This window comes from Iodobacter sp. CM08 (genome assembly GCF_033446605.1).
Classification (GTDB): Bacteria; Pseudomonadota; Gammaproteobacteria; order Burkholderiales; family Chitinibacteraceae; genus Iodobacter.
On the sequence record NZ_JAWQUO010000034.1, the window covers coordinates 1 to 52,180 of the forward strand.

At 49.2% G+C, this 52,180-nt stretch carries 42 protein-coding genes and 1 tRNA gene; 16 read left to right on the forward strand and 27 right to left on the reverse strand.

Annotation, left to right across the window (positions count from 1 at the left end):
• Window positions 1-426 precede the first annotated feature (426 nt).
• The 5 genes from folD to ilvB form a co-directional block, all read right to left on the reverse strand.
• Window positions 427-1,287 (reverse strand): bifunctional methylenetetrahydrofolate dehydrogenase/methenyltetrahydrofolate cyclohydrolase FolD, encoded by an 861-nt coding sequence (gene folD, locus R6242_RS17135; protein WP_318429107.1) that lies wholly within the window; start codon window positions 1,285-1,287, stop codon window positions 427-429.
• A gap of 154 nt (window positions 1,288-1,441) precedes the next feature.
• Window positions 1,442-1,987, reverse strand: a complete 546-nt coding sequence (locus R6242_RS17140) for a GNAT family N-acetyltransferase (RefSeq protein ID WP_318429109.1) — start codon at window positions 1,985-1,987, stop codon at window positions 1,442-1,444.
• Window positions 1,988-2,046: 59 nt separating this feature from the next.
• Window positions 2,047-3,063, reverse strand: a complete 1,017-nt coding sequence (gene ilvC, locus R6242_RS17145; RefSeq protein ID WP_318429111.1) for a ketol-acid reductoisomerase — start codon at window positions 3,061-3,063, stop codon at window positions 2,047-2,049.
• A gap of 54 nt (window positions 3,064-3,117) precedes the next feature.
• Window positions 3,118-3,609: an acetolactate synthase small subunit gene (gene ilvN, locus R6242_RS17150; RefSeq protein ID WP_130106462.1), complete on the reverse strand. Its 492-nt coding sequence runs from the start codon at window positions 3,607-3,609 to the stop codon at window positions 3,118-3,120.
• Window positions 3,610-3,630: 21 nt separating this feature from the next.
• Window positions 3,631-5,397: a biosynthetic-type acetolactate synthase large subunit gene (gene ilvB, locus R6242_RS17155; protein WP_318429115.1), complete on the reverse strand. Its 1,767-nt coding sequence runs from the start codon at window positions 5,395-5,397 to the stop codon at window positions 3,631-3,633.
• 479 nt (window positions 5,398-5,876) lie between these two features.
• Here ilvB and R6242_RS17160 point away from each other — a divergent pair, with 479 nt between their 5' ends.
• A complete protein-coding gene (locus R6242_RS17160; RefSeq protein ID WP_318429117.1) occupies window positions 5,877-6,407 on the forward strand; it encodes an RDD family protein in 531 nt (176 codons plus the stop codon).
• A gap of 60 nt (window positions 6,408-6,467) precedes the next feature.
• Here the strand turns inward: R6242_RS17160 and lnt are convergent, their stop codons facing one another.
• The 11 genes from lnt to R6242_RS17215 form a co-directional block, all read right to left on the reverse strand.
• The gene (gene lnt, locus R6242_RS17165) at window positions 6,468-7,952 is read right to left on the reverse strand and encodes an apolipoprotein N-acyltransferase (RefSeq protein WP_318429120.1); all 1,485 of its coding nucleotides are present in this window, start codon (window positions 7,950-7,952) and stop codon (window positions 6,468-6,470) included.
• 227 nt (window positions 7,953-8,179) lie between these two features.
• A complete protein-coding gene (locus tag R6242_RS17170) occupies window positions 8,180-9,046 on the reverse strand; it encodes an HlyC/CorC family transporter (protein WP_293930882.1) in 867 nt (288 codons plus the stop codon).
• A gap of 143 nt (window positions 9,047-9,189) precedes the next feature.
• Window positions 9,190-9,666 carry an rRNA maturation RNase YbeY gene (gene ybeY / locus R6242_RS17175; protein WP_318429124.1) on the reverse strand — a complete coding sequence of 159 codons (477 nt, stop codon included), beginning with the start codon at window positions 9,664-9,666 and terminating at the stop codon, window positions 9,190-9,192.
• Window positions 9,667-9,787: 121 nt separating this feature from the next.
• Entirely contained in the window at window positions 9,788-10,594 is an 807-nt protein-coding gene (locus tag R6242_RS17180; protein ID WP_318429126.1) for a hypothetical protein, read from the reverse strand.
• A 556-nt stretch (window positions 10,595-11,150) separates the two neighbouring features.
• Window positions 11,151-12,122, reverse strand: coding sequence for a PhoH family protein (locus R6242_RS17185; RefSeq protein ID WP_318429129.1), 972 nt, complete (start codon window positions 12,120-12,122; stop codon window positions 11,151-11,153).
• A 177-nt stretch (window positions 12,123-12,299) separates the two neighbouring features.
• Complete coding sequence (locus R6242_RS17190) at window positions 12,300-12,917, reverse strand: UPF0149 family protein (protein ID WP_318429132.1); 618 nt, start codon at window positions 12,915-12,917, stop codon at window positions 12,300-12,302.
• A 230-nt stretch (window positions 12,918-13,147) separates the two neighbouring features.
• Window positions 13,148-14,482, reverse strand: a complete 1,335-nt coding sequence (gene miaB / locus R6242_RS17195; RefSeq protein WP_318429133.1) for a tRNA (N6-isopentenyl adenosine(37)-C2)-methylthiotransferase MiaB — start codon at window positions 14,480-14,482, stop codon at window positions 13,148-13,150.
• Window positions 14,483-14,660: 178 nt separating this feature from the next.
• The gene (locus R6242_RS17200; protein WP_318429134.1) at window positions 14,661-14,987 is read right to left on the reverse strand and encodes a hypothetical protein; all 327 of its coding nucleotides are present in this window, start codon (window positions 14,985-14,987) and stop codon (window positions 14,661-14,663) included.
• A gap of 176 nt (window positions 14,988-15,163) precedes the next feature.
• Window positions 15,164-16,306 (reverse strand): glycerate kinase, encoded by a 1,143-nt coding sequence (locus tag R6242_RS17205; RefSeq protein ID WP_318429136.1) that lies wholly within the window; start codon window positions 16,304-16,306, stop codon window positions 15,164-15,166.
• Between the two features lie 11 nt (window positions 16,307-16,317).
• Complete coding sequence (locus tag R6242_RS17210) at window positions 16,318-17,574, reverse strand: GntP family permease (RefSeq protein WP_318429138.1); 1,257 nt, start codon at window positions 17,572-17,574, stop codon at window positions 16,318-16,320.
• A 199-nt stretch (window positions 17,575-17,773) separates the two neighbouring features.
• Complete coding sequence (locus R6242_RS17215) at window positions 17,774-18,919, reverse strand: sugar diacid recognition domain-containing protein (protein WP_318429140.1); 1,146 nt, start codon at window positions 18,917-18,919, stop codon at window positions 17,774-17,776.
• A 376-nt stretch (window positions 18,920-19,295) separates the two neighbouring features.
• Here R6242_RS17215 and R6242_RS17220 point away from each other — a divergent pair, with 376 nt between their 5' ends.
• From R6242_RS17220 to R6242_RS17235, 4 genes are all read left to right on the forward strand, one after another.
• Window positions 19,296-19,640, forward strand: coding sequence for an antibiotic biosynthesis monooxygenase (locus tag R6242_RS17220; protein WP_318429143.1), 345 nt, complete (start codon window positions 19,296-19,298; stop codon window positions 19,638-19,640).
• A gap of 118 nt (window positions 19,641-19,758) precedes the next feature.
• The gene (gene macA, locus R6242_RS17225) at window positions 19,759-20,910 is read left to right on the forward strand and encodes a macrolide transporter subunit MacA (RefSeq protein ID WP_318429195.1); all 1,152 of its coding nucleotides are present in this window, start codon (window positions 19,759-19,761) and stop codon (window positions 20,908-20,910) included.
• Between the two features lies 1 nt (window position 20,911).
• On the forward strand, window positions 20,912-22,864 hold the full coding sequence (macB, locus tag R6242_RS17230; protein ID WP_318429145.1) for a macrolide ABC transporter ATP-binding protein/permease MacB: 1,953 nt from the start codon (window positions 20,912-20,914) through the stop codon (window positions 22,862-22,864).
• Window positions 22,865-22,866: 2 nt separating this feature from the next.
• A complete protein-coding gene (locus tag R6242_RS17235; protein WP_318429147.1) occupies window positions 22,867-24,216 on the forward strand; it encodes an efflux transporter outer membrane subunit in 1,350 nt (449 codons plus the stop codon).
• A gap of 16 nt (window positions 24,217-24,232) precedes the next feature.
• Here the strand turns inward: R6242_RS17235 and R6242_RS17240 are convergent, their stop codons facing one another.
• Together R6242_RS17240 and R6242_RS17245 are read right to left on the reverse strand one after the other, a co-directional pair.
• Window positions 24,233-25,936 (reverse strand): methyl-accepting chemotaxis protein, encoded by a 1,704-nt coding sequence (locus R6242_RS17240; protein ID WP_293930853.1) that lies wholly within the window; start codon window positions 25,934-25,936, stop codon window positions 24,233-24,235.
• 566 nt (window positions 25,937-26,502) lie between these two features.
• On the reverse strand, window positions 26,503-27,729 hold the full coding sequence (locus tag R6242_RS17245; protein WP_318429150.1) for a TIGR03862 family flavoprotein: 1,227 nt from the start codon (window positions 27,727-27,729) through the stop codon (window positions 26,503-26,505).
• Here R6242_RS17245 and R6242_RS17250 point away from each other — a divergent pair.
• Window positions 27,728-27,850: a hypothetical protein gene (locus R6242_RS17250; RefSeq protein WP_318429152.1), complete on the forward strand. Its 123-nt coding sequence runs from the start codon at window positions 27,728-27,730 to the stop codon at window positions 27,848-27,850. The two genes, R6242_RS17245 and R6242_RS17250, sit on opposite strands and share 2 nt — an antisense overlap.
• Window positions 27,851-28,055: 205 nt before the next feature.
• Window positions 28,056-28,949 carry an SPFH domain-containing protein gene (locus R6242_RS17255; protein ID WP_318429154.1) on the forward strand — a complete coding sequence of 298 codons (894 nt, stop codon included), beginning with the start codon at window positions 28,056-28,058 and terminating at the stop codon, window positions 28,947-28,949.
• A 2-nt stretch (window positions 28,950-28,951) separates the two neighbouring features.
• On the opposite strand, the gene R6242_RS17260 is transcribed toward R6242_RS17255, so the two are convergent.
• The 8 genes from R6242_RS17260 to R6242_RS17295 form a co-directional block, all read right to left on the reverse strand.
• Window positions 28,952-30,829 carry a flagellin gene (locus R6242_RS17260; RefSeq protein ID WP_318429156.1) on the reverse strand — a complete coding sequence of 626 codons (1,878 nt, stop codon included), beginning with the start codon at window positions 30,827-30,829 and terminating at the stop codon, window positions 28,952-28,954.
• Window positions 30,830-31,306: 477 nt separating this feature from the next.
• Window positions 31,307-31,657: a hypothetical protein gene (locus R6242_RS17265; protein WP_318429159.1), complete on the reverse strand. Its 351-nt coding sequence runs from the start codon at window positions 31,655-31,657 to the stop codon at window positions 31,307-31,309.
• Between the two features lie 104 nt (window positions 31,658-31,761).
• Entirely contained in the window at window positions 31,762-33,441 is a 1,680-nt protein-coding gene (locus tag R6242_RS17270; protein WP_318429162.1) for an ATP-binding protein, read from the reverse strand.
• Between the two features lie 19 nt (window positions 33,442-33,460).
• On the reverse strand, window positions 33,461-34,672 hold the full coding sequence (locus tag R6242_RS17275) for a DUF4297 family anti-phage-associated protein (RefSeq protein WP_318429165.1): 1,212 nt from the start codon (window positions 34,670-34,672) through the stop codon (window positions 33,461-33,463).
• An 826-nt stretch (window positions 34,673-35,498) separates the two neighbouring features.
• Window positions 35,499-35,575 (reverse strand) — tRNA-Met (locus R6242_RS17280).
• Between the two features lie 78 nt (window positions 35,576-35,653).
• Window positions 35,654-36,994 carry an ATP-binding protein gene (locus R6242_RS17285; protein ID WP_318429167.1) on the reverse strand — a complete coding sequence of 447 codons (1,341 nt, stop codon included), beginning with the start codon at window positions 36,992-36,994 and terminating at the stop codon, window positions 35,654-35,656.
• Window positions 36,987-37,520 (reverse strand): heme NO-binding domain-containing protein, encoded by a 534-nt coding sequence (locus R6242_RS17290; RefSeq protein ID WP_318429169.1) that lies wholly within the window; start codon window positions 37,518-37,520, stop codon window positions 36,987-36,989. The genes R6242_RS17285 and R6242_RS17290 overlap by 8 nt, the downstream gene beginning before the upstream one ends.
• Window positions 37,521-37,568: 48 nt before the next feature.
• The gene (locus R6242_RS17295; RefSeq protein WP_318429171.1) at window positions 37,569-38,726 is read right to left on the reverse strand and encodes a class I SAM-dependent methyltransferase; all 1,158 of its coding nucleotides are present in this window, start codon (window positions 38,724-38,726) and stop codon (window positions 37,569-37,571) included.
• Between the two features lie 55 nt (window positions 38,727-38,781).
• Here R6242_RS17295 and R6242_RS17300 point away from each other — a divergent pair, with 55 nt between their 5' ends.
• From R6242_RS17300 to R6242_RS17335, 8 genes are all read left to right on the forward strand, one after another.
• Window positions 38,782-39,519 (forward strand): pteridine reductase, encoded by a 738-nt coding sequence (locus R6242_RS17300; RefSeq protein ID WP_318429173.1) that lies wholly within the window; start codon window positions 38,782-38,784, stop codon window positions 39,517-39,519.
• 158 nt (window positions 39,520-39,677) lie between these two features.
• Complete coding sequence (ttcA, locus tag R6242_RS17305; protein WP_318429176.1) at window positions 39,678-40,616, forward strand: tRNA 2-thiocytidine(32) synthetase TtcA; 939 nt, start codon at window positions 39,678-39,680, stop codon at window positions 40,614-40,616.
• On the forward strand, window positions 40,616-41,398 hold the full coding sequence (locus R6242_RS17310) for a fused MFS/spermidine synthase (RefSeq protein WP_318429178.1): 783 nt from the start codon (window positions 40,616-40,618) through the stop codon (window positions 41,396-41,398). The genes ttcA and R6242_RS17310 overlap by 1 nt, the downstream gene beginning before the upstream one ends.
• A 98-nt stretch (window positions 41,399-41,496) precedes the next feature.
• On the forward strand, window positions 41,497-42,012 hold the full coding sequence (locus tag R6242_RS17315) for an RNA pyrophosphohydrolase (protein WP_099399856.1): 516 nt from the start codon (window positions 41,497-41,499) through the stop codon (window positions 42,010-42,012).
• Between the two features lie 64 nt (window positions 42,013-42,076).
• On the forward strand, window positions 42,077-43,684 hold the full coding sequence (locus R6242_RS17320; protein WP_318429182.1) for a two-component system sensor histidine kinase NtrB: 1,608 nt from the start codon (window positions 42,077-42,079) through the stop codon (window positions 43,682-43,684).
• Window positions 43,685-43,758: 74 nt separating this feature from the next.
• Window positions 43,759-45,108, forward strand: coding sequence for a sigma-54 dependent transcriptional regulator (locus R6242_RS17325; protein WP_318429184.1), 1,350 nt, complete (start codon window positions 43,759-43,761; stop codon window positions 45,106-45,108).
• Window positions 45,108-45,686: a 1,6-anhydro-N-acetylmuramyl-L-alanine amidase AmpD gene (gene ampD, locus R6242_RS17330; RefSeq protein ID WP_318429187.1), complete on the forward strand. Its 579-nt coding sequence runs from the start codon at window positions 45,108-45,110 to the stop codon at window positions 45,684-45,686. Before R6242_RS17325 ends, ampD begins: the two co-directional genes overlap by 1 nt.
• Window positions 45,687-45,718: 32 nt before the next feature.
• Window positions 45,719-47,614, forward strand: coding sequence for a potassium transporter Kup (locus tag R6242_RS17335; RefSeq protein WP_318429189.1), 1,896 nt, complete (start codon window positions 45,719-45,721; stop codon window positions 47,612-47,614).
• Between the two features lie 78 nt (window positions 47,615-47,692).
• Here R6242_RS17335 and R6242_RS17340 read toward each other — a convergent pair whose 3' ends face one another.
• Window positions 47,693-48,289: a 6-pyruvoyl trahydropterin synthase family protein gene (locus R6242_RS17340; protein ID WP_293934732.1), complete on the reverse strand. Its 597-nt coding sequence runs from the start codon at window positions 48,287-48,289 to the stop codon at window positions 47,693-47,695.
• A gap of 672 nt (window positions 48,290-48,961) precedes the next feature.
• Here R6242_RS17340 and R6242_RS17345 point away from each other — a divergent pair.
• The gene (locus R6242_RS17345) at window positions 48,962-51,823 is read left to right on the forward strand and encodes a glycosyl hydrolase family 18 protein (RefSeq protein ID WP_318429192.1); all 2,862 of its coding nucleotides are present in this window, start codon (window positions 48,962-48,964) and stop codon (window positions 51,821-51,823) included.
• The last annotated feature ends 357 nt before the right edge of the window (window positions 51,824-52,180 follow it).

Below are 52,180 nucleotides of genomic sequence, written 5' to 3' on the forward strand. Positions count from 1 at the left end.
CATTTCCATGGTGATCACCTTTTATCCTCTGCTCAAGAGTTAAGCAGAATAAGTAAAGCACCTGGGTCAATTTTGGATCGGCAGAACTAGCTGTAGTGGGTCAGTTTTCGGTCGGCGTCAACATTTGATAGTTTAAAGAAATTAATTCCAAGTAATCGTCAGGCGTTAATCGCTTGGTCAATTCTTGTTCAGAATAAACCCATTGTTCGAATGCTACGGCTTCGATTTTTTTTGACATCAACTTGTAGATGGTCAGCGTAAATTCATTCAATGCTCGAGGCCTTATAGTAATAATGCCTTGTGAGGTATTTATTGCACATTAGCAGTCGGCTGGCTTGCACCACCTACAGCTATTATTGTCTCCCAAAGGCCTATTTCCAATCATTATGCTGATTAGTAGCTTTATAAGCAAAGCTGCAAATTAGCTTATTTACTCAGCAATCCACTCACCGCCTTCTCTGCGGAATCAATGGTTTGATAAATCAGGGTATTGATTGTCATTGGCCCTACGCCACCGGGAACGGGGCTATACGCGGCAACACGGTTAATCAGCGGCGCTAATTCAATATCGCCAATACCGCCAGCGTGATAACCCGCATCGATCACGACCGCGCCGTCTTTTATCCAGTCGGCTTTAATAAACTCAGGCTTACCCACTGCTCCGACAATAATATCGGCTTGTTTAATGAGTTCGGCTAAGTTTTGGGTGTGTGAGTGGCAAATGGTCACGGTGCAATTGGCGTTTAACAGCATCATGGCCATGGGTTTGCCAAGGATGGCACTGCGCCCGATCACCACGGCATGCTTGCCAGCTAGCTCAATATTGTAAGCCGCTAGCAAACGCATAATCCCTTTGGGCGTGGCGCTGCCGTGAGCTTCTTCGCCCATGCTGATACGGCCAAAGCTGAGGCAGCTTACGCCGTCTACGTCTTTTGCTACATCAATAGCGTTAAAGCACTGGTGTTCATCAATATGTGCAGGTACTGGGTGTTGTAATAAAATGCCGTGAATATTGGGATTGTTATTTAAGTCGTGAATTTGGAGGAGCAATTCTGATGTTGTAGTGGAGGTGGCTAACTCAATTTTGAGCGATTCCATTCCTACACGTAAGCAGGCATTGCCTTTCATTCTGACGTAGGTGGCAGAGGATGGATCATCGCCCACTAAGATGGTGGCCAAAATTGGGAGCTGTCCACCAGAGGCAGCTTTGATGGAGGCGACGCGGAGAGATAATTCTTGTTCATTTTTTGCAGCAAGGGCTTTACCGTCTAATACTAATGCAGGCATTTAAGGCTCCAGCGTAGATAAAAAGCTGACCCTATCCACTTTGTGGGGTGGGTAAGGGGCGGATTATATCTGGCTATACACATGGCAGCGCCGCTAAATAAAAAAGGCATTCAGCGTGTCGTTTAAATGCTATTAGTTCGAGGAAGCGTGCGTATCATCTAGAAAGGGAAAGCCATTCCTCCCTTAAAATCCCTGTGCAAATTTTATCCTCCAGCTTGCCCCATTTAATCGCGTGCTGCCGCAAAATACCTTCCTGCTTAAGGCCAATTTTCTCCATCACTCTTCCAGATGCTGGATTTCTAGCGAGGTATTCGGCATGGATGCGTTTTAGTTTTAGCTCGGTAAAGCCAAACGCCAAGATTGCATGGCCTGCCTCGCTGGCGTAGCCATTACCCCAGAAAGGTTTGCCTATCCAGTAGCCAAGCTCAGCTCGGTGCTCGTACAAGATATCAAGCAAGCTGATTGCACCTAGTAAGGTTCCATCTTCTTTGCGGCGTATGGCGAGGGCTAGCGTTTGTTGCACTAGCCACAGGTTGGCGGTGCTGGCGATCCAGCTTTCTGCTGCGCCATCGGGGTAGGGGTGGGGAATGGTGGCGGTGGTATCGGCAATGGCAAAGTCACCAGCGAGCCTTTGCACTGCTGGTGCATCGTCAAAGTTAAAGTGGTTGAGGATAAGGCGAGGAGTTTCAAGTGTGGGCATTTTTTCTCCAAAAAAAGCCAGCTCGAAAGCTGGCTTTTTGTATTTATAATCAAGGCCAATTAGTTCTTAGTTTGATCTACGATTTTATTCGCTTGAATCCAAGGCATCATAGCGCGCAGTTTGTTACCCACTACTTCAATGCCGTGTGCTGCGTTGTTGCGGCGGTATGCGGTCATGGATGGGTAGTTGGTTGCGCCTTCAACGATGAATTTCTTTGCGTATTCGCCGTTTTGAATGTCTTTCAGTGCTTGGCGCATTGCTTTGCGGGATTCTTCGTTGATGACCTTAGGGCCAGTCACGTATTCGCCGTATTCGGCGTTGTTTGAGATCGAGTAGTTCATATTGGCGATGCCGCCTTCGAACATTAGATCAACGATCAGTTTTAGCTCGTGCAGGCATTCGAAGTAGGCCATTTCTGGCTCGTAGCCGGCTTCAACCAGTGTTTCGAAGCCCATTTTAACCAGCTCAACCGCGCCGCCGCATAATACGGCTTGCTCACCGAATAAATCGGTTTCGGTTTCGTCTTTAAATGTGGTTTCGATAATACCAGTGCGGCCGCCGCCCACGCCGGAAGCGTAAGACATAGCGATTTCACGCGCTTTGCCCGATGCATCTTGGTAGATGGCGATCAAATCAGGAACGCCGCCGCCACGTACAAATTCTGAACGTACAGTGTGGCCAGGTGCTTTAGGCGCGATCATGATCACGTCGAGGTCTTTACGTGGCACAACTTGGTTGTAATGAATGGCAAAGCCGTGAGCAAATGCCAGCGTTGCGCCTTGCTTGATGTTTGGCTCGATTTCGTCTTTATATAATTTTGACTGGAATTCATCCGGAGTCAGAATCATCACTACATCGGCAGAGGCAACCGCAGTGGCCACATCGGTCACTTTTAGGCCGTGTGCTTCTGCTTTAGCGACGGTGGCCGAGCCTTTACGCAGGCCAACTACAACATCCACGCCAGATTCTTTTAAGTTACAAGCGTGGGCATGGCCTTGCGAGCCGTAACCGATGATGGCTACTTTTTTGGATTTGATGATGGAGATGTCACAGTCTTTATCGTAAAAAACGTTCATGGCTGAATTCCTGATTAGTGTTTAGATTTGTCTATTCTGCGCGCTTTGCGCGCATCAAATTTTTAAAATACGCTCGCCGCGACCGATGCCAGAGGCGCCGGTGCGTACGGTTTCCAGAATGGCGGCTGGATCAAGTGCCTTGATAAAAGCATCCAGCTTTTCGCCTGTTCCGGTCAGCTCTACGGTATAGGCTTTTTCGGTAACATCGATAATGCGGCCACGGAAAATATCCGCCATCCGCTTCATTTCGTCCCTTTCCTTGCCGGTTGCTCGCACTTTTATCAACATCAGTTCACGCTCGATGTGATCAGCCTCGTTCAGGTCGATCACTTTCACCACTTCTACCAGCTTGTTGAGCTGTTTGGTGATTTGTTCGATAACGTCTTCAGAGCCATGGGTGACGATGGTCATCCGGCTCATCGTGGTGTCTTCAGTGGTTTGCACTGTTAACGAGTCGATGTTGTAGCCACGTGCTGAAAACAAACCGGTGACACGGGATAGTGCACCCGCTTCGTTTTCGATCAGTACTGAAAGTATATGTCGCATTTCCATCTCCATAGAGCGCTCTCAGCACAGATTGCCGTAATCACGGTTGTTTTCAAATGGCACCAGCTGCATATCACTCATATGCGGCGGTAGATCCATCTGGCTCAGGCCTTTCCCATTCTGAATCATCGGGAAGACGTTGACTTCACGGTCAGTAATAAAGTCCATAAACACTAGGCGATCTTTTAGCTTATCGCTAAAGGCTTCGCGCAGGGCGGGCTCTACATCGGACGGCTTTTCAATCTTCATGCCTACATGGCCATAGGCTTCAGCTAGTTTTACAAAATCAGGCAGCGCATCCATGTAAGACTCAGAATAGCGATTGCCGTAAAAGAACTGCTGCCATTGGCGAACCATGCCCAGATAGCGATTATTCAAATTGATAATCTTGGTCGGAATATGGTACTGCTTACAGGTAGAAAGCTCCTGGATGTTCATCTGGATCGAGCCTTCGCCGGTGATGCAAGCAACGATGGCATCTGGATTCGCCAGTTGAGCGCCCATAGCAGCAGGCAGACCAAAGCCCATTGTGCCAAGACCACCCGAGTTAATCCACTGACGTGGGCGCTTAAATGGATAGTATTGGGCGGCAAACATTTGATGCTGGCCTACGTCCGAAGTAATGATGGCGTCGCCACCGGTGACTTCCCATAGTTTTTGCACTACAAATTGCGGCTTGATGACTAGATCAGATTGCTCGTACCAAAGGCTTTGCGGCTTGCGCCATTCTTCGATCTGCTTCCACCAAGCGGCCAAAGTATCGGCCTGAGGCTTGATGCCGGTTTCTTTCAGAATGGCAATCAGATCGATCAAGACATGTTTTACATCGCCAACGATAGGCACATCCACTTTTACGCGCTTGGCGATCGATGACGGGTCGATGTCGATATGCACAATCTTTTTGGCTTGCGATAAAAAGTGTTCAGGGGACGAAATAACGCGGTCGTCAAAACGCGCGCCAATCGCAATGATCACATCGCTGTACTGCATGGCCATATTGGCTTCGTAGGTGCCGTGCATGCCCAGCATGCCCACAAAGTGCGGGTCTGTGCCATCCAGCGCACCCAAGCCCATCAGGGTATTGGTGCAAGGCAGATTGAGTAGCTTAACTAGCTCAGTTACCTCGGCGCTGGCATTGCTTAAGATAGCCCCACCACCCACATACAGAAACGGGCGTTTTGCTTCACCAAGTAACTGTGCCGCTTTCTTAATCTGGCCAGGATGCCCTTTGGTAGGCGGGCTATAGCTGCGAATCGCTACCGATGCTGGGTAGTTAAACTCCGTTTTGTTGGCCGCAATATCCTTAGGCACATCGATAACCACGGGACCTGGGCGGCCAGTGGTGGCAAGGTGAAAGGCTTTTTTAATAGTAGGGGCCAGATCACGAATGTCTTTTACCAAGAAATTGTGTTTTACGATTGGGCGTGAGCAGCCAACCATATCTACTTCTTGGAAAGCATCTAGGCCAATGGCATCGGTTGCCACTTGGCCGGAAAACACCACCATAGGAATCGAATCCATATAGGCGGTGGCAATCCCAGTAATGGCATTGGTGGCACCAGGGCCGGATGTAACCAGCGCTACGCCCACCTTTTTGCTAGAGCGGGAGTAAGCGTCAGCAGCATGCACAGCCGCCTGCTCATGCCGCACCAGCACATGCTTAAAATAATCTTGCTTAAAAATAGCATCGTAAATAGATAAAACAGCGCCGCCAGGGTAGCCGAAAATGAATTCGACGCCTTCTTCCTGTAAGCAGCGCGTGATGATCTCTGCGCCCGAAATTTCCATGGGTATTCCCTAGGTCAGAACGATAGGTAAACAGCTGGGGCCAAATTGGCTTCGCCCAACTATTTGCAAATGATTTACCGGGTCTTCCGCCGTTTCAAACAGGTTTGTGACCTGTATTTGACGACCAGTGTGTGTTCGCTGGCGGAGACCTTTCGGCGCAGGCTAACTATGTAGAGTGCCGCCTGCATTCTTGGCTGGATATTGCACTAGAAAGTTACCGCACTGCGGTATAAATGGCAAGTTCTTCTGGTTATTAACTTATTGACTTTGTTAATATCGCAGTCTTGTGTTTCTGTGCTTTTCTAACGGCGATTAAGCAGCGTTTTATTGTTTTATTCCCGCCGTAAGATTTTTGGCGCATTTTATTTATAGTACAAAAGTTAAATATTGTTTTGGTGTAAGTTTGTGATGTTTTTAATACATGTTTAAGGGCTGGGGCTTAGCCGCACTTGGCTGATATTTATTAACAAGGATAGTGTGTGAAGATAAAGACTGGGCCAGCAGGCTGGTGGCGACGGATGTTTGCTTTTTTATACGAGTTGCTGCTGCTGATTGCCGTGGTATTGCTCGCTGAAGGCTTGTTCCAAGGCGTGTTTCAGCTAATCACTAAGCTGCCGGTTACCGCAATGAGCGATGATTTAATTGTGCGTGCGCTTAATTTTGTGTGGATTATGGGCGTCGCGTTTACCTACTTTGCGTGGTGCTGGCGTGGCGGGCAAACCCTAGCAATGCGAACTTGGCGAATTTGCTTGGTTAAGGCGGATGGCAAGCCTTTAGGTTGGCGTGAAGTAGCATTGCGCTTTGCCGTGGTTGCCATGTGTATGCTGCCTTGTGCGCCATTTTGGATTTTGGCTAGGCATCATGCCGATTTACGCATTGTGGCATGGCTGCTCACGGCTTTATTCTTCCTGCCCTTTCTTTGGGCATTATTCGATCGTGAACGCCGATTCTTGCACGATAGATTGGCAGGTACACAACTATTAATTGCCCCGCCTCGGTCAGATGTATAGAGCTGAAAGTCTAATTTCTTGTAGGGTGGGCAAAGGTGTTTTACCTTGCCTACCTCATATTTATTTGTCGCTACGTCTTTTCCAGCATCCCAGCCCAAGCAATACGGCGCACAAAGCCATCAGCAGTGGCGTATCGCCGAACCAAGCGTAGGGCGGCATGCCGCTACGGTTTTGAGCGGTGCCTTCCAAAATACCTGCAACTCGTTCTGGTAATACCGCTTTAAATCGGCCTTTTTCATCAATGATGGCCGTTACGCCGGTATTGGTAGAGCGCAGCATATAGCGGCCGGTTTCTAAGGCGCGGGTTTGGCTCATTTGTGTCTGCTGTGCTGCTGCCCAAGAGCCATCAAACCATGCCAGATTAGATAGATTAACCAGCATGGTGGCTTCAGGCAGAGCATTGATAATTTCTCGGCCAAACACGTCTTCGTAGCAAATATTGGCGGCAATCTGGCCGGATGCCAGCGCAAACGGTGCTTGTTTTACCGCGCCACGGCTAAAGCCCGATAGCGGCATATCCATAAAGCTGTAAATCCAATTAAACAGCCACGGTAGCGGAATAAACTCGCCAAAAGGTACCAGATGCTGCTTTTTGTAAAGAGGGAGCTTAGGATCGGACATCACGGTGACGGCGTTGTAATACTCTGCTTCGTGTGTACCTAAAATGGGGACGCCGAGGATTAAATCGGCTTTGCGCGGGGCAACAGCATCACGCAGCATCTGTGGATACCAATCAGGTACATCGCTGATAAATGAGGGGATGGCTGTTTCTGGTAAAATTACTAACTGCCCACGTGCCTTGCTGGTGAGTTCTAGATAAGTTTTGAGGCTGTCTAGATAAAAGGCATTATCCCATTTAATATTTTGCGCAATATTGCCCTGCACCAAGCTGACCCTAACCGGCGCGCCTACCTTAGTTGTCCACTCAATCTGATTTAAACCCCAGCCCGCTCCCCATATACTGGCAACGATGCCCCAGCCCGCCAACCACTTAGGTTTACTAACAATGATAGCCATGCTCAAGCAGAGCAGCCAGCCGATCAAATAAACGCCACCGATGGGGGCAAAGCCCGCGAGTGGTGTCATTGGGCTTTGTGAATAGCCTACGCTGGCCCAAGGAAAACCCGTAAAAAGCCAGCCACGCAGCCATTCGGTCAGAATAAATACGCTGGGCAGCAGTAATATCCGCAGCGCTGCTGGGCAAGGCAGCTTCAGCGTTAGCCAGCCAGCTAAAGCAGGAAACAGCGCCATATACGCCGCCAGCACTAAAATTCCCCCAGCAGCCATCGCTGCAGGCATGCCGCCAAAGGTATTTAGGCTGATAAATATCCAGTGGATATTGGCAAGAAAAAAACCAAGACCAAAGCTAAACCCGCGCCCAGCGGCTATTTGGGGCGTTGCGGATTGTTGTATGGCAAAGGTCAGTGCGGCGAGGGATAGCCACATCAGCGGGAATAAATACAGCGGTGCAAAAGAAAATACGCTGACCGCGCCAAACAGGGCCAGCAGGAAGTGCACGAGCAGGGGTTTAAATCTAGAAATCATTAACCACGGCCCATGACCGCTCCTGTGTGAGGTGTTGATAAACCCAAGTCTTGAACCACGTTGACCACAGATAATGGGTGTTCACAGAGAAAAAACGGGTAAATAGAGGGAAATGAGAGCAAATTGTTGCTATTGCCATCATGTCTTTCACCCCTAATATTTTCTCCGTGGCCCTCTGTGTTCTCCTTTTCTCCGTGGTGCAGGACCTAGGTTTTTATTTAAAATGACTATGTTTCTGTTGCTGTATCGGCTAGTTTTTCTATCAGTACCGAATAAATCCGGCGGCTGTCGGCACGCAGGATTTGGAAGCGGTAACCTTCAAATGCCACGATTTCACCGCGCTTGGGCAGGTGGCCAAAGTGCTGGGTAATCAGGCCGGCTACCGTATCAAACTCCTGATCAGAAAACTTGGAGCCCAAGGCTTCATTTAAGTCATCGATCTCGGTAATGCCCTTCACCCGCCAGTGCCCACGCCGATCAGGAATAATATTGTCTTCGGCTTCGTCGTAATCGAATTCGTCTTCGATATCGCCAACAATTTGCTCCATTACATCCTCAATGGTCACCAAGCCCGCCACGCCGCCGTATTCATCCACCACAATCGCCATATGGTTACGATTATTACGGAAGTCTTTAAGCAGCACATTCAGGCGTTTAGATTCGGGGATATACACCGCTGGGCGCAGCATATCGCGCACGTCAAATTCCTCATCGCTGGCGTAATAACGCAGCAAGTCTTTAGCCAGCAACACGCCTAAGACCTTGTCTTTGCTGCCATCCACCACAGGAAAGCGCGAGTGAGCGGTTTCAATCACATAGGGAATAAATTTGGCGGGGGCATCATTGATATCGATGATGTCCATTTGGCTGCGCGGCACCATCACATCGCGCACCTGCATATCGCCGACATTTAACACACCTTCGATCATGCCCAGCGCATCGGCATCGAGCAGTTGGCGTTCAAATGCTGAGTGGAGAATTTCTACGAGCTGACCACGATCTTCTGGCTCTCGTAATAGGAAATGGGTCAAACGTTCAAGCCATGATGACTTGGGGGTGTTCGTTTTCGGTGATACCGAGGGGTAATCATCCATTATGGCGTAAAGATCCAATGATAAAGAAGAACGAATGATACCGGAAGATCGTGCTTTTTGGGTTACAGCGGCATTGGTGATAGTGGGGATGATGGAATTTTGGTGAATTGGCAACATCAGCCCCCATACAAATTAGGCGAATGTTATTTTTCTGCCGCGTAAGGATCGCTAATGCCTAGTGTTGCCAGTAGCTTGGTTTCAAGCGTTTCCATGGTTTCTGCCTCATCTTCTTCAAGGTGATCATAGCCTTGCAAATGCAGTACGCCGTGGATAGTGAGGTGGGCGTAGTGATCGATTAGGCTGATGTTTTGCTCCAGCGCTTCTTTTGCGACTACCTGCGCACAGAACACAATATCGCCCATGAGTGGCAGGCTGGGGATGCTCGGCATATCCTCATCGTCGTCAAAAGTAAAAGTCAGCACATTAGTGGCGTAGTCTTTGCCACGGTAATCACGGTTTAGCTGCTGGCCTTCCTCGGTATCCACAATTCTAAAAGTGATTTCTGCCGTGGCAACCTCAGGCAGGAGTGCGGCCTCCGCCCAGATTTGAAACTGCGCCGTGCTGGGTAGGCCGGTGGCGGTGCTTTCTATTTGATGGCAGATTTCTAAACGTTGCTTCATAAGTGATCTTTGTAAATGTTGTCGCTTAAAAATTTGGCGATACTGGTTTGATGTAGATTGCGATACAACTGCGTAAATTGGTTGGTTCTAGTGCCAGCGACTTCAGATCAGCCTGTGTGAATTAACGCTCGGCACAACTGATGTACAACGCTTCTGGCCCCTTGCCTGCAAAACCTTCCGTCGATAACTCACCATTTGTGCGTAAGCGTGCCACGCCAGCATTTCTTTGCTGTTTGGATTTTTTAACCGCGGCGGTTAATGCCGCCTTGTCTGCGTCTACCAGCATGGCCAGAAAAGGCACTTCACTTTCAAACAAGATCGCGGATTGTACAGGCAAGCCCTGGAAGGTGTAGCCCGCTGCTACTTTTAGCTCTGTGCCAAAAACCTGATTCAGCGGCACATTGGCCATCTTTGCTAGCCAATTGGGAATCCCTGCGTTATTAAACTCCAGATTTTGGCAATTGAACGTTTTTGCCAGTTTGGGATTTACGGTTGGTTTGCTGCTGGCCGCAGGCTTGGATGCAGCGCTGGCGCCGCCAAACTGATAGAGACCATTGAACATCACATCGCCCCAATTGCCAGAACAACCATCAACCTGCATCAATAAGCCATCTTTGGCCGGGGTCAGGAGCATCTGGCAGTTACCTTCATTGAAAAGCCAGCCTTCACCCACTGCTTTGAGTTTGCCTTCGCCTGAACCTGAACGGTTGCTGGTTCCGGCTGATTTGCCTGCAACTTCCAGTGAAAACTGGCCATTTTCTGAAATGACTAAGGTGCGCTCAAACAGTTTGTTATTGGCATTGTACTGGCCTGCTTTAGGCAGTGACTGGTTGTCGGCCCAGGCAGGCAAACTCAGTGCCAAGCTGGCAAAAAGGGTGAGTGAAAGTTGGCGGGGGCTAGCATGCTGGTGCTGGTGGGGCGTTTGCATTAGAAATATTCTCCAAAGTTGGGCTTTAGTTTAAATATTCTTGAGCCCGCAATGATTCTTAACTCAAGCAGATTCCGAGAAAACGCTGTTTCGCTACGGATCAAAGTTTGCAAGGTCAGGGAAAGTTAATGTTGTCTTGATCGAATTGTATACAACTCACAAACTAACAAGCGACTTCAACCTTCTGTATTTAACTGCAAATCACCCCGTCATATTATTTGCTGCGCTTGGTATCATGCAAATTGTTGTAATTTCTGCTTAATTTTCGCTATTTCACCCAATATAACGCGTCATAAGGGGGGGCTTACGCTTTATCGTTTGGGTGTTTGTAGGCATTGAATTATCTGAGATCGTGCGCAACCCGAACACTTATTTAGCATTGCTCGCGGATTGCACCTCATCGGTGATAAGCAAAAAATAATAATATGAATCAGTTGGTTAATTCTTAATCTGATTATGCTTCTTGCTTGTTTTTGTCGTTTACCTGTGATGATCGATAAGGAATATAGGCTGTAGGGGCGCTGCTTGCTGCGCCTTAGCTGAGCAGGGCGCAGCTTTATTCTTTACGCTTTGCTGCTTCACGTTCTTGCGTTTTCTTTGCGTAGGCATTGACGATTTTTTGCACCAGCGGGTGACGAACTACGTCTTCGCTGGTGAAGTGGTGCAGGGCAATGCCATTGATCTCTTGCAGCACCTCTTGCGCATCATTTAGGCCGGATTTTTGATGCTTAGGTAAATCGATCTGGGTTGGGTCGCCCGTGATGACGGCTTTAGAGCCAAAGCCGATACGGGTTAGAAACATCATCATTTGTTCTGGTGAGCTGTTTTGCGCTTCGTCCAAAATAATAAAGCTGTTGTTGAGGGTTCTACCGCGCATAAAGGCCAGTGGGGCAATCTCTATAATGCCTTTTTCAAACAGCTTGGTGACTTTATCAAAGCCCATTAAATCGTAAAGTGCATCGTAAAGTGGGCGAAGATAGGGGTCGATTTTCTGTACTAAATCGCCTGGTAAAAAGCCGAGTTTTTCGCCTGCTTCTACGGCGGGGCGAACTAAGATCAAGCGTTTGACCAGATCGCGCTCTAAGGCATCCACGGCGCAAGCGACGGCCAGATAAGTTTTACCTGTGCCTGCTGGCCCAATGCCAAAGGTAATGTCATGATCCTGAATCGCTTTGATATAGCCCGTTTGGCGAGGCGTTCTGCCGCGTAAATCATGGCGCTTGGTGCGCAGCGGCGTGGTGTTTTCTTCGATATAGGCAGGGGCTATATTTTGCGTGAGTTCGATAATCGATAGCTGCAAATCATCCCGCTCTAGTGGCTCTTCGGCCATCGCATAAAAATGCTCTAGTAGGCTGATGCCCTGCTGCAAGTTTTTGGCGCTGCCGCTTACCCGAAACTGCTCATTTCGCCGCACGATGGTGATATCCAGCGCGGTTTCAATTTGTTTGAGATTTTCGTCGAGTGAGCCGCAGAGATTGTTTAAGCGGCGGTTATCAACAGGCGTGAAGTGGATAATTTGGCTATTCAAAAGCGAGCTCTTTTCAAATAATCGAGAAGTAAAACCCAAATCTTGAGCCACGGAGGGCACAGAGAACACAGAGTTACACGGGGAAAGACCAAAGAAAAATGAATTATCATTGTTTTGCCTCTGTGCTACTCCGTGTTCTCCTTTCCTCCGTGTTTTAAGATTTGGGTTTGTTGTTATTTAATGCTTGAGGTTTGGCACGCCACGGCGATCGATCCAGAAGTCGCGGATTTCTGGGATGATATCGACCAAGGACGCGGCAACTTCGTGTTCGAATTCGGCCATGTCTTGCCCATCTTTTTCTAGATCGGCACGGCCTTCGTCGTCGGCACAAACCAAAATCGGGTAGACAAGCTGGGCGTATTCTTCATCGTCCATCATTTCTTGCCAGGCCTCTGGGTTCATCGATGTTGCCAGCGTAAAGCCGTAGCACCATTGCTGCGAGATATCCTGGCCGCTTTCTTCATCTACATAAACAATCGGGCTAAAGGCGTTTTCGGCATCGGCCAGCTCGTCCATCAGCTGGTTGTATAGGCGCAGAATCAAGCCTTCGATTTTTTCTTGTTCTGCAACGGATGCAAATTTAGGACGCTCGCCGTTTTCGCCCCAGACTTGGGAAAACCACTTGTCTGCGGGGATTTCTTCTGGGCCAACGAGTTGTGCCGTCAGGAAACCATGCAACATGGATAAATCCATTGCTTGTTCTGGGGCCGCATCAGATTCTAAAAAATCGGCCAGCAGGTCGAGGTCGTCGTCGCTTAGAACGGCAAAAAGTTCAGCATCTTTTGGCGATAGCATGTGTTTTCCTTGGGTAATGCGCAAAGGGAATAGCTTGATGGGCTATATCCTACTGCTTTTGGCGGGAGCGTTGATGCCTATCATAAACTATGTGTGCAAGGCACGCTGCCTATGTACCATCGTTTGATGCAAGGTCTGTGTAGGGTGAGCAGGGTTTATGTGCCCACGCAGCCTTGTTTAGCTTGTGGATAGCTGGGTAGGTAATCTACCCAGCTTAAACCGTAGCTATGTTACTTCACCACTATTTCGCCCTTTAGGCTGTGTGGGAAGGTTTCGGTGATCAGCACTTCTACAAACTGATTGATTAAGCGCGGATTGCCAGCAAAGTTAACAATGCGGTTGTTATCCGTGCGGCCAGCTAGCTCTTGTAGCTCGAGGTTTTTACGCGCCATGCCTTCCACCAGCACACGTTGCACGGTGCCGATCATGTTTTTGTTTACGTCCAGCGCTAGCTCATCGATGCGGGCTTGCAGACGTCTGAGACGGGTGAGTTTTAGCTCTTCCGGCACATCATCCGGTAAGTCGGCAGCGGGTGTACCTGGGCGGCGGCTGTAAACAAAGCTAAACGATGCATCAAAACCTACATCGTTAATTAGCTTCATCGTGCGTTCAAAATCGTCTTCGGTTTCGCCAGGAAAGCCGACGATAAAGTCAGAGCTTAGGCAAATATCAGGGCGGGCATCTTTGAGTTTACGCACTAAGGATTTGAATTCCAGCGTGGTATAGCCGCGCTTCATATTCACCAGCACGCGGTCTGATCCCGCTTGTACTGGTAAATGTAAGTGTGAAACAAGTTTTGGCAGAGTGCGATAGCAGTCCACAATTCGCTGCGTCATTTCACGCGGATGGCTGGTGGTGTAGCGCATGCGCTCGATGCCCGGGATTTCGTGCACGTATTCAAGCAGGGTGGCAAAATCGGCGATTTCGCCGTCTTCCATCGGTCCGCGATAGGCGTTTACATTTTGCCCAAGCAGGGTGATTTCTTTTACACCTTGCGCAGCAAGGCCAGCTACTTCGGCTAGCACTTCTTCAAACGGGCGGCTAAATTCGGTGCCACGGGTGTAAGGCACCACGCAGAACGAGCAATATTTGCTACAGCCTTCCATGATCGATACAAAGGCCGTTGCGCCTTCAACGCGGGCTGGCGGCATATTGTCGAATTTTTCGATTTCAGGGAAAGAAATATCCACCTGAGAAATACCACTGCTGCGGCGAGCGGCAATGAGATCTGGCAGGCGGTGCAAGGTTTGCGGGCCAAATACCATATCCACATAGGGCGCGCGTTTTACAATCGCCGCGCCTTCTTGCGAGGCCACACAGCCGCCCACACCAATCAATAGATTTGGGTTTTTAAGCTTAAGCTCTCGCACACGGCCAAGATCTGAAAACACTTTTTCCTGAGCTTTTTCGCGCACGCTACAGGTATTAAACAAAATCACATCGGCTTCTTCAACATTGTCGGTCTGCGTTAAGCCTTCGGATGCGTGCAATACATCAGCCATTTTGTCCGAATCGTATTCGTTCATCTGGCAGCCGAAGGTCTTAATAAATACTTTCTTGCTCATTATTGCGTGCTCTACGTGTTAAGTTTTACTTCAAGTATCACTGATACGAATCGTATTCTTTAGTGCTTATTTAATCTCGTAGGGCGGGTGAAACCCACGTATTTCTCAGCATTGCTCGCGCGTTTTACCCGCCCTACAAGTGCTAATTATGTGCTTTCATTACTTCATTTTTAGCTGTTTATTCCGTGATAATCGCTTTCGGGCGGGCTTTTAAAGTGGCTACTTCATCATTTGTGAGCAGCCACAGCCGCCATACATTGCCCGAGGTGGCTTCAATCTGAAACCAAACGGTGGCTTGCTGCGGCATATGGCTTTGCATGATGAGCGCGTTGTTTTGCCCGTAGACGCGCAGCCCAGGGGCAGTGCGGTAAATTTTGTCGTCAATTTTAATTTCTGGGATGGCCGCGGCTTTGAGTTCGCCGAGCTGCCCATCCATAGGAATGGTTCTTGCTGCATAGCATGGGATTGCCGTAACAAGGGCCAGCCAAAACAAGCACTTATGCATGAGTTACTTTCCACGTGATGGAAAACCCGCAATGGTAACATGGTGCCCGCATTGAAAGCACCGCCATCGGGAAGATTGCCTGTTTTATGCCCAAGCCACCGTGGCGTAGTGGTGGCTGATGGGCATCAGATCAGGGTGTGTCTTGGTGGGATAAGAATGGGGATTTGCAGCTTTATTTATTGCAGAGCTCGGCCAATTTTAATTGTGGCGGCGATATTCCTAGCGCAAAGGCGTACATTTTCTTTAGCCTGTGCCAGTGCTTCTTCGATGGATACCGCGCGGTTTAAAACGCTGAATACCGCTTCAATGCCATGCTGATGCACTACGCCTACGTCGGTGCTAAGGCAGCCTGCGATGCCAATCACTGGGATATTAAAAACCTTGGCCATTTGCGCTACGCCCATGGGTGTTTTGCCGTGTATGGTCTGGCTATCCATACGGCCTTCTCCGGTGATGACTAGGTCTGCGCCTTGTAAAAGGGCGGCAAATTGTACGGCTTCCAGCACAATTTCTACGCCGGGGCGTAGGCTGGCGTTTAAAAAAGCCAGTGCTGCTGCCCCCATGCCGCCCGCCGCGCCGCTACCCTTGGTTAAGGCAATATCCAGGCCGATTTGCTCTTTAATCATGCGGGCGTAATGGCTAAGGCTGGCGTCAAGGATTCTAACCATCTCTGGCGTTGCGCCTTTTTGTGGGCCAAACACCGCCGCTGCACCCTGCTCGCCGGTGAGCGGGTTATCTACATCGCAAGCCACGTCTATTTTGCATTGCGCGATCCGCGGGTCAAGCCTAGATACATCAATTAGAGCCAGCTGGTTTAAACTGGCAGCCCCAAAGCCCAGCGCTGCACCGGCTTGGTTTAAAAAACGCCCACCCAGCGCTTGGATCATTCCCATGCCGCCATCGACTGTCGCGCTGCCGCCTATACCCAAAATAATATGCGTGGCACCGCAGTCTAGTGCGGCGAGGATGAGCTCGCCGGTGCCGTAGCTAGTGGTGAGCATAGGATTGCGTAGGGCAGGGGGAACCAGTGTTAAGCCGCTGGCTGCCGCCATCTCGATAATGGCGGTTTGGCCATCACCCGATAAGCCAAAAAAAGCACTGACACATTCGCCCAGCGGGCCGGTCACTGATTGCTGAATCATGCGCCCACCAGTGGCAGCCACTAAGGCTTCAACCGTGCCTTCGCCACCATCTGCCACGGGGATTTTTATATATTGGGCATCGGGTAGAACTTCCCTAAAGCCCGCTTCAATTTGCGTGGCAACGTCTAGGGCTGAGAGGCTTTCTTTGTAGGAGTCGGGGGCAATAATAATTTTCATAATCGCAAACCTTAAAATTTAAGCACACCAAAAATCAGCGTAGAGACAATCGTAATCGACAAACCAACCGCTGTTTCGTAAGGAATCACTTTAAGCCGCTCGGTAATGCTCATATTGACTGCCCCGCCTGTGGCGTGGAAAAAACTACCGTGTGGCATATGATCAAATACCGTGGAGCCAGCATGAATCATGGCGGCACCCGCTAAGGCAGGCACTCCCAACTCTAGCAAGGTGCTACTAAATACCTGCGCGGCCACCACGGTGCCAGCGGTGGTGGAGGCGGTGGCCAGTGACATCAGCGCACCAGATATCGGGGCCAGCATATAGGCTGGCAGGCCCGAGCCTTGTAGCGCTTCGATCAGCACGGTTTTAAGGCTGGATGCACCAATAACCCCCGCCAAGGTACCCGTGCCAAGCAGCATAATTGCAACTGGAGCCATGCGGCCTAAGCCCGCTACGGCAAATTGATTGCTGTCTTTAAAGCGGCCCATTGCCAGCGCACCCAATAAGCCACCTAAGGGCAGGGCTAACATGGGATCAATCACGACATTAAATAAAGGCCTGAGCGATAACAGAACAATGGCCACAACAGGGGCCACAATAGCGGTGGCAAAAGAAGGCAGGGCGTGGCGATCAAAGGCCACAACTTCGGCGCTTTCGACTTTGCTTCCCTTATTCACCAGCGTTTTAGCAATAAAGTATGCCACTACCAGCCCAACTAAGCCTGGCACTATCCCTGCGGCCATCACTGAGGTCAGTGGTACATGAAAGGCATCGGATGCGGCAATGGCATTGGGATTGGGCGACATCACATTCCCCGCCTTTCCCCCGCCTATCATGGCCAGCAAAATCGCCATTTTGGATAAATCGGCTTGGCGCGCAATCGCGAGGGCAATGGGGGCGACGGTAATCACCGCCACATCAATAAACACGCCGACTGCGGTTAAAATCATGGTGGCAATCGCCAGCGCCAGCAGGGCGCGTGTTTCGCCCACTTTTTTGACTATGGTATCGGCAATACTGGCCGCTGCGCCAGATTCGATCAACACCCCTGCTAGCACACCGGCCGCCAAAATACGCATCACGGCAGGGATAATGCCTTTGGCCCCACCCATCATTAAATTCACGGTGGCGCTTAAATCCACCCCACCCACAATTCCACCCACTAAAGCGCCAACAATCATGCCGTAGGCGGGCGGTACTTTTCGTAAAATCAGAAAAATGGCGACAACAAGTGCGCTGATGGCACCTAATGAACTGACTTCCATAATGGGTGGCTCCTGTTTGGGCGGAATCTTGCGATGGCTAATGAACAGGATAAACACTCTGCTACAGAGCTACTTCGTGCGGATGCCTGAAAATTTATAAAAATTAAGGCATATTTACTGGAGTTTTTTACAGTATATGGGGAGGAGTCGATGTTTTTATGCGGCGCAGTATGATGGCCTGCTGTGCCAGACTACATCGCTATGCCAGCTGTAAAGCCGCATAAAGTAAAAATCGCTCGTCGGTTTTGCTTAAGGTAAGCCCTGTTACAGCCTCAATCCGGCTTAGGCGGTAATCCAAGGTGTTGCGATGAATATGCAAAGCCTGTGCGGCTTCAACGGGGCGGGTGTCGCAGGCAAACCATGCGGCTAGGGTTTTGCGTAGCTGGCCATTGCTATCTTGCTGCTCTAGTTTTTTTAAGGGAATGCGCAGCTGGGCGGCCTGCCAGCCAGAATTTAGCCCCGCTAGCAGCACTGGCAGGCTTAAATCCTGATAGAAAAAACAAGCCCGTTCAGGATTGCGCGCTTTACCTGTTTGCAGGGTGGTCACGGCGCTTTGATAAGATAGTGCCACGGCATTGGCGGCGCAAAAATATTGCCCCAGTGCAATGCGCACACCCAATTTGCTTTTACTGGCTACGCGGGTCAGTAAATCGTGCACACGTTGCCGGTGTTCTTCCGGGTTCCAGCGGCCCTGATGATCTAAAGCGGGCTTAAGCACCACGAGTTCGGTTAAAGAAACCGTGGCAACTAGATTATCCCGCTCTGGGGTGCTGAGCAGGGTTTGTAATTCTTGTAACTCGGCTAGCGCAGCATCAATGCCTAATGCGCCACTATCTACCTCGATCACCGCCACTACGCGTGGGCGGCGGATATCCACGCCTAGCTTTTGCGCCCAAGCTTCCAAATCAGAATGCGGCGCGGCTTCACCTTTGATGAGTTGCAAAACCAGCTCTTCGCGGTAGCGGGTGTCTCGGCCTAAGGCTTGAATCAACCTTGCCTGCTCCAAGCTCATTTCGGCCGTCATCCTAACTAGCTCGCCGTAATGGCGCACCGCATCGGGCTGGCCGGTGATGCCAACCACGCCCACAATCTGCCCTGCAAGGCGCAGGGGCAAATTCACCCCGGGGCGCACGCCATGCAGCTGCTGCGCCATGGCGTCGTCAATTTCTACCGTGCGCTGCTGCGACAGCACCAGCAAAGCGCCTTCATGCTGCTGGCCGATTCTGGAGCGATCGCCACTGCCGATCAAGGTGCCGGATGCATCGATTACATTGACGTTACAGCTGATGATCGCCATGGTGCGATCGACGATTTCCTGAGCAAGGCGGGCATTGAGCAGCGACATAAAAGGCCTGTGGTAGTGGTGTGAGAGACTTATAGATGTTACTCACAACGATTATTAGTCCACGAAAAGCAACCAAATACACGAAAAATAAGTGATCAAACGTGGATGATTTTCCTCGGTTTTTTATCACGGCGCGTCGGCCTGAATTCTTGTATTTATATGATTTTGAAATTTTTTTATTAAAGCTATTCAAGGCTGATTGTAGGGCGGGTGCAACCCGCGAGCAATGCTGAATAAACACGCGGGTTTCACCCGCCCTACGATATTTATAATGAGATTGAGCAAGAGGCATAGTCAGGTAATTTAATGCCTGTTTTTCTCCGTGGTTCAATGGTTGGGTTTTGATTTGTAACATCAGTAATTAAAAGGATTTCTAATGATTGTCGTTATTTTTGAAGTGTGGCTTAGCCTAGAGCAAATGCCGGAGTATCTGAGCCTTGCGGCCAATTTACGCGAGGAGCTGATGCAGCAAGACGGGTTTATTTCGATTGAGCGTTTTAATAGCATTAGCGAGGCGGGCAAGATGCTTTCTCTGTCTTTCTGGCGTGACGAAGCAGCGGTTAAAGCGTGGCGTTGCAGCGCCATGCACCGCGATGCGCAATCGCAAGGGCGGCAGGGCGTGTTTGAAAATTACCGACTGCGTGTAGCCCAGGTTGCGCGGGATTATGGCATGGCCGAACGGGGGCAAGCTCCGGCTGACAGTGTGTGTTTACATGGTTAGGTGAATAAGAGGGTGGCTATATTTACATACAACTCCACTACTTTTTTACGACAAAAGAAGAGTTATTCCGATGTTATGCTATCCGCCTTGCCCTGTTGGCTGTAAGGAATGATGCGTGATGGTTTGGACGTTTAAGCGTTGGTCATGGCTGCGTATGCTGATGGTTGCCATCCTGCTGGCTCTGCTTGGCTGGGGAATTAAAGCGATTTTTTTCCCTAGCAAAGCAGCACCTCAATACACCACGGCAAAGGTGGCAAAGGCTGATTTAGAAAACGCGGTGCTGGCGACAGGTACTTTGCAGGCATTTCGTAAGGTGGACGTGGGGGCGCAGGTTTCTGGGCAGCTGCAAAAGCTGGAAGTAGCTCTGGGCGATAGAGTGAAAAAAGGCCAACTGCTGGCGACGATTGATCCGGAGCTGGCGCAAAACGATGCACTGAATGCCGAGGCTTCATTGGAAGGATTACTCGCGCAAAGGCAATCAAGCCAGCTGCAATTAGAGCAGGCTAAAACGGAGTTGGCCCGTCAGCAAACCATGCTGAGCCGCGAGGCCACGTCTAAGCAGGCTGTGGAAGAAGCTAGTTTAAAGCAAAGAACATTGCAGGCTGAATTAGCGTTGCGCGATGCCGAGATTAAAAAAGCTAAGCTCACGCTGGATTCGGCCAGAACTAGGCTGGGCTATACCCGCATTATTGCGCCGATTGATGGTGAAGTGGCGGCCATTACCACGCTAGAAGGGCAAACTGTGATTGCCGCTCAGCAGGCACCTAATCTGCTGACGCTGGCTGATTTGGACACCATCACCGTTAAAGCGCAGATTTCTGAAGCTGATGTGATGAAAATCCACGCTGGGCAGGTCGTTTACTTCACCACGCTGGGCCAGCCGGATAAGCGCTATTACGGCAAGCTGCGTGCCATTCAGCCCACACCAGAGAAAGTAAACAACGCTATTTTTTATAATGCGCTGTTTGAAGTGCCTAATCCTAAGCATGAGCTACGCCAAGATATGACGGCGCAGGTGGCGATTGTGCTTGATCACCTGAAAAGCGTGTTAAGCATTCCAACCATTGCGCTGGGCGTGCGGGCAAAAGACGGGCGTTACACGGTGCAGGTGGTGGGGGCAGACGGCATTGCGGTGAATCGGCAGATAAAAACTGGCATCAATAATAATGTGCAGGTAGAGGTGCTAGATGGCTTAAAAGAAGGCGATCTGGTGGTAACTGGCGACGCCGCCTCGGGTAAATCTGATACCAGCGTATCGATTGGAGCATAGCGTGCGTAAGCCTCTTTTAGAGCTGACGAATATTGTTCGCAGCTTTCCGGCGGGTGAAAGCGAAGCCGTGGTGCTGGATCAGGTGAGCCTTTGTATTCATGCGGGTGAAATGGTCGCCATTGTGGGCGCATCTGGCTCGGGCAAATCAACGCTGATGAATATTTTGGGCTGCTTGGATAAGCCTACCTCCGGCACTTATTTAGTCAACGGGCGTGATGTGTCGGGCTTAGATAGCGATGAGCTGGCAGGCTTGCGCCGTGATCGTTTCGGCTTTATTTTTCAGCGCTACCATCTCTTGCCGCATTTATCTGCGCAGGGCAATGTGGAAATGCCCGCAGTGTATTCGGGGCTGGCAAGAGCTACGCGGCAGCAACGTTCGCAAGCACTGCTCAGCCGTTTAGGCCTTAGCGATAAGCTTGAACACCGCCCTTATCAGCTTTCGGGCGGGCAGCAGCAGCGGGTCAGTATTGCCCGTGCGCTAATGAATGGCGGCGAGGTCATTTTGGCCGATGAGCCAACCGGTGCGCTGGATAGCCATAGCGGCGAAGAAGTCATGAATATCCTACGCGAGCTACACGCGCAGGGGCATACCGTCATTATTGTTACCCATGACCATAAAGTGGCCGATTGCGCTGAGCGGATTGTTGAGATTAGCGATGGCCGCATCGTGGCCGATCGTAGCAAGCCGGTGAATGCCACCGTTGAAGGAAAAATCGCTCCGCATGCAGCAGAGGCCAAATCCTTAAGAATTGTTGCGGATCGTTTTTTAGCGGCTTTAAATATGGCGTGGCGGGCGATGTCGGCTAACCGTATGCGCACCTTACTGACCATGCTGGGTGTGGTGATTGGCATTACTTCGGTGGTGTCGATTGTAGCGATTGGCGAGGGGGCTAAACATAAAATTCTGCAAAATATTGGTGAGATTGGCAGCAACACTATGAGCATTTTCCCCGGTAAAGACTGGGGTGACGATAGGGCGGGTAGCATGCGCACGCTGCTGCCTGGCGATCTTAGCGCGTTGCAGTCTATGCCCTTTGTGGATAGCGTGACGCCTAGCACCAGTACCAGCTTGCGCTTGCGGCACCGCGCTCTGGATGTCAACAGCAGTGTGAGCGGGGTAGGGGAGTTTTATTTCCGCGTGAATGGCCTAAAGCCTGCATTAGGGCGGTTTTTTAATGGTGAAGATGTGGCTCGGCAGGCACAGCTGGTGGTGATTGATGAGAACACGCAGCGTAAATTATTCGCCAAAGGTGCAGATCCACTAGGGAAGGTGATTTTAGTGGGTAACTTGCCTGCCACGGTGATTGGCGTGGCGGCAGATAATAAGAGCGGCTTTGGCGGTGGTGGGCAAAACCTACAGGCTTGGCTGCCTTTTACCACCACGGCCAACCGGCTGTTTGGTCAGCAGTATTTCAACAATATCACCGTGCGGGTAAAGGACGGCCAATCCTCTGCTGCGGCCGAGCAAAGTATAGAAAAACTGCTGACTCTGCGCCACGGCAGCAAGGATTTCTTTATCTACAACATGGACAGCCTAGTTAAAAAAATCGAGCAAACTAGCCAGATGCTAGCCTTGCTGCTGTCGATGATTGCGCTGATTTCCCTTGTAGTTGGCGGCATCGGTGTGATGAATATTATGTTGGTATCGGTGACTGAGCGAACGCGAGAAATTGGGATTCGGATGGCGGTGGGTGCAAGGCAAAGCGATGTAATGCAGCAGTTTTTAACCGAATCGGTACTGGTCTGCTTGATAGGCGGCGTGATTGGCGTGCTGTTATCACTGGGTATTGGCGCATTAGTGCAGTTTTTCTTACCCGATTGGAAAATGATTTTCTCCCTAGGCTCTTTTGTTGCCGCCTTTATCTGCTCAACGCTGATCGGCGTTTTCTTTGGCTTTTTGCCCGCGCGCAATGCCGCACGATTAGACCCCATTGAAGCGCTGGCCCGAGAATAAGCATGAAAAAAATACTTTTACTCTCGCTGCTGCTAACAGGCTGCGGCTCCTTACTTAGCCCCGAGCAAAGCGCGCCATTACCGGCTTTGCCTGCCAACTGGGTAGAGTCTTCTGCTGCCGCAGAACAGCAGAGTGGCGCGTGGTGGTTGGCTTTTAATGATGCCAAGCTCACTGCGCTGATAAATGATGCTTTGCACAGTAATGCAGATTTATCCGTGGCGGCCATTAGGCTGCGGCGTGCTCACTTAAAAGAAGGGCAGAGCGAGCACGCCGCAGCCCCAGTCTTAGGTGTGGGGGGCGGAGGCAGTATCAGCCGCAGTTTTGATCCGGTACTCAATAGGCAAAATTATAATCTGAGCGCCACGGCCAGCTATGAGTTTGATCTGTGGGGCAAGTTGGCCAGCGATAGAAAAGCCGCTAGAGAAGAAAGTATTGCCTCTGAGGCAGACCGGCAGGCGCTTAAATTGTCTATTGCTAGCAGTGTGGCCAATCAGTATTGGAGCATTGCCTTGCTGGAACAGAAGCTAGCGGCCAGTACGCTGAATTTGCAGCAGCTGCGCCAAGTATTGGAGCTGTTACGCATTAAAAACGAGGCAGGCGTACTCGCTAAAAGTGAGGTGCTGAGCGCTGAGCAAGGCTTAATCAGCGAAGAAGCCAACCATACCCTGCTATTACAGCAGAGAAAAAGTGCTTTTTATAGCCTGAGTCTATTATTTGATCGGCCACCGCAAAGTTTTACGCTGGCCGGTGCCAGCCTGCCGCAGGGCGTTTTACCTGTGATTGCAGCTGGGATACCGAGCGAGGTTTTAGCTAGACGTCCAGATTTGCAGGCGATGGAGGCCAGATTAAGAGCTAGCCTTGCGCAGATTGATATCGCCAGAGCGGCGTTTTACCCCAGTATTTCGCTCACATCTAGCTTAGGGAGTAGTAGTTCTGCACTGGCAGAGCTGTTTCAGAACCCTTTGGCCTCTGCTGGGCTAAATTTGGCGCTGCCATTTATTGATTGGAATAAGCATCAGCTGAATCTGGATATCACGCGTACGCAGTATGAAGAGCAGCTCACCATCTTTAGACAGACACTCTATAAAGCGCTGGCTGAAACCGAGCAGGGGCTGGATGCCAGAATGCGCTTGGCAGAGCAAAACCAGCAGTTGGCACGCTCAGCGCAGCTGGCTAGTAAGCTAGATGATATTGCCTTGGTGCGCTTTGAAGCGGGGGCCACAGATATCCAGCCATGGCTGGACGCTAGCGCCCGCCGCCGCAACGCCCAAACCAGCCTGTTGCAAAACCGCTTTGATCAGGTGAGCAATCTGCTGGCGTTATATAAAACGCTGGGCGGGGCGGTGGAGTAATTGCTTTAAGCCAATGCTAAACCAGATGGAACTGTTTCATTTCTGCCGACAGCGCTTTAGATAGCTCGCGTAGGCGGCGGGCATTGCCTGAGGCTTTTTCAACGGCGCTGCTGCTGGCTGAGGCCAACTGAGAAACACGGTCGATATTATCTACAACCTTATTGGCCTCCTGTGACTGTTGTTGCAGCGAGTGGCTGATATCGTCAATAACGCTACTCATTGCCCCGGCATCAAGGCGAATTGTTTCTATAGCGCTGCCTGCTCGGCTGGCAAGCTCTACGCCGATTTCGACTTTGTTTACACCATTATTCATATGGACTGCCGTGTATTCGGTGCCTTCTTGTATTTTGCGCACCTTATCGGTGATTTCTTGTGTGGAGCTGGCGGTGCGTTCGGCAAGTTTGCGAACCTCATCTGCAACTACGGCAAAACCACGGCCTTGCTCGCCTGCGCGTGCGGCTTCAATTGCGGCATTTAAAGCCAGCAGATTAGTTTGGTCGGCAATATCCCGGATCACCTGCACGATAACGGAAATCTGCTGAGCATGGCCGGTTAGCATGGCTACGCTGCCGGAGGCTTCCTGCACCGTAGCCGCGATGGTTTTAATGCTGTCTACCGTTTCACGAATCACTTGGTCGCCACGCGTTAAGGTCTGGCTGGAAGAGCGGGTCATTTCACTGGCATTGCTGGCATTGTTTGAAATCTGATTAATGCTGCTGACCAGCTGCTGCACCGTTTCTCGCATGGCTAACATTGAATCTGACTGAGTTTTAACCAGTTCTTCCGCATCATTAGATGCGGTGCTGATTGCATCCGAGCCATTCTCAATTTCTTTAGCAGCGTCTGAAACCTGCTGCATGATATGGCTTAATTTAAGCTGCATATCGGCCATCAGAGCCAGAAAACTTTCGGGGTCACGCCCGCCAGATTCAATCCTGTGGGCAAAGTCGCCGGCAGCCATATAGGCAATGTGCTGTCTTGCTTCCTCTACTGTGCCGCCTACGGTGTTGCGCAAAGCCACAAAGGTACGCCACAGCATAAACAGGGTTACTAGCCCGACTATGATAAAGGCCACTTTAGCAATGCTGGCCAGCTGGTTAGCATCCTGCACGGCTTTTTCTGTACGGCTTTCAAGCAGGGCATAAAACTCATCAATAGGCTGCATGATTTTGGCTTTGTTGGTGTGGTAGTTCTTATCGTGCATCATGGCCCGCGCCTTGGCATAGCCTTCTTCTGCGCCTTCTCCGGTTTTTTTGACGAGGCCCATGGCCTCTACTTCAGTATTGACTAGGCCATCTGAGTTCTTTTTGGCTTCGGTGAGTTTGCCAAATTCCTGTTCGGTAAAGCCCAGCTCTTTCATCATTTCTAATAATGGGCGTTTTACGCCAGAATCGGCCCTAGGGGGCGTGCCCGTGGCCGCTACAAAATCCCAGTAGATGCGGTTGTAGTTTTCTGGGCGGGCTTTTTCGCCATTACGAATTGCCAGAATATCCATATATTGCCGCTCATAAGCTGGGTCTCTCGATACCACATAGGTGCGTGCCAGCCGAGTTAAATCATCGGAAGACTGGCGTAGTTCATCGGCAAGCAGATAGGACTGATAGCGTTGCAAATTAGCGCTGTCTACCCTGAGATGCAGGCTGACATAGACGGCAAATAAGATAACCAGCGCAATCAGGCAAGCGATGGAGATCATCAGGTTTTTTTGGAAAGAAGACATTTTGCACCACCCATTTAAAATTACTCACTCATGCTTACTATGGATGAGCAGCCATCACAAAGCTGCCAAGCTCCTGTTTTAGCTGACAGCAGGTCATGGGCAAGCATAGGGAACTGGTTGGTATTTTTTGCACCAGATGGCGTTGCCGCTGAATAGTGCAGCAATCACTTTGTAGACAAGTATTTAGCTAAAGGTGGTTGTGCGTAAGTAAATGAAGAGGATAGGGAGCGAAGCTAGCTACAGAGCCTAGATGGCAGCATCTGCTTAGGTGGGTATTTGTCAGCTTAATATGGGCGTTTTATGAGTTATTTTTAAACAAAACCAGCTCAGGTAATAGAGGTTTTGCCTTGCCTGAGCTGGTTTTTGCTAAAAAGAAGCTTGGCGACACGTTATGAAGATGATTTTTACGTCTGGATTTTATAGAGAACGAAGAGGGGCACTAGCAATAGAGCCAGAATTAATTATTTACTACTTACGTAGAGCCTTATTTATTGCAATGGCTAAAGCAAGCATATGCTGCCTTAGCCGCAGAGCATGTGGGCTGGCCTACATGGAGGTCTAAAATACTAAAGGTTTTTCAGCCATTCCAGTGCCGACAATCCAGATTTGCGGCCGCTGGCCATGCAGGCGGTGATTAAATAGCCGCCGGTGGGCGCTTCCCAATCCAGCATTTCGCCCGCACAAAACACCCCTGGTATTTTTTCTAGCATCAGCTCAGGGGTCATTGCTGCAAACTTCACACCACCCGCGCTGCTGATCACTTCATCAATTGGGCGTGGTGCAAGTAGCTTGAGCGGCAGGCTTTTAATGGCTGCGGCTAGTTTATCCATATCATTAAAGTCATCGCGAGAGATCTCTTCGCGTAGCAGGCCTGCTTTTACCCCTTCAATACCTAGCTTGCGGCGTAAATGGCTGGCCATAGAATCGGCACCGCGTGGGCGCTTTAAGTCTTCTAATACCCGCTCCAGTGATTTGCCTGGGGCTAAATCAAGCAAGATATCGGCGCTGCCATTGGCTTTAATCTCATCGCGAAAAGCCGCTGCGAAGGTGTAAATCAGGCTGCCTTCAACACCGCCCTTAGTCAGTACAAATTCACCTTGTTTACGCTGGCCTTTAAATTCAATGGCAACGGCTTTGAGTGGCGAGCCAGCGAAACGCTCGCTTAAGTGATCGCTCCAGCCAATATCAAAGCCACAATTGGCAGGCTCTAATGGTGCAATATCTACGCCGCGCTCGCTAAGGAGGGGCTGCCACTTGCCGTCGGAGCCTAGCTTGGCCCAGCTTGCACCGCCCAAAGCTAGCACCGTTGCGTCACAGTTGCGGCTGATTTCGCCATCGGGCGTATCAAAGCGCAGCAAACCCGCGTCATCCCAGCCCAACCAGCGATGCCGTACGTGGATTTTTACGCCGCTGGCACGCAGGCGAGAAATCCACGCTCTGAGCAGGGGGGCGGCTTTCATTTCCTTAGGAAACACGCGGCCCGAGCTACCCACAAAAGTTTCGACCCCAAGCCCATGCACCCACTCTTGTAATGCTTCATTGCCAAAAGCCGCTAGCAGAGGCTGTAGCTCTGCACTGCGTTGGCAGTAGCGGGCCAGGAAGGGCGCGGCGGCTTCGGAATGGGTGATATTTAAGCCGCCTACACCGGCGAGCAAAAACTTGCGCCCCACTGACGGCATTGCATCATATAAATCGACTTCTACCCCCCCTTGGATGAGCATTTCGGCGGCCATTAGGCCAGCAGGACCACCACCAATAATGGCGACAGATTTGCGGGAAGTAGGAGTTGTCATGATGAAGGGCCTTACAGGTAAAGCCCCCAATTTTGCTGAATGGGGGCGGATAGAGCAGCGATACAGCGTGCTTAAAGCGATTATTGCGGTGTATGCAATGCGTGAATTCGCTGCATTTTAGCAGATTAAAGCGGCTTATATTGCCGGCATAAGTCAGCAATATTGCAGTGGGGATTTGGGGGTGTTGTATTTTTGGCGTGTTTGTTGTAAGTAAGGAATCGTAAGCGTATAAAGGCGGCAAGCGATGCTGTGTGCATAGTTGCACCGCCGCGATGATTCGTTTTCCTGCGGTCTTGAAAAATTAAAAAGAGACAATGATGAATATCATGAGTATTTTTCAGCACCTGCGTGTATTGATCGGCCTTGCTGTTATTGCCATATTATATTTTGCGCTGCATATCTTTGTGGCATCGGTTTCGGCCAATCATGTGGGGGTGGAATTTAATCGCATTGATGGCAAGGTTGAGCCAATTCCTTTATCCAGTGGCTGGCATTTAATTGGCCTTGGCACCAGCGTAATGGAGTTCCCCACCTTTACCCAGACTTACACGTGGACAAAATCGGCCACTGAAGGCTCGCCTACAGATGAATCCATGAATTTTCAAGTGGCATCCGGTATTGTAATCAATGCCGATATCAGCATTTCTTATAGTATTGATTCGGGTAAAGCCCCTGTTTTGTATCAGAAATATAAGCGCGGCTACGAAGAAATCACCAGCCAGATTATCCGTAACGGCATTCGCAATGCGCTGAATAATTACGGTACTAAATACGATGCCGAAGGGCTGCTATCTGGCGGCAAAATTAAGCTGGCCGAAGAAGTGCGCACCAAGATTAATCATGAAATGAATCAATACGGGATTATGGTTGAGCAGTTTGGCTTTGTGAACGAGCTACGGCTGCCAGAAAATATCCAGACCGCCATCAACGCCAAGCTGCAAGCCACCCAAGAGGCTTTAAGATCAGAAGCCATGCTGCGCAAAAATCTTGCCGACGCCGCCAATGCGGTGGCCGTTGCAAAAGGCCAAGCCGATGCCAAAATCGCTGCAGCGCAGGGCGATGCTAGAGCCTTAGAAACCGTAGGTGAGGCCATTAAAAAATACGGCGCAGAAGCCGCGCAGCTTAAAAACCAAACACTATGGATAGAAAAGTGGGATGGGCAGCTGCCTACTACCAGCTTAGGAACCAATACAACGGCGATGATCGGTGTGGGCAAATAAGCTCAAAGCGCACCTTTGAGCAGGGCCATCACCATATAGGGGGTGGTGTTGGCCTGAGCCAGCATCGCCGTGCCTGCTTGTTGCAAGATATTAGCGCGGGTGATGCTGCCTGTTTCAGCGGCAAAATCCGCATCTTGAATGCGGCTGCGCGATGCGCTTAGGTTTTCTAGCGTGTTTTGCAGATTAGATGCTGCGGCAACAAAACGGTTTTGATAAGCCCCCAAGGCACCACGGGCGATATTAACAATATCCAGAGCACTATCTAAGGATGCAATCGCATTTTGCGCACTGGAGGCCGTTAAAGTATTGAGTGAAGTGATCCCAACGATCGAAGCGATGGCGATAGCGGCGGTATTGCCTGCTGTCATTCCTGCGCTTTCTGGTGCGGCCCCGGCGATAGTAAGGCCTTCGGTGCTTAAACTAGAAACACTAATGGTGCCGCGATTGGCCGCCGCACTGCCGCTGCTACTGGCGGCACCCGCTATATTGCGGGTCACAGAGCCAGCGTTGCTGGAGATGGACGTGCTGGATGAGCCAGCTGCATTATCATTGAGCACCACCGTGCCGCCGCCGTCCGCAACACTAAAGGCGCTAAGCGCTGCAGCCGTAAGCGGATTTGATTGGGCCATAGAGATTGCGCCGCTAAGCGCCGATGATACCGTTGCCGCGTTATTGCTTGCGCCAGCAATATTTAAATCTACGTGATTGGCATCGACCACCGCAGAAGCCAGCCCAGAATTACGCACGGTAAAGCTAATGCCATTCACCGCAAACTGCGCGCCAGCCCCCACATTATTCGCAATATTAAAGGTGTTTTGCGCCGCAACGGCTGCCGTTCCTTGAGTGCCTACCATGCCTGCGGATAGGCCACTTTGGCTGAGAAATGTGGCTTTGTTTGCCGCCGTAGCAGCGGCATTGGCTGCCGTGCCACTTAAACCAATATTAATATTGCGGCCATCTGCCGCGCTCAGCGTCACAATACCCGCATTGGCCGTTGCGCTGACGCCCGTTTGGGCCGCCGCTCCTTGGATGGCCGCTGCAAAGTTTGCGCCTTGGCTGCTGGCATCGGTGCCCGCGCTAACGCCACCAATATCCACACCATTAATATTAAAGCCTGCAATCGCCGTAAATGAAGAAGGCGCGGCACTTATCAGCTTATTTGCATTGGCGCTAGCGCTTACCCCCGATGTAGCCGTGCTGGCATTGATGGCTGCCGCTAGCGCAAAAGCACTATCCGCCGCCTGCCCCACCGCCGCCCCTGCGGTTGAAGCATCAATAGCAAAATTATTCAGTTTTAAGTCGCCCGCGTTGAGCGAGGCCGTGACCACGCCGCCCGTTACCGTCGCCTTAAATGAAGAGCCGGTGCTGCCCAAGTGCGAGGTTTGCATATTGCTGATGGCGCTAATGCTAATCGTATCGCCTTGATTGGCCCCAATATTAAAAGTGCGGGCATTGAAACTGCCGTCGAGCAATTTAATGCCATTAAAATCCGTGGCGCTGGCAATGCGCTGGATTTCTGCACTGAGCTGCTGCACCTCATCATTAATCAACTTTCGATCTGAGCTAGAGATTGGCCCATTGGCGGCTTGAACCGATAGCTCGCGCATACGCTGTAGGCTGTCTGATATCCCACCCATTGCCCCTTCGGCGGTTTGCACCATAGAAATACCATCATTGGCATTACGAATCGCTTGGCTGCTACCGTTAATTTGGGAAGTCATCCGGCTACTAATGGCCAGCCCCGCAGCATCATCTTGCGCACGGTTGATCCGTAAGCCAGAGGAAATCCGGCTCAGAGAAATAGCCAAAGCGCTCTGCGACGTACTCAAATTACGTTGAGTATTCATCGCCACCAAGTTGGTATTAAGATGAACTGCCATCGTTCTATCCTGATTTATCCGCCTCATGCCCCATAAAAAAAAGCACGCGCCTCAGGCCCTTGTTGATCTAATTCGCGGTTTTAAAACCAGCATCAGCAAGCAGCGTATTTAAACTTTTCTGCTTACATCAACTAAAAAAATACGCCTAGCTGACCATTTTAAAAACGCAATTAAAGCCATCGTCATCCGCTATATCGGACAAAATGTGGAGGACTTAAGCGTATTTTGGTGGGGCCGTAGAATTAACAATCACAAGATGTTCACCACGAATCATGGGCCAATGATGTGCTGAAAGACCGTTATTTAAAGCGTGCCAATAAGCTGCTGCTTGAAATGGGCGTACTCACCTCCGCCAAAGACGGCAGGGCCTTAGCCCAAGAAGTTAAGTGGCCGCTCTAACATCGGGGTGTATGTAGTCAATCCGTCCATGCTATACGGAGGATGAATAACGCCCTCTCTGCCCAGCCAGAATGCGGCTTAAGCGAGAATCATCGGCACCGGCAGCGTTTCTATCTGCGCCCGCAAAGGCTCCGCCACCGGCTCAATTAAAACCAGCCTTTCCCTGCCACAGCTGGGAGGTGCGGCTGATATGGCGGCAAGTGCTGAATAATGTTGCGGACTTTTTAGCGTGTTCACATGAGGACAAAGTGTTTCTGTTTGCCCAAATAGAAAATCCCGGCTTTTTATCAGCGGTGCTGGCGATTGCAAAAGGCTACCAACTGGCCCCGGCCCAATCATTGGCATTTTTAGAGCAGCCCATTCATTAATCCGTATTCCCAGCGCTGGGGCCTTTGAGATAACGAATAGAATGAATGCAATGCAGGCCATAAACGTAAAAACCGCTCAGGCCAGAGCGGTTTTTTACGACGATATTTTTTTATCAAAAAGCTTTTAAAAATGGGTACTCATTGTTCAATGTAACGGAGCGGCCATTATTTGTACCATTCCGCTTTTATTTCCGCGATATCTATGTATTTCCATCCCTCTTTCCAAAGCTCCCAATAAGGAATGTCATTTGACGAAGGGGAAGGTTTACATGGGTTCATCTGGATGATAGACGGTAAAATTATCGACTCACCAACCAAAAGAGTCTCTCCTTGCTTAAATGAGGCCATCTTATCAATCAAAGACCCCAATGAGTCCGGTAGTAGCTTCTTCACATATCCCTGATCTACTGGATTGGTGAGTCGCATCGCGATGAAGTTGTTGCACTGAGAAAAAATCGTTTCCGAAATTTCAGAGGGCCGCTGGCTTGCGAGAAGTAGAGTAACCCCGTATTTTCGGCCTTCCTTTGCAATCCGTTCAATAGACATTTTAGAAGAACGGTATTTCGAAAGTTCACTATTAGGAACGTATTTGTGAGCCTCTTCATATACTAAGAGTATTGGCACATCGTTGTTGATTCTCTCTTGTGGATCTTTTGCACACCGAAGGCGTTTATAGATATATCCATATTCAAATATCAACCGCGAAATCAGAGAAACTGTAATGCTCAGGACTTCAAACGGCACGCCACTTAGGTCAATAATAGTTACATTCGAGCCTTTTTCCTTAGAATAACCAAGCAATGTTTGAAGCGTTTCTTCGAACGTGATTGTCTTGGATTTTTCTCCTAAGAAAAAATCAAGCCTGCTATCGTTAACCTTGCTTTCAAGCCGATTAACAAAATTCGTCAGCTTTCCGTAAAGGCTGCCTTGCGTTAATTTAGGTTTATCCTTCTTAGCTCCAGATGCATATACCTCACCTGAGTCGATGAGCTCGATATTTTTTTCTTGGGCATACTTAAGCACTTCTTGGATATCAAACAAAATCGGCGAATCCAAATGAATTTTCTGTTTTTCCTCATCAGAACCTTTGAACTTATCTCGACGATCATTAATGATTGCCTCCTTGAAAATATTTCTCTGATTGTGATCATTTGCCTCCGTATCAAGAAAAAACTCTTCTAATTCCTCGCTGTTTAGCATCCAATACGGCAAAGTCAAATTGGAAATGTCGATAAAATTGGCATCAGGGAAGGCCGACTTATACTCGGAATGGATATCGAAAATAATTATGTGCGAGTTATTAAGAGCGAACCCCTCTTTTTTCTCTTTGACCGCTTGTTGAATAATCGTTGCAAGAGTATGTGATTTTCCAGACCCGGTAGAACCAACAACTGCGATGTGCTTGTTAAAAAACTTATTCCCATTAATTGGCACATTCACTTTTTGATTGGAAGCTAGTGTTGCAAAGCAGAAGCTTTCAGCAGAAGTGACAGAATCCTCATAGATTTTCTTTATATCCGCAATTGTTGCAGGCTCGACTTTCTTCGGAGGAATCGCAAGTGAATCCCCCCCTCGCTCAAATTTTCCATTCCGAAGTATGCCAAGAGGGAAGGCCTCAATAATGTAATCCCGCTTTCCTGCGTCACTGACTGCTATCTGAAAATTTTCAATAATTGCTATCAGGGTTGCATTCTCATTGTCGGCAATTTTCAAATACGATCCGACCTTTAAGGACTCTTCTGCAACCTTGAAATTTTCAAGGTTATCTACGACGATTCGGACTTTATCAGGAAAGACAGCGATTACTTGTGCATTAATACTGGCTTCTTTAGTTTTCTTTTCCATTTTCATCTCATCTGAGTAGTTAGATTATTGCCTTAATGTCGGAAAATAGTTCCACTTGGATCTTCACAAAGCCTACAGATGGATTAGTTGACTCGAAGTAGCTTTGGCCAAAGTGGAATTGGAAAACCTTCCTAGTCTTTGTGATCGTACTCAGAGTTTCCTCTAGATTGCGTATTGAGTTTAAAATTTTGGCTCTAACACCATTGTCATGATCAGCCTTCCGTATTATTGAATGCACATTGAAGTCTGCATTTTGATAATCGTGTCCGTCGATAAACTTAAACTCTTCCACATGTAGATCTTTTTTAAGTGCGAGCAACTCGCCATCTGAAATGCCATGAATATAAATGTAAGGACAAAAAGATACTGGGTCACGCTTGGATAGCTTCGACCATTTTTCTGAAAGTATATGAATGAGCTCTTTCAAATCATCACGCATATACATCTGCGGGTTTGTTTCTATGAGAAAGAAGCGCTCAAAGGGGGAGATATTAAGTTCTGTAAAGTACTCTTTACGGAGCGCGGCCAAGTAAGCTTTCTTCCCTTTTCTCTGAATAAACCATTCGTTGAAAAGCACTCCCGAAGTATCTAATTTTTTAAAAAAAGCCTTTTTTGTGATCGTTCTATCTGCAGGGGCAGGCTGGATTGAGAGCTCTCGAATTATGGCAAGTGCATTGCTATAGAAATAAAATTCGGCGGAGAACGCCTTACAACTAAATGCAGTTTCTAATTCCCGAATAACCGCCCTATATTGAACGTCTAGCTCCTCCGCTTTAATATCCACTGTAAGCAGAGTTAGGAATTCGCCCAAGTCGGTGTCGTTAAGGCTTAGTTCATCATGATGGAGGTGTTTTTCCCCTTTGTCTGTATAAGTTAGAAAGTTATCTTTCAAGAACTTAACATCAATTCCTCCATCTAGTTTGTGCTGTCCAGATGCATAATGTCCTCGGATGGCATACTTAACTTTAGGCTTTAATCCACTCTTTACTTCTTTAAAGTGGGATAGCATATACATCACAGCTTCTTTAATTACCGAATGGTTGTATTCAGTTTTTGCGTAATACTTACACTGGGTTGCAGTCAGCTCAGTTGCTGTCCGAATATCAATGTCTTCAGTACACTCTATTTCTATAGAATCATCAGGGTTTATAAGGCGCAATATATTTAAGATTGAAAGATCAAACTGGTAGAAATATCCTCGAATAGTGTCAACAGCACTTCTATCTTTCATTTTATCTCCCGCTTTTTGCAAAAAATATCAATTCAGTAGATTAACACGTAGGGTGAATTTTAAAGTAAATTGTTGGTCGGTTTTTTGTAATTTATCAATGTTTTATTATGCCGCAGAGCTGGTAATTTTTAATGGCGAGAATTTGCAATAATATTGAGCATAGGCGAATAGTTTTAGTGTCCTTAAGTCTATTAAAAAAGCAGAGTACTAAAAAATTATTAGTACATACAATTATTGTAAAAATATAACCATTTTTTTCTAAATAGTTTATTTTATTACGACTTCCGTTTGTTATTAGACTGGTCACACAAAAAAAACACTCCAACCCTCGCCCCGACGTGCTGCCGTGGCACACAAGGGGAATTCCTTCGCACTGCATTTTGCCTATTTGAACATTGTAAGAGTTGAATTATTTTATTGGCGTATTGAATAATTAAAAATCTAAATTTCAGCTGAAATATTTAGCAGCCAATCTTTAAGCAGAGGCATAGTGAGGGGGGTAATATGAAGTCATACCCGTCATGCCTTAAGCACATGGTCGCTCTTAAAATAGAGATAGGCTATATGGTATTGGTGGCAAATGGGGCACTTGCTATCAAAAGCTAAAATGCAACGCGAGCATATTCCTTTCCATTATCTAACAGCGCGATTTGATGGGGGAATGCCCTTAAAAGTTGATTGTTGGTGTGTAGATTTGATACCAACAAATATACCAACAATGGAGGCTGGCTTTGTCGGTACTTGGGTGAACGACGGCTAACGTAAAAAGCCCCGCAATCGTTAGATTTGCGGGGCTTTTCTCTCTGGTTTGCACCAGAGAAGTATCTGGTGGCTATGGCGGGACTCGAACCTGCGACCCCAGCATTATGAGTGCTGTGCTCTAACCAACTGAGCTACATAGCCTTAAAGAGGGACGCATTATGGTTTCTTTTATTTTAGCTGTCAACACTCTTTATGAGAATTTGGCGACATTTTGTGGTTTTATTTTTTGCTCGCTTGCGGCGCGGTAGGGACTTTGGTGATGGCTCTGCTGATAGCAGCTTGAATTTGTTCAAAATTAAATGGTTTTGCGATGAAATCATCCATGCCCGCCTCAAGGCAGGCGCAGCGATCGTCAATGAGTGAATTGGCGGTGAGGGCGATAATCCAAGGCTGGCCATAGCATTCTGGTTGGGCGCGGATGGCTCGGCAGGCGCTTAGCCCATCTAAGATGGGCATGGATAAATCCATTAGCACAACGGGGAAACGAATGATTTTTAGCATTTGCAGCGCCGCTTCGCCGTTGTCTACCACGGTGGCCCGTGCACCGGCTTGCTCTATACAGCGCTGAGCTACAAATTGATTGACTGCGTTGTCCTCTGCAATAAGCACATGCAAATCTGGCGGCAGTTGGGTGGGGATAGCTTTGCTAGAGCGGGTAGGCGTGGTGCTATCGCTGCTTTGTAGGGGTAAATGGATTAAAAAAATGCTGCCCGATCCGTACTCGCTTGTTAGCTGGATATCGCCGCCCATCAGTTCGATGATGCGCGAAACAATGGCCAAGCCTAGGCCGGTGCCTCCATATTGGCGGGTGATCGTGCTATCGGCTTGTGAGAAGGGTTTAAATAAAGAATTGATCTGTTCTTGCCTGATGCCTATGCCGCTATCGCTAATTTTAAGCGTGAGCGTTTGTTGCGATTGCTCAGCAAGGATGGAAACATAACCATGCTCAGTAAATTTAATCGCGTTGCCTAACAGGTTTTGTAAAATTTGCCTGAGGCGTAGCGGGTCGCTTTTGATCCACTGTTCAACATTGTTGTTGATTTCTAATGTAAGCGAGAGTTGTTTTTTGCTGGCGATAGGCTGGTAGAGCTTGACGATATCGTGCAGTAATTCCGGCAGGTTAACAGGGGTAGATTCCAGCATCATTTGGCTGGCTTCTAGCTTGGAGTAATCCAGAATTTCGTTAATAAGGGTTAAAAGGGAATCGCCGCAGCGGCTGAGTGTGGCCAGCATGCTGGCTTGGTCTGCGTTAAGTGGGCTGCGTTCTAGTAATTGGGCAATGCCCAAAATGCCATTCAGCGGGGTGCGAATTTCGTGGCCCATGATGGCCAAAAAGCTACTTTTTGCCCGCGTGGCAGCTTGGCTGGCATCAAGGGCGGCTTCTAGTTGCTGCGTTCTTTGTGCAACCCGTGCTTCTAGCTGATCGGCTAGTTTTTGCAAAGCTTGGTTGGCAGTGTAGAGATCTAGGCTTTTGGCTTCTAGCAGCGCTTCGGCCTCTTTGCGGGCCAGTCTTTCTCTTTGGCTGCGTTTTTGTAGCCGCTGTAGTTCTTGCTCATCCATAGCGGTTTAATTTAAAGAGATCGAAATCAGCGTGATTTTCTGTGCTTAATGTAATGGGTTGGCCAAAATAGCGGATACAGCCGGTGAGTAGGCCTGCAGCAAAGTCGCCCATTTTTCGGGGTGAATTGTATTTAAGGATGAGTGAGTTTGGGCTTAAGCGCTCGGCAGTAAAGTGGGGTAACTCTGCATCGGGGTAAAGCTTGAGCACTTCGGCGTGAATGATATGTTCTATGCCCTGTAAAAAGTCTAAAGGGTCTTGTACATCGGTAAAAAACGAGGGATAGAGCGCTACAAACCGGCCAAAAAGATGTTCACCAAAGATATGTAAGAGCTTTGCAACGGGTAATTGGGATTTTTCGCTGAGCGCGTTGACTAGACTGATGATTTCGCTGTGCTGATAAGTGCCCACCGCCGTGTAAACGCCGCCAGATGGCAGATCAGTTTCATCTAGCAACTGATCTGCCATTGCATCGCCCCAAGTTTGCTCAACAAGCTCTAGAAACTCAGTAAAAATAATACCTTTCATGAGAAGAGCTCCGTGGTTGCGTCTCCCCAATATAGAAGCAAACTTTACTTAAAGCTCGCCCGAGCGATCCCGCCCGCCTAGCCCTGGGGCAGTTTTGCCTTGTAGCTCTTTAGAAAAGGCAATCACTTTGAATAGCTCACCCATTTCGGCATTGCTGGTGAGCTTTTGCAGGGCGGTCGACATTCTTAGGTATTCCACACTGCCGATTTCCATTTGCGCGGCGCGGTCTAAAATCCCTGTGTCGATCAGGTAGCTGGCTTGTGAGGTATATCCTTCAAGGCTTAGCCCCGCTTGATCGGCTGCGCGGTAAATTGCTGAGAAATCCACGTGGCAGGTGAGATCAGTCAGGCCAGGAAAAAAGAAAGGGTCGTGAATACTGTGGTGGCGGTAATGGCCTATCAGCGTGCCCATGCTGCGCTCTGGGTGGTAAAACTCGGCCGCGGGGAAGCCGTAATCGATCAGTAGAATCATGCCAAATTGCAGGCTGGCCGCCAGTGCGGTAATAAACCCCTGTGCTTCTAGCTGGATTTCGGTGGTGTATTGCGGGATATGCGGAAAGGGCTCGCAAGCCACCTCTAAGCGTAAATTATCCATAGCACGATGCTCAAACGCTAGATCGCTGCCGTTTTCAACCACGCCGCATTGCAGCCAGTTATAGCCGTCAAAGCGCACTAGCTCGCAGGGCATGGCATCCAGCACTTCATTGCCAACCATCACGCCCACAAATTGCCTAGGTAATTCATCTAGCCATTTAGCCTTATGGGCTAGATGCGGCACTAGGGTTTGCAGCGTTTTACGCTGGCGCTCGCGTAATTCGCCTGATAGCTCCAGAATAAAGTATTCGCTGGGTAAGGCATCAAGGCGCTCTAATTCTAGTAAGATTTGCGCGGCAAGTTGGCCGGTACCCGCGCCAATTTCTAACACATCACCACCACATTCCTGTAAGACATGTTGGATGGTGCTGGCAACGCAGGTGCCAAATAGTGGCGAGATCTCTGGGGCGGTAATAAAATCGCCTGCTCCACCAAATTTGGCCGCACCCCCGCTGTAATAGCCAAGGCCAGGCGTGTAGAGCGCCATTCGCATATAGTCAGCAAAAGAAATCCAGCCACCGTTGGCATGAATCGCTTGGCGGATCTGTAAGATTAAAGCCTGGCTGGCTTGCAGCGCTTCTTCAGATGGCGTGGGGAGTTGCGGATTAGTCATCGGGGCTGGAAAATCGTAGGCATAAAAACAATATTGTATGGGGCGAGGACAGAATATGCAGCACAAAGTAGTTTTGATTACCGGTGGGGCGAAAAGAGTAGGCGCAGGTTTGGCGCGATATTTGCACGCCCGTGGCTGGCAAGTGCTGCTGCACTATCGTTCATCTGCACTTGCTGCTGAGCAGCTGGCTGCTGAGCTAAACGCCATTCGCCCCGCATCTGTTGCACTGGCGCAATTAGATTTATTAGATACCGCCAGATTGCCGGAGTTAGTAACGGCGGCCGTAGCCGCTTTTGGGCGTTTGGATGCGGTGGTGAACAATGCCTCGTCATTTTTCCCCACACCGATTGGCGAATTTAGCGAAATGGCTTGGCTGGATTTACTTGGCTCCAATTTAAAAGCCCCTTTGTTCCTTGCTCAAGCCGCTGCAGCTGAGCTTAGAAAAACCGGCGGTGCGATTGTCTCGATCACCGATATCCATGTCGATCGTCCTTATAAAAATCATACGATCTATACCATCGCCAAAGCGGGCCTTGTGGCGATGACCAAGTCGCTGGCCAGAGATCTAGCCCCTGAAGTGCGCGTGAACGCCGTTGCCCCAGGTGCCAATATCTGGCCCGAAGGTGAATCGGTGTTTGATGATGCCGAGCGTGAACGTATTATTGATACTATTCCTCTCGCCCGTAACGGCAGCCCCGATGATCTGGCGCAAGCCATCCACTTTTTGCTGGAAGCGCCTTATTTAACGGGGGTGATTTTACCGGTGGATGGGGGGCGGAGCGTGGTGTTGTAGGGCTTCTCTTTGCAGTGAAGATCTGCCCTTCGTCTTTGTGTTGCGTAAATAAAATCCCCGCAATATCTACGGTAATCCGCTCTAATCGGGTAAAATCCGCATTAATTCAAGAATCTACAGCAGGGCGCGATGCGCCCTGCTCTGCATTGGTGCCCCGTATGACTGATTCAACGCTTTCCGAAACGGAAAAAAAGCAGCAGTACAATTTTAATAAGCTCGCCAAACGCTTACGCCACAATGTTGGCGATGCGATCAATCATTTCAATATGATCGAGGAGGGCGATAAGGTGATGGTATGCCTGTCTGGTGGTAAAGACAGCTATACCATGCTGGATATCTTGCTGGGCCTGCAAAAATCTGCGCCGATCAATTTCAGCATTATTGCTGTGAACTTGGATCAGAAGCAGCCAGGTTTCCCAGAGGATGTGCTGCCGACGTATCTGGCAGGCGTTGGCGTTGAATACCGTATTATCGAAGAAGATACCTACAGTATTGTCACTAGGGTGATTGAGGAAGGCAAAACCACCTGTAGCCTGTGCTCGCGCCTGCGTCGCGGCATTTTATACCGTGTGGCCGAAGAGCTAGGTGCAACCAAGATTGCGCTGGGCCATCATCGCGACGATATTCTCAGTACACTATTCTTAAATATGTTTTACGGCGGTAAGCTAAAAGGTATGCCGCCTAAGCTGGTGTCGGATAACGGTAAGCATGTGGTGATTCGTCCTCTGGCTTATTGTAAAGAGAAAGACATTATTCGCTACGCTGATGCCCGCGAATTTCCTATTATTCCGTGTAATTTATGCGGCTCTCAGCCCAATTTACAGCGACAAGTTATTGCCGACATGCTGCGTGATTGGGATAAACGCTTCCCTGGGCGTTTAGAAACCATGTTTACCGCCGTGTGTAATGTAGTGCCTTCGCATCTGGCCGATCCTAAACGCTATGACTTTGCCAATATCAAGGCCGATGGTCAGCCGCGAGCGGACGGCGATAAGGCTTTTGATAAGGAAGTCTTTAGCGATCCGGCGCGGATTTCAATTATGGATAGCCGAGACAGCCGTAAGCCAATCCACGTTGACGCTTGTGGAGAAGCCTAATGCTAGGTAGACGCAATAGCCACCGTGGTGGCGATGAGATCATGATCGATGTGTCTGAATCGCAAGGTATTCGTAAATTGCACTTTGGTGCGGACGACACGCAAAGCGCGATGCGGGTGTCGGACCCAAATGAAATGATTCTTTCGTATTCGCGCTGCATGTTTGGCTATTTATTGTTTACTGAGCTGCCAAAAACTGCCTTGCTGATTGGCTTGGGTGGCGGCTCGATTGCCAAATGGGTGCATCACAAGCTGGTGGATACTAAGCTGACCTGTGCAGAGCTATTCCCGCAGGTGATTTCGGTGGCGCGCTCGATGTTTTGCTTGCCTGCTGATGATGAGCGTTTAGAGGTGTTATGCACCGATGGCGCGGCCTATGTCTACAATATGCCAGATGGCTCTAGTGACCTGATTATGATGGACGCTTACTCGGCAACGGGGATCGCAGAACCCTTAGCTACGGTTGATTTTTTCAACGCTTGCAAGCAAAGGCTTACAGATAACGGCGTGCTGGCGGTGAATCTTTGGGGCGCTGATCGTCGTTTTAATCATTACTTAGAGCGTTTAGGTGAGGTTTTTGAGGGCAGAGTGCTATGTTTACCTGCAAGGCAGAAGGGAAATGTAATTGCTTTTGCTTTTCGCTGCGGTCAGAACAATCCAACGTGGGATAAGTTGGCGGAGCGGGCTAAACTGCTTGAAACCCAGCTGGGGCTTGAGTTTCCAGAGTTTGTGGCAGATCTAGCTAGGATGAATCCGCATAACGATAGAAAACTTTTTATTTAAATTCCACCATTTACCCCCTGTTTGCACCGAATACCTGTTTCCAAGCAGGGTAGGATGTGGAAAAATCAGTTAACTAAGCAATTTACGCAGGTAAGGATATGCTCGATCGTGATGGCTATCGGCCTAACGTCGGCATCATCATCATCAACCGGCAAAACCAGGTGTTCTGGGGTAAACGAGTGCGAGAGCATTCGTGGCAGTTTCCGCAAGGCGGCATTAAACAGGGTGAAACACCCGAACAGGCGATGTATCGCGAGCTGATGGAAGAAGTTGGATTAGGCCCTCAGCATGTTGAAATCATTGGCCGCACAAGGGACTGGTTGAAGTACGATGTGCCGACAAACTGGGTTCGCCGCGAATGGCGCGGTACGTACCGGGGGCAGAAGCAAATTTGGTTTTTGCTTCGCCTGACAGGGCACGATTCTGATGTGTGCTTGCGCCGCACTACGCATCCCGAATTTGATGCGTGGCGCTGGACTGAATATTGGTCACCACTGGATTCGGTGATTGAATTCAAGCGTACGGTGTATGAATCGGCTCTTTTTGAACTGACACGTTTCTTTGAAGAAGCACCTGAGCGTGTGGCTCGCGCCATGCGGTTTTCGGGCCATTAGCTCTATCATACAACGCGGGCAAAGCACACATTCTTTGCCCGTGTCTCTTCCCCCTCCCGTTCCCATGAAAAATACCTCCGCTTTTCACACCGAAATGCACTGGCGCTCGCTGGCGCTGCTGAATATTTTTCGCTTACTTTCCAATCTTGGTATTTTCTGCAGCGTATTTTGGCTGGCATACAAGCCAATTATGGGGATAGAAGAATGGCGCTCATTTTTAACCTTGGCTGGAATTGATAGCGTTTTAGCGTTGTTCTTTGCCTGGGGTATTCATCGCCGCCGGCCTGGTTTTGAAGTTCAGCTAAGCATTCAAGTGGCCATTGATGTGCTGTTTATTGTGGGCATGATGCATTTGTTTGGTGGTTTACGCAGCGGGCTCGGCACGCTCTTGCTGCCATATTTGGCAGCAGCAGGGTTGATCTCGCGCGGGCGTATGACCTTATTTCATGCGGCAATGGCGAGTATTGCTTTATTAAGCGAGCAAACGTGGCAAATCTGGCAGGGTAATGCGAGTGCTAGCGATTACTTTTCCCCCGCTGTTTTATGTGTGGCTTCTTTTGCCGTGGCTTGGTTGGCGCATCGCTTGGCACGGTTTGCTCAGGCTAGCGAGGCTTTGGCAGAGCAGCGCGGCATTGATTTGGCTAATTTAGGCCAGCTTAATCAGCGGATTTTGCAAGATGTTTCGGATGGCGTGTTGGTGGTCGATGCAAAAGGGGAAATTAGGCAATGTAATGAGCAGGCGATTCGTTTAGCGGGCATGCGGCCAGAAGGAATGTTGATTCATGCTATGCCGGTAGTGGCGGTTGCGCTGGCGCGCTGGCGGGCGAATCCCAGTGATAATCCTAGTTTAATTATTACCGCCTTAACACGCAAAACACTAAGGCCACGCTTTGTTTTACTTTCAAACGATTCTCAGGGGAATGTGCTGATTTATTTAGAAGATTTAGATAAATTACGGCGCGAGGCACAGCAATTAAAATTGGCGGCTTTGGGACGATTAACCGCCAACTTAGCCCATGAAATTAGAAATCCACTCAGTGCCATTACCCACGCTGCACAATTATTGGGTGAGGAGGCGGATGCAAATACGCTGATGAAGCGTTTAACGCGAATTATTGATGATAATAGCCAGCGCTTAGAGCGTATGGTTAAAGATGTTTTAGAGCTTAATCGGCGTGATCGTGTGCAAATGACGCAAATTAAGTTGGCAGACTGGCTGGATGTTTTTGTTGAAGAATTTAAGTTGCAAGAAGAAATTCATGTGATGCTGACTTTGGATTGCCCGCCTGAGGCAGAAATCCGTTTTGACCCAGGGCATTTACATCAAGTGATGTGGAATCTAGCCCGTAATGGTTGGCGCTATTGCCAAAAGAAAAACGGTAGCTTGAGTTTTCGGGTTTGGAGTGAAAATCAGCATTGGTTGATTGATGTGGGTAATGATGGGCCTACTGTTGCGCCCGATGCGCAAACCCAATTGTTTGAGCCATTTTTTACTACCGAAACGAAAGGTACGGGCTTAGGCTTATATATTGCCCGTGAAATTTGCGCAGCAAATGGCGCGGTGCTGGAATACATCGCTCCTCCATTGGGAGGGGTGTGTTTTCGGATTATCTTTGGCTATATCCATCGCCAAGACGCAGCCCTGCCATATGAATCACCCAGTAGGCATTGATCAGCTAAGCCCAATAGACGGCTGGCGGCCGTACTGATGCCGCTTAGCGTTAGCTCGTAAATTTAGGAATAAATATGGCTAGAAAGTCGAGTAAAAATAGTAAGCGCGTGTTGGTTGTGGATGATGAACGTGATCTAGCTGAGTTGCTTGAATTAACCCTACTCAAAATGGGTTTAGATGTTGATTGTGCCTACGGGGTAAAAGAGGCGTGCAGCAAGCTAGATCAGGGCATTTATGAGCTATGCCTAACCGATATGCGTATGCCCGACGGCGAGGGCCTAGAGATTATTCGACACATCCAAAATAAAGGCTTAGATGTACCCGTGGCGGTGATTACGGCCTATGGCAGTACTGATAATGCTGTGGCGGCATTAAAAGCGGGCGCGTTTGATTATCTGGCCAAGCCCGTAGCGCTGGATCAGCTGCGTGCCTTGGTAAAATCAGCATTGGCGCTAGACGATACGCCCATCAATACTCAACAAGATCGGCCCTTATTGGGCGAGTCGGCGGCAATGCAGCATGCCTTAGAGCTGATCGCTAAATTGGCAAAAAGCCAAGCGCCAGTGTATGTCACGGGGGAATCTGGCTCAGGAAAAGAACGTGCCGCGCGTTTGATTCATGCCAGCTCTAGCCGTGCCAATCGGCCTTTTGTGGCGGTGAACTGCGGTGCCATCCCTGAAAACCTGATGGAAAGCGAGTTTTTTGGGCATAAAAAAGGCGCATTTACCGGCGCAAATGAAGACCGCGATGGTTTTTTTCATGCTGCCAATAGTGGCACCTTGTTTTTGGATGAAGTGGCAGATCTGCCGCTGGCTATGCAAGTGAAGCTATTGCGGGTTATTCAAGAGCGCACAGTACGTAAATTAGGTGCAACTGCAGAAGAAGTCTTAGATGTGCGGATTATCTCTGCTACACACCAAAGCCTCAGCCAGTGTGTGGAGGCGGGGCGCTTTAGGCAGGATTTATACTACCGGCTGAATGTGATTGAGCTGCGCATGCCCGCTTTAAGAGAAATGGGTAGCGATGTACTTGTGATTGCTCGCCATGTGTTGGCAAGACTGGCTAAGCTCAATGGTCAGAACTTACCTGATTTTTCCAGCGATGCGCTAACCGCACTGCAGCGCTATGATTTTCCTGGCAATGTACGTGAGCTGGAAAACGTCTTGGAGCGAGCGCTCGCCTTGGCCGATGGCCATGCCATTACTGCCATAGATCTGCAGCTAAGCCCTAGTGATAATGAGGTAGGAGCGTGCAGCGATTTGGGGGATAAATACCCACTGCAAGACTATATGGATAGGGTAGAGAAGCAGGCTATTTTGGAGGCCCTAGAAAAAACGCGCTTTAATCGCACTCAGGCAGCTAAGATTTTAGGGCTGACTTTTCGTAGCCTGCGTTATCGGCTTGATCGTTTAGGAATCCAATAATGCAGTTTGATGCTTTAGGTTGGTGTAATCAGGCACGTAAAATACCCAGCCCCAATTGTGATGAGCGCAGCGTGGGCATGCTGGTGGATATGGTGGTGATCCATAATATTCATCTGCCTCCAGGTCAGCCATTTGCTGGAGATGATATCCAGCGGCTTTTTACTAATACGCTAGACCCAAACGTGCATCCCGACTATGCAGAGTTAGCCAAGCTACGCGTATCAGCACACTTTTTGATTCGGCGTAATGGGGCGTTGTTGCAATTTGTACCCTGCTCGCAACGTGCATGGCACGCTGGGGTATCGAGCTGGCAGGGGCGAGAGCGCTGCAATGATTTCTCGATTGGTATCGAGTTAGAAGGCTCAGATTTTTTGCCATTTGAGGCGGCTCAATACCTGATGCTAAACACTTTATTGCAGGCATTGGCGCATCGCTATCCATTGAAGTTTGTACTTGGGCATAGCCAAATTGCGCCGGGTAGGAAGACCGATCCTGGTCCTTTTTTTGATTGGACTCATATTGCACTGCCGCAAACTTTATCCGAAAAGTCAGCGGCTTTGCAAAAGCCAGCGTTATAATCCGCCGACCTTCTGTTGAGCTTTAAAAATATATGTCTTCTGCATCTACTTTGGATCGCGATCCCAAAAAAATAGCCGGCTTGGCCATTGGCGCTATTGGTGTCGTTTATGGTGATATCGGTACCAGCCCGCTGTATACGCTCAAAGAGTGTTTCAACCACGCAGATTTAACCCTGTCGGCTTTTAATGTGCTGGGTATTTTGTCCCTGATTTTTTGGGGCCTGATGCTAGTGGTTTCGCTGAAATACGTGGTGTTTATCTTAAGAGCGGATAACCGTGGCGAAGGCGGCGTGCTGTCTTTGATGGCTTTGGCCTTGCGCTCGGCGCAGCCTGGGTCGCGTAAATACGCAATCATTGTTGGCTTAGGCTTGTTTGGTGCGGCGTTATTTTACGGCGATAGCATGATTACCCCTGCGGTATCGGTGCTGTCGGCGCTGGAAGGGATCGGTGTGATCTCGCATCAGCTGGATGCCTATATCATCCCCGTCACTATTATTGTGCTGATTGCGCTATTTATGATGCAGGCTAAGGGAACGGCCAGTATTGGTAAGCTATTCGGCCCAATTATGGTGCTTTGGTTTGGTATTTTAGCTGCGCTAGGGATTTGGAATATTATTAAATCCCCTGATGTTCTGGCGGCCATGAACCCGATCCATGCGGTGCATTTTTTTGCTGCAGAGCCAGGCTTAGCGTTTGTGCTGCTTGGTGCGGTGGTGCTGTCTTTGACTGGGGCCGAAGCCTTATACGCAGATATGGGCCACTTTGGTCGCCCAGCCATTCGTTACGCTTGGTTTATGCTGGTGCTGCCTTCTTTGGTGCTGAATTACTTTGGCCAAGGGGCTTTGTTACTCCATACCCCAGAAGCGATCAAAAACCCATTCTTCTTGATGGCGCCTAGCTGGGCTTTAGCACCGCTGGTGGTGCTAGCAACCTGCGCCACGGTGATTGCATCGCAAGCGGTGATCTCGGGTGCGTACTCGATGACCAGCCAAGCTGTACAGCTCGGCTTTTGCCCGCGTATGGAGATTCAGCACACCTCTGAAAACGAGATTGGCCAGATCTATATTCCACAGATTAATTGGTTCCTATTGGTATCTGTGATTCTACTGGTGCTGGCATTTCGCACCTCTAGCAATCTGGCTGCAGCTTATGGCTTTGCCGTCACCTGCACGATGGTGATTACCACCTTGCTGGCGTTTATTGTGCTGGGCCGTGATGCCTCTGTCGTTAATCGCGTGCTCATTTGGTTTGTGTTGTCGTTCTTATTAGTCATTGATTTGGCATTTTTCTCTGCCAACTTGCTCAAACTGCACGAGGGAGGTTGGTTCCCGCTGCTGATCGGCTTGATTGTCTTTGCTTTGCTCACCACATGGAAGTACGGCCGCAAGCTGCTTAGCGAGCGTATGCACGATGGCGAGCTGCCACTGGCAGGTTTTGTGGAGGCGCTGGAATCTAGTCCACCACAACGTGTAGAAGGGACGGCTATCTTTATGACGGCAAGTACCGACTCGGTACCGCATGCCCTGTTGCACAACTTAAAGCACAATAAGGTGCTGCACGAGCGCGTAGTATTTATGACCATTCTGACCACGGATATTCCTTATGTGGCCGCGCGTGAGCGTGTAGTGGTGCGTAAATTGGGTGAGAGCTTCTGCCAAATTATTGCAACTTATGGCTTTAAAGAAGAAGCCAGCGTGCCGGCAATTTTGGCGCAAGTAGAGTTATTGCAGCCAGAGCTAGAATTCGATGCGATGCAAACGTCGTACTTCCTTTCTAGGGAGACAATTGTTGAGGCTAAATACCCAGCGATGAGCTGGTGGCGTAGAAATCTGTTTACCATCATGAGCCGCAATGCGGCACGCGCCACCAATTTCTTTAAAATCCCACCAAACCGGGTGGTTGAGATGGGGATGCAGGTAGAAATGTAAGGGCCAAAGATTAGCCCTAGGCAATAAAAAAGCGCGGCCCTTGGGTCGCGCTTTTTTATTTTATGAGTCTTTCAATTTCTAAATCTCAACCTGTCTTGGCACAGGCGGATTGGTGAAGTGGCTGCCAGCTAGCAGCTTTTTATACATATCAGGGTCTTTCCATTCTGCTTGGCATTGCTCAGAAAACACCACGTCTTCTAAACGAATCAGCCCCATACGCTCATTGATCGCATCCTCACGGAAGGCTTGGGCGTAGCCAGTATCGGTCTCATGGGCAATCACCGAGTGCAGTTTCACATCGGCCTCACCATTGGCCATCACCGTTTGCTGTAGTAGCGCATCGATAATCACAAAGAACATGCGGGCAAACTGCTCGGCAGATGGGGAAACCGGCATCGCAATCCAGCGGCTAGAAAACTGCTTGCAGAGGCGAATGTATTCCGCGTCGTCCCTATCCCAAAAACACACTGCATGATCAAAGGCATCCACTACATCACGGATGGTGCCCTTCATTAAGCCAAAGTCATACACCATCTGGCCGTGATCAAGCGCATGTGCTTCAAGTAGCACTTCAACTCGATAGCTATGGCCATGGATCGAGCTGCGGCAGCGCTCGCTAGAGCAGTTACGCACGATGTGCGCGTTTTCAAATTTAAACAGTTTGCGGATCAGCATAGGGAGCGGCATTTAAAGAGTTAGCTCAGTTTCTATCAGATGCAGCGCAGATCAGCAAGGTATTGGTCACGATCGTTTTTTTAATAGATCCACTTTGTGGCTAATGGCTATGCCATTAAAACGGTCTATTGGTTTTTTGTAAGATTGGATATTAAGTATGAAGTGCCAACGCTACTTAATATGTTCGGAAAGCTATCGGAAAGGTTTTGGCATGTATTTTATAAGGATAATCATGTGGTTATAAGTTTTTGTAGCAAAAATGTGGATGTTTTTTTGATAGTTACTACATTTTTATTGAATGCATAACTACATTTTTATTTTTGCTGCGTTGATGCGCGCAGCGTGTTTTTTATACATTTCTATTATTTTCAAATAGTTATGGTTTTTTTTGTTTGCATAAAGCCTTTGTTATCTTGAGATAATGTAGTTTTATTTGATCGCTGATATGGATTTCGGTCGTGCGGACGTAAATGTGTCTTCCAAACTATTGACAAGGAAAAAGGCATAGTGACTAATCACCTTAACGCGGGGGCAGTACGTTTAGAGATGAGGTCTGTGGACGATTTGCCATTGCGTTTCTTACAAAAATAATAGATTCGTATTTACTTCATTAATACCAGTTGATGTTCGTAGATAACGCCAATTCATAGAGATGGATGGAGACTTAAAACTATGTCGCAATTTAGTCGCTTTATGCTGGCAGCCATACCTGCTGCTTTTGTTGCCGCGCAAGCTTTCGCGGCTCCTGCATGGAATACCGCTACCGCTTACACTGGCGGCCAGACGGTGAGCTATGCTGGTAAAGATTGGAAAGCCAAATGGTGGACGCAAGGCAATGTGCCTGGTGCGGATCTGTGGGGCCCTTGGGAGTTGCAGAGTGCGGGCACGCCAACGCCAACGCCAGTTCCAACCCCAGCACCAACTCCAGTACCAACTCCAGTTCCAACCCCAGCACCAACCCCCGCCCCAACTCCAGCAGGCTGCTTCTTGGCTTGGTCCGCTAGTACCGCGTATTCGGGTGGGCAGAGTGTGACTTATGCAGGGCGCAACTATAAAGCGCAGTGGTGGACGCAAGGTGATACACCATCGAGTAATGTGGGCGCAGGGAAGCCTTGGCTCGATTTAGGTGCTTGTGGTTCTACAACACCAACACCAGTCCCAACACCGGTTCCGACACCAGTACCGACACCAGTACCAACACCAGTCCCAACACCGGTTCCGACACCAGTCCCAACACCGGTTCCGACACCAGTACCGACACCAGTACCAACACCAGTCCCAACACCAGTCCCAACACCAGTCCCAACACCGGTTCCGACACCAGTCCCAACACCGGTTCCGACACCAGTCCCAACACCGGTTCCAACACCAGTCCCAACACCGGTACCAACTCCAGCCCCAAGCGTTGCTTGTCAGCCTGAAGGTTTGGTGACTGATGTTGCAAATGTGCCTTACTGCGATGTGTATGATGTTAATGGCCGTGAAAAACTGCCAAATAATATGAAGCGTCGTTCGATTGGCTACTTCACCAACTGGCGTAATTCTGGCCCGAACTCCTATCTGGCCGCCGATATCCCGTGGAATGATATTACCCACGTGAACTACGCTTTTGCTCATATCGATGGCAATTGGCAAGTTTCGGTTGGTAATATCGCCGATCCTAAAAACTCCGCCGTCGGCATAACGTTTGACGACAAAAAAGGTGATCCTAAATACTCGCTGGATAATAGCCTGCCGTACAAAGGCCACTTCAATATGCTGCATAAAAACGCGCCTAAGGGCGTGAAGCTGCTGTTGTCGGTGGGCGGCTGGGCGGAAACAGGTGGTTACTTTAACGAGGCCGATGGCCGTACCGTTAGCGGTGGTTATTACGCGCTGACTAATGACGCGGCAACGGGCGCGGTTCGTCAGGACAGAATCGATATATTTGCTAAATCTGCGGTTGATTTCCTGCAGAAGTATGGCTTTGACGGTATCGATTTAGATTATGAATACCCAACATCCATGAATGATGCTGGTAATCCAGAAGATTGGAAGATCGGCAATGCGCACCGTGGTGAGTTGTGGAAAGGCTATATGGCCCTGACCAAAACACTACGTACCGAGCTGGATAAAGCCTCGGCAGCCAAAGGTAAGTACTACATGCTGACGATTGCTTCACCATCATCGGGCTATTTACTGCGTGGTATGGAGGCAATGCAAGCGGTTAAGTATCTTGATTACGTCAATATGATGACTTACGACCTGCATGGCGCATGGAATCACTTCGTTGGTCACAATGCCGCCCTGTACGACACAGGTAAAGATAATGAAATTGCCGACGCTAAGATTTATTCCGGTGGCGATGCGCATTATTACAATTCGCAAGGCTATTTGAATATTGACTGGGCTTATAAATACTTCCGCACTGCATTAGCGGGTGGTCGTATCAATATCGGCTTGCCTTACTACACCCGTGGTTCGCAAAATGTCGCGGGTGGCACCAATGGTCTGTGGGGGCTTTCTGCCTTGGCCGATCAGAAAAAATGCTACCTCGGTACCGGTGGTAATTTAGGCCCTGATGCACTGAGTGCAAAAGCAGGCGCACCTTGCGGCCTTGGCGCACAGGGTATTGATAATCTGTGGTTTGATAAGGACGCCGCTGGCAATGAAATGTTTGCCGGTGTAAATCCGCTTTGGCACGTTAATAATCTGCGTGATGGCCTGAGCGCACCTTACTTTACTCAGTACGGCCATGACCAAAGCCGCCCAGAAGCAAAAGTACGCGGCACTTATCAAGAAAACTACGATGATGTGGCTAAGTCTTCTTGGTTATGGAACCCAACCACCAAAGTGTTCTTATCCACTGAGAACGAGCAATCCTTTGCTGCCAAAGTTCAGTATGCAATTGATCAGGGCGCTGGCGGTATCATGTTCTGGGAAATGGCAGGCGATTACAGTAAGCCATCAGAAAATGGTTTGGGTTACTACTCAATGGGCAGCACGTTGACCAAATTGGCTGCAACTAAAATGCGCGCTGCGGCTCCATACGGCATCAAAGCAGGGGATGAGAAATTTGCTCAACCTGCCGAGTTGCTAGATGTAGCCGTTGATATGGTTGGCTATAAGGCTAAGGGCGATGATAACTATCCGCTTGCAATTGGCCTAAAGCTGAAGAACAACTCTAAAGTTGATCTGACTGGTGCAAAAGTTTCATTTAACGTAGCGCCGTCAACACCGCTGATTCCATCTGAAACGCAATACCTCAAGCCTAGCGATCCACCAGCAGGTAATGGTGTTGAAAACTTAGTGGATATATATAGTGGCGGAACGTGGACAGCTGTAACTGCTGGTAGTAAATCAGGTAACGTAGGCGGCCTACCAGATGGTTTCCATCGCTTAACATATGCAATGAAAGAATCAGGCTGGGGTGTTGCAGACTTTAGTGCGGGCAAAACCATCACCATCGGTATGCGCGTGTTTATGCCTCTGACTGTACCAAGCAATATCACCATCACCCTGCCAAATGGCAAAGTGTATGGCATCAAACGCTGATTTTCGCTTGATTTAAGCGTATTCAGTCAAAAAAACCGCCACGAACCTCTCGTGGCGGTTTTTTTTTGTGCCGCTTGTTTGGCATTAACTGTGAAAACCGCTGGTTTGTGCGGTAGTTCACCGTGCTAAAAATCAACCACTTAGCGTATTGCTACGGTTTTGTTGCGCGGTAGTGGTTGACCTAGTCAGTGATGACCCGTATATTTCGGCCTCTCGCTGCAGCACACACAGCAACACAGTGATGTCACAGCGAGACGATCTTTAACAAAATACAGTCGATGAGTGTGAGTGCTTGGTTCGGAAGCGAAACAAGTGCTTGCATTAGTATTGAGCATTCAGCGATGGATGCTCAGAATA

What these genes read in the sequence shown, in the direction of transcription:
- folD (WP_318429107.1), bottom strand. Translation starts at nt 1,287, where the DNA reads ATGCCTGCATTAGTATTAGACGGTAAAGCCCTTGCTGCAAAAAATGAA.
- R6242_RS17140 (WP_318429109.1), bottom strand. Translation starts at nt 1,987, where the DNA reads ATGCCCACACTTGAAACTCCTCGCCTTATCCTCAACCACTTTAACTTT.
- ilvC (WP_318429111.1), bottom strand. Translation starts at nt 3,063, where the DNA reads ATGAACGTTTTTTACGATAAAGACTGTGACATCTCCATCATCAAATCC.
- ilvN (WP_130106462.1), bottom strand. Translation starts at nt 3,609, where the DNA reads ATGCGACATATACTTTCAGTACTGATCGAAAACGAAGCGGGTGCACTA.
- ilvB (WP_318429115.1), bottom strand. Translation starts at nt 5,397, where the DNA reads ATGGAAATTTCGGGCGCAGAGATCATCACGCGCTGCTTACAGGAAGAA.
- lnt (WP_318429120.1), bottom strand. Translation starts at nt 7,952, where the DNA reads ATGATTTCTAGATTTAAACCCCTGCTCGTGCACTTCCTGCTGGCCCTG.
- R6242_RS17170 (WP_293930882.1), bottom strand. Translation starts at nt 9,046, where the DNA reads ATGGATGATTACCCCTCGGTATCACCGAAAACGAACACCCCCAAGTCA.
- ybeY (WP_318429124.1), bottom strand. Translation starts at nt 9,666, where the DNA reads ATGAAGCAACGTTTAGAAATCTGCCATCAAATAGAAAGCACCGCCACC.
- R6242_RS17180 (WP_318429126.1), bottom strand. Translation starts at nt 10,594, where the DNA reads ATGCAAACGCCCCACCAGCACCAGCATGCTAGCCCCCGCCAACTTTCA.
- R6242_RS17190 (WP_318429132.1), bottom strand. Translation starts at nt 12,917, where the DNA reads ATGCTATCGCCAAAAGATGCTGAACTTTTTGCCGTTCTAAGCGACGAC.
- miaB (WP_318429133.1), bottom strand. Translation starts at nt 14,482, where the DNA reads ATGAGCAAGAAAGTATTTATTAAGACCTTCGGCTGCCAGATGAACGAA.
- R6242_RS17200 (WP_318429134.1), bottom strand. Translation starts at nt 14,987, where the DNA reads ATGCATAAGTGCTTGTTTTGGCTGGCCCTTGTTACGGCAATCCCATGC.
- R6242_RS17205 (WP_318429136.1), bottom strand. Translation starts at nt 16,306, where the DNA reads ATGAAAATTATTATTGCCCCCGACTCCTACAAAGAAAGCCTCTCAGCC.
- R6242_RS17210 (WP_318429138.1), bottom strand. Translation starts at nt 17,574, where the DNA reads ATGGAAGTCAGTTCATTAGGTGCCATCAGCGCACTTGTTGTCGCCATT.
- R6242_RS17215 (WP_318429140.1), bottom strand. Translation starts at nt 18,919, where the DNA reads ATGTCGCTGCTCAATGCCCGCCTTGCTCAGGAAATCGTCGATCGCACC.
- R6242_RS17220 (WP_318429143.1), top strand. Translation starts at nt 19,296, where the DNA reads ATGATTGTCGTTATTTTTGAAGTGTGGCTTAGCCTAGAGCAAATGCCG.
- macA (WP_318429195.1), top strand. Translation starts at nt 19,759, where the DNA reads ATGGTTTGGACGTTTAAGCGTTGGTCATGGCTGCGTATGCTGATGGTT.
- R6242_RS17235 (WP_318429147.1), top strand. Translation starts at nt 22,867, where the DNA reads ATGAAAAAAATACTTTTACTCTCGCTGCTGCTAACAGGCTGCGGCTCC.
- R6242_RS17240 (WP_293930853.1), bottom strand. Translation starts at nt 25,936, where the DNA reads ATGTCTTCTTTCCAAAAAAACCTGATGATCTCCATCGCTTGCCTGATT.
- R6242_RS17250 (WP_318429152.1), top strand. Translation starts at nt 27,728, where the DNA reads ATGATGAAGGGCCTTACAGGTAAAGCCCCCAATTTTGCTGAATGGGGG.
- R6242_RS17245 (WP_318429150.1), bottom strand. Translation starts at nt 27,729, where the DNA reads ATGACAACTCCTACTTCCCGCAAATCTGTCGCCATTATTGGTGGTGGT.
- R6242_RS17255 (WP_318429154.1), top strand. Translation starts at nt 28,056, where the DNA reads ATGAGTATTTTTCAGCACCTGCGTGTATTGATCGGCCTTGCTGTTATT.
- R6242_RS17260 (WP_318429156.1), bottom strand. Translation starts at nt 30,829, where the DNA reads ATGGCAGTTCATCTTAATACCAACTTGGTGGCGATGAATACTCAACGT.
- R6242_RS17265 (WP_318429159.1), bottom strand. Translation starts at nt 31,657, where the DNA reads ATGGCCTGCATTGCATTCATTCTATTCGTTATCTCAAAGGCCCCAGCG.
- R6242_RS17270 (WP_318429162.1), bottom strand. Translation starts at nt 33,441, where the DNA reads ATGGAAAAGAAAACTAAAGAAGCCAGTATTAATGCACAAGTAATCGCT.
- R6242_RS17275 (WP_318429165.1), bottom strand. Translation starts at nt 34,672, where the DNA reads ATGAAAGATAGAAGTGCTGTTGACACTATTCGAGGATATTTCTACCAG.
- R6242_RS17285 (WP_318429167.1), bottom strand. Translation starts at nt 36,994, where the DNA reads ATGGATGAGCAAGAACTACAGCGGCTACAAAAACGCAGCCAAAGAGAA.
- R6242_RS17290 (WP_318429169.1), bottom strand. Translation starts at nt 37,520, where the DNA reads ATGAAAGGTATTATTTTTACTGAGTTTCTAGAGCTTGTTGAGCAAACT.
- R6242_RS17295 (WP_318429171.1), bottom strand. Translation starts at nt 38,726, where the DNA reads ATGACTAATCCGCAACTCCCCACGCCATCTGAAGAAGCGCTGCAAGCC.
- R6242_RS17300 (WP_318429173.1), top strand. Translation starts at nt 38,782, where the DNA reads ATGCAGCACAAAGTAGTTTTGATTACCGGTGGGGCGAAAAGAGTAGGC.
- ttcA (WP_318429176.1), top strand. Translation starts at nt 39,678, where the DNA reads ATGACTGATTCAACGCTTTCCGAAACGGAAAAAAAGCAGCAGTACAAT.
- R6242_RS17310 (WP_318429178.1), top strand. Translation starts at nt 40,616, where the DNA reads ATGCTAGGTAGACGCAATAGCCACCGTGGTGGCGATGAGATCATGATC.
- R6242_RS17315 (WP_099399856.1), top strand. Translation starts at nt 41,497, where the DNA reads ATGCTCGATCGTGATGGCTATCGGCCTAACGTCGGCATCATCATCATC.
- R6242_RS17320 (WP_318429182.1), top strand. Translation starts at nt 42,077, where the DNA reads ATGAAAAATACCTCCGCTTTTCACACCGAAATGCACTGGCGCTCGCTG.
- R6242_RS17325 (WP_318429184.1), top strand. Translation starts at nt 43,759, where the DNA reads ATGGCTAGAAAGTCGAGTAAAAATAGTAAGCGCGTGTTGGTTGTGGAT.
- ampD (WP_318429187.1), top strand. Translation starts at nt 45,108, where the DNA reads ATGCAGTTTGATGCTTTAGGTTGGTGTAATCAGGCACGTAAAATACCC.
- R6242_RS17335 (WP_318429189.1), top strand. Translation starts at nt 45,719, where the DNA reads ATGTCTTCTGCATCTACTTTGGATCGCGATCCCAAAAAAATAGCCGGC.
- R6242_RS17340 (WP_293934732.1), bottom strand. Translation starts at nt 48,289, where the DNA reads ATGCTGATCCGCAAACTGTTTAAATTTGAAAACGCGCACATCGTGCGT.
- R6242_RS17345 (WP_318429192.1), top strand. Translation starts at nt 48,962, where the DNA reads ATGTCGCAATTTAGTCGCTTTATGCTGGCAGCCATACCTGCTGCTTTT.